This window comes from Polynucleobacter sp. 35-46-11, assembly GCF_002281105.1.
The window spans coordinates 1-43,743 of record NZ_NCFJ01000002.1 but is presented as its reverse complement, the minus strand read 5'-3'; the positions used below and the strand labels follow the sequence as shown (position 1 = coordinate 43,743).

The following is a 43,743-nucleotide window of genomic DNA, read 5'->3' as shown; positions in this document are numbered from 1 at the left end:
CCACTTTCTTGGCGGCAACTTTTTTAACGGCTTTCTTTGCAGGGGCTTTTTTTACCACCTTAGTAGCTACTTTCTTTTTTGCTGGAGACTTCTTTGTAGCCATGGTCTATTACCCTTCCTATTGGTAGTTAATGTGCTAAGCGCACATGTGTGATATTACTTCAGTTCTATCCATTTTTGCTGACGTATATATGGGTATTTACCTGGCAATATCAAGAGAAAAAGGCTAATTGTTTTATGGTTGTTGCGGGTGGTAGCGAGGGCTTGAATTTAAGTGCGAACTTGATACACTGAATTCGTGCAGTTAAAAATAACCTCAACCTAAAGAGAATCCATGTTCCCTGAATATCGTGAGTTAATCAGTAAGCTGAAAACATCAGATCGTCACTTTTCCCATTTATTTGATAAGCACAACAATTTAGATCAGAAGATTCAAAGAATGGAGGCCCATTCCGAGCCCAGCACCCCAGAAGAAATTGAGGTTTTGAAAAAAGAAAAGCTCTTATTGAAAGATCAGCTGTACTCGATCTTGAAAAAAGCCAGCGCTACTTAAGAGCCTCAGACCATCGGAGTCCATATTTGGATCCGATGATCTTTTATTGAGAGTTAAGCCTTCTTCAAAAAGCAGGCCTTCAGTAACATATTGCCTGCTTCAGTCTTGCAGTCCACCTCATGATCACCAGAAACCAGGCGAATACCTTTAATCTTGGTCCCTACCTTAAGAGTAGTTGATGATCCCTTGACCTTCAGGTCCTTAATGAGGGTGACAGTATCGCCATCAGCCAGTAAGTTGCCATTAGCATCCTTGACGATGAGAACACCCTCATCTTCTTCGACAGCTGCAGCCATTGGCCACTCGTGGCCACATTGGGCGCAAACAAAATTCTCGCCATCGGGGTAAGTCATGTCCTCTTGGCAAGCTGGACATTTTGGGAAATTGGCTGTGGTGTTCATGGTGATTACTAGCAAAAAATATAAAGTTCAATTCTAGTCTACAGCGAGTAGGGTAATTTAGAATCAGTAAACAATGAATAAATCAGTCAAGATCATCATCACCGCTTTGGGCGGAGCAATCCTACTACTGGTATTGGGGGCTTGGTATGCAACCTCTACAGTCGATCCAGTTCAGTTAACCAAACTACTCTCCACCTCAGTGAAGGCGGCTACTGGTCGAGACTTAAAAATTAGTGGGCCGGTGACCTTAAGTTTTTTTCCGGGAATTTCTGTTTCAGCAGAGCGCTTGAGCTTAAGTAATGCCTCTTGGGCATCTGATCCTGAAATGCTGACCCTCAAGAGGATTGAGTTGGATATTAAAACTCTGCCACTACTCAGCAAACGTATTGAGGTTGGCAATGTGAAACTTGCTGGCCTGGATCTACTTCTGCAAAAAAATGCATCTGGTAAGGCAAACTGGGATATGAGTTCAGAGACATCGAATGCCGTTGTTAGTTCTGGTAGTGACAATTCAGATGCGACTTCGGTTGGTGATAATCTAGTCTACATGGAGAGCATCTCTGTAGTCGATGCCCGGATTCGGTATCAAGACCCATCCGGCTCTCTGTCGAGCTATCTAATTAAGCGTTTGTCATTGGCAGAGAGTGGGGATAAAACAGCCGTTTCTCTCAGCATGAAATTTCAAGATCAGGCTCTCGATCTCAGTGGAAAAATAGGTTCCGTTTCTAGGGTATTGAAGCATTGGGATGTTTCATCAACGCAATTCCCGCTCGATCTGAAACTGACCATGAATGCTAAGTCCATGACGATTAAAGGTGAGGTAAATAAGACACCAAAAACTCTGCCTACAGTCAATTTGGCATTGAACTCAAAAGCATTTGACTGGCCCACTATGGGCGCAGTATCTAATGAAGCTCCTCAGCCTGTAACTAGCGCTAAGTCAGTGCCGCTGGCGCGTCAGACCCAAAAGCCACAGGCCAAGTACTTATTTAGCAATGAGAGTATTCCTTTTGACGTGCTTCCCCAAGCCAAGGGAAAGATCATGATTGATATTGCTGAGTTAAGCTTGCCAAAACGTAAGCCGATTGAAAACCTTCAGGCCACTTTGCAATTGAATGGCAATGTGATTGATATTCCCCATTTAACGCTTGAGATGGGCAAGGGAAGTGCCGATTTACAGATCAATCTCTCTGGATTTAATGCGGTAAATCCCTCGCTCTCAATCAAGGGAGTGACAAAGGATTTCACGCTGGATAATTTGCTGGCTAGACTCGACCCAAAATCCAAGGTTAGCGGGGGTAGTATGAAGTTAGCATTTGATGTAAAGGCCTCTGGAAATAGCCTGCATCAAATGGCATCGAGTTCAAATGGCAAGATGCAGTTAAGTATTGACCAAGCTCGCATGGGTACAAACTTCTTGAATGATGCCGGTGATTTTGTAGTCACGCTGCTGGACTCCATTAACCCAATGCGTAAGAAAACCAGTGAGACAGTGTTGGAGTGTGCAGTTGCCTACCTGCCAATTAATAATGGCCAGATCAATATTGCCAATACGGTTGGCGTTCAGACCGATAGGTTGGATGTAGTGTTAGCTGGCTCCATTAATCTAAAAACTGAAGCAGTTAATTTCACAATTGATCCCCGAGAAAAGTCAGGCCTAACTACCGGCCTAGATTTGGCAGGATTGGTAAAGATGGGTGGCACACTGAGAAATCCTAAGGTGGGTATTAATCAAGCCGGAGTGGTGAATAGCGCAGTCTCGCTTGGGCTTGGTTTTTTGACTGGTGGTGCGAGTATTTTGGCCGAGAATGCCAGGTCAATGACCTCAAAAAGTCACCCTTGTCGTGATGCACTCCGCCCCTGGTCAGATATCTACCCCGGAGCGGAGTAATTCTTAAAACAATATTCCGCTGATAAAGAGGCTGAATAAGGAAATAAAGATGCTGGCAAAGAATGCAGTCCAGAAGCTAGAGATTGTAAAGCCACTCACTACCGCAGAAACCAACATTAGTACCAGAGCATTCACTACCAATAGAAACAATCCCATGGTGAGAACGGTGAGTGGTAGGGTAAACAGGATCAATAAGGGCTTCACAACAGCATTAGCAAAGCCAAGCAGTAGGGCTGCGATTAGAAGGGATCCGCCATCTGCAAAACGTAAACCGCTAAAAAGATAGCTGGCCACCCAGAGTGATAGGGAGGTCAAGCCCCACTGGACTAAAAACGGTACTAAGTTACCCATGATGAGCGTCCTTTTAAAATTAGTTACGTTATCTACAGTAAATGTTATCAGGGCTTTAATAGTGAGGAGGAATTTCATCTTTTGGGCTGCTGTTGCCCGCGCTTTCCCCGCTACTAGCTTGCTCCTTGATGGATTTAAGCTCGCGATATAGAAATTCAATTTGTTGCTGTTGTTTGTAGATGGTTTGGTTGAGTTGATCAATCAGATCTTCAGTAAAACTAAGTTTGATTTCAAGGCTGGTGATGCGATCTTCAGTCATTTCAATTCCTCTATCTTTATTTAAGCATCTACCAATTCAAATCGACCATCTTCCATCTCTGCTTTCGGTCTGATCCAAAAGTCGTGTGATTGGAGTGATTCGTAGACATAGGCTGGCTCAAGAGTAGCTTCAACATTGGCAAGCAACACTACTTTATAAAATCCACCTGTCTTAATATGCCTTAACTTGCTGCCTGGCTTAAATAGGCCGTCATCGGCATCCGCCATTTTTGGTTTGCTCATGTCAAAAAAGTGCTTTCTCAGTATGATCTATGTATGACAAACTCTGTCCCGTACTCCATTCTAGATATATCTCCCATCCCGCAGGGATTTACTGCAGGGGATGCCTTGCGTAACTCACTGGATGTTGCTCAGCACGCTGAGGCTTTGGGCTATACCCGCTATTGGGTGGCAGAGCATCACAATATGACGGGTAACGCCAGCTCAGCTACTGCGGTCTTGGTTGGCTATATTGCTGGAGGCACCAAAACCATTCGTGTTGGCTCTGGTGGTGTGATGTTGCCAAATCACGCCCCACTAGTCATTGCAGAGCAATTTGGTACTCTGGCATCGATCTACCCCGGTAGGATTGAATTGGGTCTAGGGCGTGCCCCAGGCACAGATCAAATGACAGCCAGAGCCTTACGTCGTGATTTGCTGGGGGGCGATGATCGCTTTCCGCAGGATGTACGAGAGTTGCAACATTACTTTGGTCCAATTCAGGAGGGGCAGGCCGTCCGAGCTATTCCGGGCGCGGACACCGAGGTGCCGATTTGGATCCTGGGTTCTAGTTTGTACGGAGCTCAACTGGCAGCCCACTTTGGTCTACCTTATGCTTTTGCCTCTCACTTTGCGCCGGAGCAATTAGTAGATGCAATGTCTAGCTATCGTGAATTATTTAAACCATCCGATAAGTTGGCTAAACCCTATTGTGCATTTGTGATGAATGTGGTGGCCGCTGATACAGATGAAGAAGCTGCTCATCTCTTTACCACTTTACAGCAAAACGTGATTCGCATGCGTCGGAATACTCGCGGACAATTACCTCCACCAATTGAAGATTTAGATGATTTCTGTGAGCCTCATGAAAAGACTGTTGCTGCACATGCTTTACACTGCTCTGCTGTTGGGTCTTCGCAGGTGGTAGCTAAGGAGATGCAGTATTGGCTCGATCAGACTGGCGCAAATGAAATTATCATTACGGGTCAAATTTATGATCATCAAGCACGATTGAGATCGTTTGAGATTGCTGCTGAAGCTGCCAAGGGATTGCACTTTAACTCTAAAGCTTGAAGGCGTTGTAATCGCTGGTAATCAGAATATTTTCTTGAGCAGCTCGACTGGCGATCTCCAGCAATGCATTGTCTTTGCTAATGAGTATCGCTGGCTTCAATTGATAGGCTAGATCCAAAAAGATTTGATCATCGGGGTCTTGGCATTTCCAGGGTGCGGTGGCTAGATTGGAATCATCATGCAGCCCTACGATGGCTTGCCATTGAGCCAAAATGCTTGCTTGGGCGGCTTCGTCAAGCTTAAAGAGGGGGCGTGATATGACATCAGCAAGTTCTAGCAAGGTTTTTTGACTCGCGATTACTGAAATATCCCCATCCATCATTGCTTGCTTTAAAGGGCTAGCTCTTTCGTCATTGAAGACAAAAATATCTAACAAGATATTGGTGTCCAAGACTACCGGCTTCATTGCTGTTGACTGCGCCAGATTTCTGGGGTGATGGTGACTTGGCCCATATCCGAAGAAACATATGCCTCCCCATCTTGAATATTGACATGCAGAATCATGCTGCGCTCGACTAGCTTGTTGAGCTCTTTAGCCTGCTCTGCTGGAATAGAGATCACCTGAAGGTTGCGAGCACGAGTCAACTTGTTGGCAATCCCATCCCACCAGATTTTGCTGGTGTGTCCGCCATAGCAATAGACGATCACTTGATCAGATCGACCGCAGGCTTTGAGAATACGACGCTCATCTGGCTGACCCACTTCAATCCAAAGCTGAATGGCATCCGTGAGGTCTTTGATCCAGAGGTCGGGCTCATCGGTATCGCTCAAGCCTTTGGTAAAAGCTAAGTCTTCCTGCGCTTGCAGGGCAAAAGCAATAATTCGTACCATCATCCGCTCTTCGGTTTCAGAGGGGTGCTTTGCGATAGTGAGGGAGTGACTGCCGTAATAGTGGCGGTCAGAGTCTGCGACGTGAAGGTCGGCTTTGTGGATAGTTGCGCGTAGAGCCATGGCGCATTATCGCCTTTAAAAGGGGGTAAGCCTGATCTCCCAGTATTATTTAGAAAATTACCCTGATTTACTGTATATCGTAGAGTCCCATGATCCGTATTACCGAACTTCGCTTACCTATTAACCATGTCCCTGAGGCATTGGAAGAGGCGATCTTGAAGCGTCTGAATATCCAGGCCCAAGACTTGATTCAATTTGATGTTTTCAAGCGCAGCTACGATGCCAGGAAAAATGTGGCCCTTGCTTTTATCTATACCGTGGATCTATCGGCAAAGAATGAAGAAAAATTGCTTAAGCAGTTTACGAATGATGTTCATGTCAGACCATCGCCGGATACAAGTTATCGCTTTGTAGCTAATGCTTCACAAGTAAAGAGCCAGAGCTTTGAGCGTCCAGTTGTCATTGGATTTGGCCCGTGCGGAATTTTTGCTGCCTTAGTATTGGCGCAGATGGGTTTTAAACCTATCGTACTAGAGCGTGGCAAACCCGTGCGCGAACGTACGCAAGACACTTGGGGTCTATGGCGAAAGAATATCCTTAATCCAGAATCCAATGTGCAATTTGGTGAGGGTGGAGCAGGGACGTTTTCTGATGGCAAGCTCTGGAGTCAAATTAAAGATCCGAAGTTTTACGGTCGTAAAGTCATTGCTGAATTTATCAAAGCAGGCGCCCCCGAAGAAATTCGTTATGTAGCTAAGCCACATATTGGCACCTTTCGATTAGTGGGCGTGGTCGAAAGAATGCGTCAAGAAATTATTGAACTTGGTGGAGAGATTCGTTTCTCACAAAAGGTCATTGGCTTTGATATTCAGAATGATCAGATTACAGGTGTCAAAATTGACGGCCATCCAGATTTACCTGCTAACCATGTAGTGCTGGCCCTAGGGCACAGCGCTCGTGATACCTTTGAGGTCTTGCATGCTGCAGGGGTTTATATGGAAGCAAAACCCTTTTCAGTGGGCTTTCGCATTGAGCATCCGCAATCCTTAATTGATAAGGCACGCCTAGGGCCACACGCTGGTAACCAGCTCATTGGCGCGGCTGATTACAAACTAGTTCACCATGCCAAGAATGGCCGCGCAGTCTATAGCTTTTGTATGTGCCCAGGCGGAACTGTGGTTGCTGCTACTTCCGAACCAAACCGTGTCGTGACGAATGGAATGAGCCAGTACTCTCGTAATGAGCGCAATGCTAATGCGGGCATCGTTGTTGGTATTACTCCCGAAGACTATCCTGGTGGACCTCTAGCAGGTATTGAGTTTCAGAGGGCTTTAGAGTCTAAGGCATACGAACTAGGCGGGTCTACCTATGAAGCCCCTGGACAATTAGTTGGAGACTTCTTAGCTGGCAAGGCTTCTACAGAGTTCGGCTCCGTAATCCCGTCCTATAAACCTGGTGTTCATTTGACAGATCTTGCGGATGCCTTGCCTCCTTATGTAATTGAGGCGATTCGAGAGGCGATCCCCGCTTTTGAGAGGCAGATTAAAGGCTTTTCGATGAAGGATGCGGTATTAACCGGCATTGAGACTCGCACATCCTCCCCTTTGCGGATTACTCGAGGTACAAACCTCCAGAGTCTGAATGTCAAAGGTCTTTATCCTGCAGGTGAGGGTGCTGGTTATGCGGGGGGCATCTTGTCGGCTGGAGTGGATGGTATTAAAGTGGCTGAAGCAGTCGCACTTGACTATCTCTCTAAATAATTTCATAAGCTGATTTCTGATGAGCTCTGAAGTGCCTGATTTAACCCCCAATGAAAAAGATGCGCTTTTTCAACCAGAGCTATTGCAGAAGTTTGATATCAATGGTCCGCGCTATACCTCTTATCCCAGTGCCGATCGCTTTCACAATGAGTTTGGTGAGCCTGATTATTTGGGTGCTTTGCAACGCGTAGCCAAGGTTAATCAGCCACTATCGCTGTATTTTCATTTGCCTTTCTGCCCCAACATTTGTTACTACTGTGGTTGCAACAAAATAATCACCAAAGACCATGGTCGAAGCGCTAAGTACATCAAGTATTTAGCTAAAGAGATTATGATGGTTTGTGCGGTCATGGGTGCCCAGAAAAAAATACCAGTGACCCAGCTACATTGGGGTGGTGGTACACCCACATTTTTGTCTCACGAAGAGATGATCGAGTTGATGCAGCACACGCGTGAGCATTTCGATCTGCTCCCTGGCGGCGAATACTCAATTGAGATTGATCCACGACGAGTGACTGAGGAAGATATTGCCTTGCTGGCTGAATTGGGCTTTAACCGTATCAGCTTGGGTGTTCAAGACTTCAATCTCGAGGTTCAGCAAGCGGTACACCGCGTGCAAACCATTGAAGAGACGCAGGCGGTGATGAATTGGTCAAGAAAGTATGGATTTAAATCCCGAAGCGTAGATTTAATCTATGGTTTGCCAAAGCAAACACCTGAGACCTTTAAGGAAACCGTTGATGAAGTGCTAAAGATGAGTCCTGACCGCCTCTCGGTTTACAACTATGCTCATTTGCCCCACATCTTCAAACCGCAGCGCAGAATTGCTGTAGCAGATTTGCCGGGAGCGGCCGATAAGTTGGATATTCTGTCGAACACTATAGAAAGACTTGGCGAAGCAGGTTATGTATTTATTGGTATGGACCATTTTGCTAAACCCGATGATGAATTAGCGATTGCACAAAAAGAAGGTAAGCTTCATCGTAATTTCCAAGGCTATTCAACCCAAGCAGAATGTGATCTCCTGGCATTTGGTATCTCTTCGATTGGCAAGGTGGATGATTGCTATTCTCAAAATGTTCGTACTCTCGATGAGTACTATGCAGTAATTGATGATGGTCGTTTGCCTACTCTCCGCGGCCTTCAGTTAGATGAAGATGACATGCTGCGGCGTGAACTCATTGGCGAGCTGATGTGCCAATTTGCTCTTGATACAGAGCAATTTTCCAAGTCTCATCAAATTGACTTCTCAAGCTATTTCAAAATAGAGATTCAAGAACTCAAGCATCTAGAAGAAGCTGGTCTCTTGGAGTGGCATGGTGCCAAAATGCTTGTACCTATAAAGGGTAGGCTTTTGGCTAGAAGGGTGGCGATGACTTTTGATCGTCACCTCAGAGAATCTCAAGCTAAGGGTACTTATTCCAAAGTGCTGTGATCAATTTGATGTGGATCAAAAACTGATCAAAATAGTGTTGCTTTTAAACACATAAAAAATTTCAGCAACCTTTGCATTTGATTTGCATCAAATGCAAGCCCCATCTTCAATTTGAAAATAGATTCATCAAATTGATAACAGAAAAGGGGTACATCATGCGCATTAAATCTTTAGTAGCCGCTATGGCAGCAGTAGCTTCATTAGCTCCAATTGCCGTTCAAGCTCAATCCTCAAGCGAGAACCCATGGATGGTTCGCGTGCGTGCCGTTGATTTGCTTTGGAGTAACGGCCAATCAGGTAGCGTAGTGCAGGGTGCAAATGTAAAAGCAAAAGATCAAGTTATTCCTGAGTTTGATATCTCTTACTTTTTTACTAAAAATATTGCTGCGGAATTAGTTTTGACTTATCCGCAAACTATTCAGATTGATGTTGGTAGTAATAAGTTGGGCACTATTAAGGCTCTTCCACCATCATTAGTCCTTCAATATCATTTCACAGACTTTGGCGCATTTAAGCCTTATGTTGGTGCTGGCGTGAACTATACAATTTTCACTAGTCGTAACAACTTGGGCAATGGCGCATATTCTGTCGATAACTCAAGTTTTGGCGCGGTTGGTCAGGTTGGCATGGATTACATGTTTGATAAAAATTGGGGTTTAAACGTTGACCTTAAATACGCCACCATGTCTACCAACGTTACCACTACTGCAACTGGTGCTAATGGCGGTAAATTAACTCTGAACCCATGGATGCCCGCTGTTGGTGTCACATACAAGTTCTAAGAATTTAGTTCTTGGTTCTCGAGATGGAGCCCCTTGGGGCTCTATTTTTTTGCCTAGTCTTTATTGAATAAGGTAATCAATCAACTTTTCAAACTTGGCCTCATCAAAATGAAGATTATCAAAGCGCTGTATTGCAGCATGCTTTGGCGGCTCTATTCTCCGTTTGGTGTACTGATCCCAATGCTTGAGTTTGTATTCATCCCTCGGATCTGCGCGCTTCTCCATGCGACTTTTGGCTTCGCTCTTGTCTAACTCAATCCAGGCGATTCTGATACTGGACACACTGGGAACCCCCAGCTCTTCTGGGTTAAACATTCGACCGCTTTGAATTTCACTAGAAAATGGGCCCACCAAGATGACGTTAACTCCGAGCTGCAAGTTTTCTTTGGCAACCGCAATCAGTCCGGCATATTCCCAATCCCTTAGATTCTGTAGATAGAAAGGGCTATCGCGATCATTGGGGTTGTTGGTGGTGAGCTTCATGACATGGGCGCTATAGGCGCCATATACAGTATCTTTATCTAAAAAGAAAAAGGTTTCCCCAGTCTTTTCAATAATCAGGGGTAATGCTTTTTTAGCTAAAGTAGTTTTGCCAGTGCCCGCATGACCAGCAAAGAGGATAAGGCGTGGAGCGGCAGGGCTAAGCTTACAGGTCATTTATCTCTTTATTTGGATGAATTACTAGAGTAAATTCTACTTCTCAATCCCATGTTTATTGGAAATATCACCACTTTGAGTGAAGTGACGATAATGTCGTCATGGCTTTAATCGTACTCACTGATGCAAAACTGGCTTTTGGCCACGTTGACCTCCTCGCAAATACTGCTTTCTCACTGGAATCGGGGGAGCGTGTTGGCTTAATTGGCCGAAATGGCACTGGTAAATCTTCTTTATTGAAGATCTTGGCTGGCATAGAAAAAATGGATGATGGTTTGCTGCAATATCAGCAAGGCCTCCGAATTGCCTATGTTCCTCAGGAGCCGATATTTGAGGCTGAAGAGACCGTTTTTGATGCGGTATCCAAGGGTGTAGCGCAGGCCAAGGCTCTGCGTGAAGAGTATGAGGCTCTCAGCATCGGCGAGTGGGATGATGCAGCTCACCATCGTCTAGATGAAGTGCAATCCCAATTAGAGGCCCTTAGTGGCTGGAACTGGGAACAACGTGTTCATGAAACACTGGATCGTCTCCATTTAGAAGCTGAGGTCAAGATTAATACCTTATCGGGTGGAACCAAGAAACGTGTTGCCTTAGCTCGCGCTCTAGTGGAGATGCCTGATGTATTGCTATTGGATGAGCCTACTAACCATTTGGATTTGGATTCGATTTCTTGGTTGGAAGATTTGCTAAAAGAATACAAGGGCTCCGTAATTCTGATTACTCATGATCGGGCTTTCTTGGATAACGTCTGCACACAAATTGTGGAGCTTGATCGCGGCATCTTGCGTACCTACCCAGGAAATTTCTCGGCGTATGAAGTCTTAAAAGATCAGGAAATGAATTCTGAGTCCTTGGCTAATGCGCGTGCGGATAAATTACTTGCACAAGAAGAGGTTTGGATCCGTAAAGGGGTTGAGGCTAGACGCACTCGCAGCGTTGCCCGTATAGCCCGTTTAGAGGCTCTGCGTACAAGCCGCTCGCAACGGCGTGATGCCGTTGGCCAAGTGAAGCTCGCAGTTTCAGCAGGCGATAGAAGCGGCAAGATTGTTGCCGATCTTCAGAATGTTTCCAAGTCTTACGATCGCCCCATTGTGAAGGATTTCACGGCAACGATTTTGCGTGGCGATAAAGTTGGGCTTCTTGGTCCTAATGGTGCCGGTAAGACCACTCTTCTGAAATTAATTCTTGGAACGATTGCACCAGACTCTGGCACGGCAACGATGGGTACTCGTATTGAGGTAGCCTATTTTGACCAGATGCGCGAAGGCCTTGACCTCAACGCTTCGCTTGAAGATTACATCAGCCCAGGTAGCGAGTGGATTGAAATTAATGGCAATAAGAAGCACGTGAAGAGCTATCTGAGTGATTTCTTATTTGCACCAGAGCGCACTAATTCCCCAGTAAGTACATTGTCTGGTGGAGAGCGCAACCGCCTATTATTGGCGCGCTTATTTGCCCGCCCTGCAAACGTTTTGGTTCTAGATGAGCCAACTAATGACTTGGATATTGATACTCTAGATTTACTCGAGCAATTGCTCCAAGACTATAAGGGCACCGTGTTCTTGGTCAGTCATGACCGCTACTTCTTAGATAACGTCGTGACCAGCATTATTGCGAATGAGGGCGATGGATTCTGGCGCGAGTATGAAGGTGGTTATGAGGACTGGAAGATTCAGAAGGCTCGCTCTGACAAGATTCGTGCAGCCAATGGTGGCGCTAAAACTGAGTCAAAACAAGAGCCAAAGATTGAGGCTGTAGTTGAATCTAAACCCGTTGTTGCTAAAAGCGGTGTACAGAAGCTCAATGGTAAAGAGCGTCAAGAGCTAGAGGTATTGCCTTTGCAAATTGAAACTCTAGAGACAGAGCAGGCAGATATTGGTATTGCGATGAGTAACCCTGATCTTTATAAGAATGAGCCTGAATTAGCGGCAAGCATGCAAGCGCGCTTATCAGAAATCACTGCCGATCTAGATATCAAATTACAACGATGGGAATTGCTCTTAAGTCGCTCAGAATCTTAAGGCAATTTCAATTGCTTAGATTGTGGCTTGTTAAGCACCATCGTCAAAAATCTGGAGATATCCACTAGCTCATCTGGATGAAGAGAGTGCTCCATTGGGTAGGCATTCCAGTTGACCTGGTAGCCTAATTTCTCTAATGTATCGGCCGAAGCTTCTGCACGCTCTGGGACAATCACGGCATCCCAAATGCCATGCGCCATAAAAATCGGAGTCTTACTATTGGCCTCACTTCTTTCAAGTGGCAATGACTTTGCTAGGGGTAGGTAGCCAGACAGCGCCATGATGCCGGCCAATCGATGTGGAAAGCGTAGACCCACCTGAAGAGACATGGCGCAACCCTGTGAGAAGCCAGCCAAAACAATACTTCCATAGGCAATACCACGACTTGCCTCTCGCTCAATTAACTCTGAGATTGCTATTGCCGATTTGTGAATACCAGCAAGATCTTCACGGGCGTTGATATCTCTTTCAGTAATGTCATACCAAGCTGGCATGACGTAGCCGCCATTGACCGTTACGGGCATAGAGGGCGCGCTTGGAAAAACAAAGCGGATGGCAGGACATTCAGAAAGATTGAGTTGCGGAATGATGGGTACAAAGTCATTGCCATCAGCACCTAGTCCGTGAAGCCAAATGACAGAAGCGCTTGGATTGGGTGCGGTTTCAATTTCAATACAGGGCAATGTAGTCATTGATGTTTCATCCTAGATTCTGGCGAAGTAGTTGGTTCCGGAGGTGGCTAATTTCTTCAAGAAGATCAAGTGCTAACGCAACTCCAGGAGTATTCAGCTCCAGATCATGGGTAAGATGGGCAGCAGTCTTTGCGCGCCTGAGTGATTCTCCGCTAAAGCGCCAGTCTTCAGGGGATGAGCCGGCAGGACTAAGAACGCCCTCCGATACCCAAGACATGATGAGATCCTCAGGTGCACGTGTTGCTTGTGAAATTTCCACAATACTCATGTGTACCTCTTCTTCAACAACGCTACCTTCGATCCAGGTGATTTGTGTTTGTGTCATATTCATCATCCCTTCAGGTGGGTTCTGGGGTTGAAATCAAAAGCTTTCTCTAGTGTTTGATAGGCTTCTTTTTGCGCATCTGTTTCAGCATTCGGTACGACAATATTGGGCACTACGTATAAATCACCAGCCTCTTTACTTGGGATACCTTTTTCTTTTAGTCGCATCTTGCGACCGGTTGCCGTACCTGCTGGAATCTTTAATTCCAAAGTAGATCCTGCCGGAGTAGGTATATTAACGGTCGTTCCGAGTGCGGCTTCCCATGGCGATAACGGTAAATCAAGATACACATCTTTGCCATCCACGCGATAAATGGGGTTTGGATGGAAATCAATCTCGAGGTATAGATCGCCCGCACCACCTGTACCCATACCCGGACCACCTTGTCCAGCTAAGCGTAAGTTTTGCCCGGCCCTGATACCCTTAGGAATGCTGACATCGAGTTTGCGTTCTTGGGTGCTGACATGACCATTGCCATCCTGCATAGGCATATGCAGACTAATAGTGCGCTTGGCGCCGTTATAGGCATCGGCAAGGTCAATCAATATTTTGGCGTGATGATCTTGGCCTTTAAAGTTCATTCCTTGACGTGGGTTACCGCCTCGACCACCTTGCGTATGGCGGCCTCTGCCAAAAAGAGATTCAAAGAATTCACTCTGATCACCTTCATAGCCACCGCCAAAGCCACTATTGCCGCCACCAAAGTTGCCATCAGAATATTCAAATCCCTCGTTCCAGTTCGGTGGAGGCGTGAAATCCTGACCATTTTTCCAATTGGCGCCCATGCGATCGTATGCAGCGCGCTTCTCGGTATCTTTTAGTACGGAGTAGGCTTCGCCAACAGCTTTAAATTGTTCTTCTGCGCCAGCTTCTTTGTTTACGTCTGGATGATATTTGCGGGCCAGCTTGCGATAAGCTGCCTTGATCTCCGCTTCGGTTGCGCTACGCGCTACACCGAGTGTTTCGTAGTAGTCCCTGAATTTCATAATCCTAGTGAAGTCCCGATTGAATCAATATGCTTCATTCTACAATCCTCAGCAAACTTTTTTAGCTTCTTTTAGGTAAAGAAAAAGCGGGCATCAAGCCCGCTTCGTATCACCCTGAGCTTGAGGCTGGACTTAGCTCATTACTCCAATTTGCCAGGGCACGAATTCATAATCCCCAAGACCCAATAGCTCGCTTTTTGAGGCCTCACCAGATGCTGTTCTCAGAAAGAGTTCAAAAATACGTTGCCCCATTTCTTGGACTGAAACCGTACCATCCAAGATCTCACCGCAATTGATATCCATATCTTCGGTGAGTCGTTCATACATTGGTGTATTGGTAGCAAGTTTGATACAAGGCGCTGGCTTTGATCCAAACATAGACCCACGTCCGGTGGTGAATGCAATCAGGTTTGCGCCACCAGCAATTTGACCAGTTGCCGAAACTGGGTCAAACCCCGGTGTATCCATAAACACAAAGCCTTTAGCTGTTACAGGCTCTGCGTATCGATACACTTCCATTAAGGGGCCTGTGCCACCTTTCATAGAAGAGCCAAGTGACTTTTCGAAGATGTTGGCTAGACCACCAATTTGATTTCCAGGGCTAACTTGTCCATTGATTTGGACATCGCGACCCACGGAGTATTCATCTTTCCACCAGCGAATGCGTTGGATTAATTTCTCGCCAATTGCCTTGCTTGCAGCTCGACGAGTCAGCGTATGTTCAACGCCATAAATCTCTGGCGTTTCGGAGAGAATGCCTGTGCCACCATGGCACGACAAAATGTCAATTGCAGCGCCTAAGGCTGGGTTTGCGGTAATAGAGGAGAATCCATCGGATCCGCCACATTGCAGGCCAACGCACAAGTGGCTTGCAGAAACAGTCTGACGTTTCGCTTTATTAGCCTCTGGCAAAAGTGCTTTAACAGCTTCAATTCCGGCTTCAATTGTTTTGCGTGTACCACCGGTCTCTTGCATGATAAAAGTATGCAAAGTAGAGTTTTCTTGCAGAGATTCTTGCTCCATCAATCCTTTGAGTTGATTGCGTTCGCATCCCAATCCAATGATCAAAGCAGCGGCCAGGTTAGGGTGTTGTGCATACCCCGCCATGGTTCGGCGAAGTAGTTGCATCGGCTCACCACTCATCTCCATGCCACAACCAATACCATGGCTAAAAGCGACAACGCCATCAATATTTGGAAAATCTTTTAAACGTTCTGGCGTGAACCATTCTGCAATTTTGTTGACTACAGTTGCAGAGCAATTGACGGTAGATAGAATGCCAATGAAATTACGTGTGCCAACTTTTCCATTGGCACGTACGTAACCTTGGAAGGTGGCTCGCTCAGATTCTGGAAGTAGGGTGGTGGGTTTGTACTCGCTGGCATAGGCGTAGTCGCGATCGAATTCACGAAACTCGGTGTTGTGGCTGTGAACCATCATGCCGGGTTCAATATCAGTATTGGCAAATCCTACTGTCACGTTGTATTTCAGGATAGGTTCGCCCTTAAGAATTTTCTTTGTGGCAATTTTGTAGCCTGCAGGAACCTGGCTGCGGCTTGTGAAGTTCTCGCTAGCTACAACTTCACCGATACCAACGTCTATACGAGCAACAACAATATTGTCATTGGGATGCAGGCGAATGATTGGCCCGGCCAATTTTTTTTCAGATATTTCAATCATGTAATGCTTTCGGTAAATAGTTTTTATTGATTAGTCCATGCTCAACACATCAAAGGCTGCTTTCAGCCTTTTTGAATATGAATTTGAGGTCTGTTGAATTTCCTCAGGCGTCCATTTTCTGAAACCCTCACCAGCCTTCATGCCTGTCTTTCCCTCATTCATCAGTTGCACCACTTTTGGCGGTAGGGTAGTGATATTAGAAAGAGATGGGTAGATTTCCTTTGCTGCATTGGCCATGCCGTCCCAGCCAGAGATCTCTTTCTGAGTCATTGGCCCGACTGCTGCATAGCGAAAGCCAAAGCTATAACGCACAGCGTCATCAATATCTTCGGGACTTGCAATTCCCTCTTGCACAAGAGAGAGGGCCTCTCTCATCAAGGCATGCTGAATTCGATTTGCTAAAAATCCAGGTATATCCTTTTTAACCAGCACTGGTTTTTTATCAATAGCTTTATAAAGCTGACATACCTGTTCTGCAAATGCCGATCCTGTTTTTTCTCCCATCACAATCTCTACCAAAGGAACTACTTCTGCTGGCATAAAGTAGTGAGCCCCCATCATTCGGTTTGCAGTTTTCAGGTCAGTGGAGATTTTGGTAATTGGAAAGCCTGAGCTGTTACTCCCGATCGGTATGTGAGCTGGCACTTTGGTATCAAGGTAAGCAAAAATTTGTTTCTTTAATTCCAAATTTTCAGCAATGGTCTCAATTACCCAGGAGCAATCATCCCATCCTGCCCAGTCTTCCATGGTGCTGCTCGCTTGAGCTGCTTCGATGGTGGGCGCATCAAGCGCAGCATTCTCACCATGCAAGCCAATCTTGATTGCTAATTGAATAGCCTTTTTAAGACACTCGCTAGATTTCCCTTTACTTCTTCCCAATATTGCAACTGGGATGCTGTGAGAGATGAATCCCGCTGCAATTCCTGAGGCCATAGTTCCGGTGCCGATTACGGCTACATATTGACTCATGTTTTTATCTTATGCGGTTAAGTTTGGAAGGTCTTCAAGTTAATATTAATGATAAAGGTCAAAGACCAAAACTTCAGCATCCTTGCCATTGCTAATAGTGAGCTTATTCTCAGCTTCGATTAATAAAGCATCCCCTCCAGATAGGTGTATGTCATTGATGTCCAGGGAGCCTCTCACGAGGTGAATATAAGCTTTACGTTTTGGATCAAGGTCGAATTGCTGGGGTTGTGCATTGTTAAAAAATCCTGCGTACATTCTGGCATCGGCATGAATTTTGACTGCATTGCCCCCACCATCTGGCGAGGCAACCAGACAAAGCTTCCCTTGCTTTTCTTCGGGAGGAATGGATTTTTGCTCATAGCCTGGAGAGATCTCTGTGACATTGGGCTCAATCCAAATCTGCAGAAAATGGGTGCTTTGATCCTTGGCGTGATTGAACTCGCTATGAGTGACGCCAGAGCCAGCGCTCATGCGTTGAATGTCGCCAGGTGGAATACCTTTGACATTACCCATACTGTCCTCATGAGCCAATTCGCCAGATAAAACATAGCTAATGATTTCCATATTACGGTGGCTGTGCTTGCCAAAACCCATGCCTGCGGCGACCCGATCCTCATTGATCACCCTTAAATTGCCCCAACCCATAAATTGGGGGTTGTAATAACCCGCAAAAGAGAAGGAGTGAAAGCTTTTCAGCCAGCCATGGTCAGCGTAGCCACGGTCTTGAGATTTTCTAATGGTGAGCATGATGAGGGTCTTTTCTGGAGGGGGTAAGCCCATTATGATTAGCTTTTGACATATTTGCTGATTGGCCTTCCATGGGAAGTATCAAACAAGACGTACAAGAAACCTACCTAGGCCTCTATGAGACTGCACAGGAGAAATGGGGCGATTTTTCACAGTTTTTATCCGAGGCTTGGCCAATTCTAGCGTTCCTCCTTTTCGGCCTGGTGGGCATCTGGCTGTATGCCGATCCACCGCCACCAAGACACGTCACTATGGCTACTGGCACAGAAGGTGGGTCCTATGAATTGTTGGCGAGGAAATATGTTGAATACTTTGAGAAAAAGGGAATTAAGATTGAGCTGGTAAAAACAAAAGGCGCCCAAGAAAATCTGGAGCGTTTAGCCGACCGCAAGGATCCTTTGCAGGCTGCTTTCGTTCAGGCTGGTACCTTGAGTCCTAATGGCATCGCAGGCATCGCCTCATTGGGCGCAGTAGATTACGAGCCTATCTGGTTTTTTTATCGAGGCCCTGAAGCCAGGGCAAGCAATTTTGTAAAGGTGAGCAGCCAATTCGAGTATTTCTTAAAAGATACTGTATCGGTTGGCGCTGTTGGAAGCGGTACACATGCTCAAGCAATGCGCATATTGGACGTATCGGGTTTGAAAAAAGAAGCGCGCTTTCTCTACTTGCAAAATCATGAAGCTGTAAGCGCTCTTAAAAAAGGTAAAATTAATGCGGCTTTTTTAGTGGATGGCTATCTCTCAGAAAATGTTCAGGCCTTACTGAATGATCCAGCGATTCATTTGTCTGGATTTGAGCGGGCGCAGGCTTACTCTCATTTACTACCTTACCTACATATTTTGCAAGTACCTATAGGGGGTTTCAGCTTACCTCGCAACTATCCAGATCGTGAGGTGCAATTACTGGCAACGACTACTAATTTATTAATTGATGATCGTATGCACCCAGCCCTTCAATTTTTATTTCTTGAGGCATCCCATGAAATAAGTGGTAAAGCTAACTTTTTTGCGCGACGAGGTGAATTTCCTTTTTTTGGAAATACTCATTTTCCAGAGAGTCCAGTGGCGCTACATTATGAGAAGAATGGTTCGCCGTGGTTGATGAACTTTTTTCCATTCTGGCTAGCTGAAATCATCAACCGTTTAGTTTTTGTATTCTTACCATTCTGCGCCATTGCTTATCCAATACTAATTAGTCTCCCTGGTTATCGTAATAAACGGATGCATCGCAAGATTAACCAGCTATACGGAGTCCTTAAGACTTATGAGCAGGAATTGACGGGAAATTTTCAAGTTGAATCTAGGGATGAGTACCTTAAGAAGCTTGACTTGCTTGAATACCAAGCTCTGCAATTGAAGGTATCGAAAAGTATGGCAAGTGATTACTACGCTTTACGAACAAGTATTGATTACGTCCGAGGCTGTTTAAATCGTGGCGTTCACCCCTATCAAGCTCAGTCAGACTTTGGTGGCGTATAGTTTGCTAGTACTCATTAATTTGTAATTCTTATGAAACCTTACGATCACCCCGCTCGAAAACAGTTGCACGAAGAAGTGCATGCGCGCCCCCCAATAGCGCTCTGGCCAAATGAGAGGGTGTTATCGCAATCCTTTTTGCTAGATGCTAATTCTCGCCAGACTCAAATTGAGTGGATTCAAAAGCTAAGCGCTGCCTTGGGGATTCCCAATGATCATGACCAGGATCACTCTTTCAAGATACTCACTTTGGCGCCTGAGCCACAGAGGGTGCTGATTAAGTGGGAATTACATGGCGAATTTGCAACCATCGCAGCGATTACACATAATCCCGTCAAAATTACTGGACCACTGTTGGGGTCTCGACTGGCTCTTGAGAAAAGTTTGGATAAATTATTTCAAAGCCTAGGATGCCCAACTATTATTGAGGCAGGTGGTGAAAGAATTTCTGCATTAGATCTCGCATTTGAACATCGTCCACTATTTTCAGAGGCCCAGGAGGTGTCCGATATCTTTAGTGGAAATACAGTGCTCGGGAGTTATATCCTGCCGAGCAAGAAGGCTCAACTGTGGACGGATCTGCGTTTGGATGATGACGGCTTCATCTCTTACTTTATTCCGCATGATATTTTAGGTTCACGCCAGGCTGGCCGCGTAGCACGAGCAATTGCTGAAGCGGAAACCTATCGCATGGCAGCGATGATTGCATTCCCAGTAGCCAAGAGCCTATCAATGCCCTTGAGGAGTGCAGAGTCAGAATTAGCCGACTTATCTAAAAATATCTCCCAGTTACAAACTGAGTCCGGTGTTCATACTGAAAAGGATGGGCAGTTTTTGGGTGAGCTCTCTCATTTAGCCTCAAGGGCTGAGCAGTGGATCTCGGGATATGGGCTGCGCTTTACTGCTTCTGAGGCCTATAGCCAATTGCTCAGTAAGAACTTATACGAGCTAGCTGAATCTCCGATTCTGGGTGTGCAGTCTCTCTCGGAGTTTATGGATCGACGTTTTCAGCCAGCCATGGGTACCTGTATCTGGACCCAACGTAGATTAAAGGAGTTATCTGATCGCATTTCAAGAACAACGCAAACTTTGAGAACGCGTATTGAATTTGTGAATGAAGAGCAGACACAAAAATTACTCGCTAGTATGGATCAGCGAGCACGTTTGCAGCTGCGCTTACAGGAAACGGTGGAGAGTCTATCGGTCTTAGTGTTAACTTACTATGCGGTGAGCTTGTTGGCCTATGTCGCCAAAGGCGGAAAAGAAGCTGGCTTTGCTATTCACCCCGAAATTGTTGCTGCAATTGCCGCCCCAGTGGTGGCGGTTATCTTCTTGTTCATTAGTAAGCGAAGACGTAAGCGAATTTCTGAGATGGGTAAATCTCTGTAGACACTAAAAAAGAGGCCTTGGCCTCTTTTTTAGTGAGCGTATTGACTTTTAACCTAAGCTATCAGCCCAGATATTGTGTGCCCAGCCCCAGGCATATACACCTTCGAGAGTTGATGGGGCCGGAGAGAGACCACCGGCACCATGGACTGGCTCAAAGGTTTTCTTTGCTGCGTTGTACTGATGGACGCTGGCAACGTGCACTACTTCTCGATCATTCACAAAGCTATAGCAGGTGTTAGTTAGGACGGGTGCTGGATTGACTTCCCAGCCGCTCAACTCCGCAACGATCGCTGCTGCTGCCACCTTGCCGTGCTGATTTGCCATATGGCCTGATTTTGGCATAGCCGGCGCAATTTGAATGGAGTCACCCAATACGTGGATATCTTTTTGAGCAGTTGATTCAAAGTTGAGGAAGTTCACATTCACCCAACGACCATTGGAGTTTGCCAATCCAGTCTTAATTGCGATTTCACCAGATGACATTTGTGGCAAAACATTCAGCACATCAGCCTTAACATCATCCTCAACTTCGAGTTTAAGTGTTTTGGTTTTTGCGTCCACGCCAACTACATTACTCTTTGGTCGGTACTCAATGATTCCGGCGTATTGCTCAGCCCAAACCTTCTTGAATAATGCCCCCTTAGAGGTCACATCTTGGTTAGCATCCAAAATTAATACCTTACCCTTAGGGTTGTGCTGCTTAAGGTAATTTGCTACTTGACAAGCACGCTCATAAGGGCCGGGAGGGCAGCGATATGGGGCCTCTGGAATAGTAATTGCAAAAGTACCGCCCTCACGCATGGCAGCGATTTGCTTATGTAGGGCAACTGTTTCTGGCCCTGCTTTCCATGCTTGAAGAGTTACGCCATCTTTGTTGGCTTGCGCAAGACCTTCAATACTTTTGAAATTGAGTGACACACCAGGAGATACGACTACTTTGTCGTAGCGTAAAGTTTTTCCGGAAGCGAGAGTCACCATTTTCTTATCTGGATCAATGCTACTCACACTATCTTGAATAATCTTGATGCCATGACGCTTACTCAATGTGTCGTAAGGGGAGGTAATTTCAGCTAAATTTCTTGATCCACCAATAACCAAATTAGACATTGGGCAAGAAATAAAAGAGGTATTGGGCTCAATCAGGGTTACTCGAGCAGTGTTGTTGGAGAACAAGCGCAAATACTTCGCAGCAGTTGCGCCACCATAGCCGCCACCAATCACTAGGATTTCTGCTTTTTGTAGATTAACTGCTTTGGCTTGGCTTGAAAAACCTGCAAGCAGGCCTAAGGCTGCAGCGCTCTGACCTATAAAATGTCGACGATCCATGGCGCCTCCTTATTGTTTCTTGCCAAGTTGATTGGCAATAGTATTGAGTTGTTCATCGGTATAGCCTTTTGCTAGTTGGGGCATGATCGTGCCCACTAGCGTGCCACCCTTATAAGCTTTGAGTTTAGTGAGCATCTCTTGGCTGGTGAGGTTATTGATGAGTGGCATACCACCATCAACTACGCCTTTGCCATCAGTGCCGTGACAATTGGCGCAGGTTGCAGCCAGGCCGCGTTTATAGAGTTGGTCGGCAGTTTGCCCAAGACTTAGTCCGCTCCACTGGCTCAAGCCAATCAGGGTGCTGGCCACCAAAATGGGTTTTAAATACTTCGTTCGCATAGGAATAGTCTCCGTCATACATACAGCTGTTCTAAGAATGATGCTAATAAACCCTATCTTAATCAGATAGGGTGGGGATTAGTGGTTTTACTTAGATGGATTTTTAATAAGCTTAGAGTCATAAACGAGGGTAATGACCTTAATAGTTTTTAGCATTTAACCCCAGGACCTATAAACTAGCGATATGCTTGGCTCTTTTACTTATCGAAATACATTTTTTATCCTACTTCTAGGCGTATTCACTTATCTATATGGTTTAGATAGTCGCTTTGCGCCCAAGAATGGTGATGAGTATCCCTACATGCATATCGTAAGGATGACTGCCGATGCTGGGGCTTGGTTACCTCTACAGTCTGAGATGGACGGCATCAAAAATACCAAACCACCCTTAGTATTTTGGGAGGGGATTGCTAGTACAAGCTGGGGGCGCACCTGGACACTCTTAGCACTACGTTGGCCTAGTGTTTTATATACCGGTTTAACGGCATTTTTCTTGTTTTTTGCCGTGGCTCGTTTCAGCGGCAAAAAACAGACGGGCTTGGTAGCAGCGCTAGTATGGCTTTCCTTTTTTGCGACCTATCGCTATGGCCGACCTTTTTTGACTGACCCCCCTGAGGTGTTTTGGTTGAGTTTGCCATTCTTTGCCTTGCTCTATTGGGGTAAAGCTGCCTTTGAATCCAAGCTTTTGTTCCCGGCGTTAGCTGGCGCTTCTTTTGGCATGGCATTGCTGTCAAAGTCTTTTGCTTATATTGTTCCAGCTGCATTTGCTTTGAGCTTGTTTTACTGGCGCTGGCGTGAGTGGAGCATCCCCAAGGTCTTACTGCAAGACTTATATAAAGTAATTTTGATTGTCATTCTGTCGTTGGCTGTCTTTGCTCTGTGGTTTGCGCTCGACCCATTTCCGGAGGCCGTCTGGAAAGAATTTGTGCTTGGTGAGAATGCGGGTAAGTTCGAGCCACGCAGCTCCAACTATCTTTTAGATTTAGTCCGTGGCGGCGACAGCATTTGGATGTTGGCTTTAACGACTCTTGCTAATGCTGGGTTATTTACCTTCGTATTGATTTCTGCATTAATGCAATGTTGGCGAGAGCGCCGTTTTATATCTCTTGAAGAAGGCTTGCTACTACTTTTGATATTAGCTTTTTTCATTGTATTTAGTTTGCCAAGCCAGCGCTCTGGCCGCTATCTATTGCCGGTGATGCCAGCATTTGCTGCATTGATTGCCGTGTACTGGGATCGCTTGCCTTTATGGGGATTTCGGATTGCATTGGTTTTGCAGCTGATCTTATTTTCTGCGCTCACTTGGGTTGGGGGTAACTTACAGCTATCAAACTTCTTGGGTCAGACCAGCATCTGGAATTATTCTCCTTGGCACTGGGGATTTATGGGAACCTCAATTGCCTTAATACTGCTCGGCATATTCAATCGAGAGCGTAGCAAGACGATCGCTTTGGCTGGATGCTTTCTATGCTACTGCGCGCTAACTAGCAGCCTATCTCCTTTGGAGGGTTCTTTGGGTCGGTATTCACAAAGCACTATTCAGGATGTTGCAGGAAAAGATGTTTGGGTGCCTTGTGACTACCGAGCCAAGGATGAGGAGTATCGACTCTTATTGCCGGGGGCGGTATTGCACGGATATTTGGCAAAGGATGCTGGCCAAATTAATTTGCTGACTAGCGCTTACCCATTAGTAGCGGTGCAGTCGCCGATAGGTGCGGAGCTCGCACTATGTGAATCTTGCAAGGTAGTGGGTAAGCGTATGGAAATGCGAGCCCGTCATTCAGATGCTGAGATTCAGGCGATACTCAGAGGTCATATTGGAGAGCACCTATTTGTGAATGAATATTTAATTTCTACGCCAACAACGATTGAGTTGCCATTGGTGGGTAAGGATGCTTGTCGATGAGTCGTGTGATTGCTTTTTGTTTTTTATTGCTAGCTTCAGTACTAGGCTACTTACACATTGATAGTCGTCCTGTGTGGGCACCATTTGCAGGTGATCACCCTGTGTATAGCGCAAGCCAATCGGATGAGGCTTTAGAGCCAACTGAGCTCAGTAAACCGGTAAAGAATCTCAAAAATACTGCGCCCGTAAAACTCGCTCCACCAAGTCTGCGGATCGATTGGCTGCCTGATACCGAAGCCCCATCAGTACATGCGGCCTCATTAATCTCACTCAAGGATGGTGGAGTGAGAGCTTTCTGGTTTGCGGGAAGTCGAGAGGGTGCGCCAGACGTAGTTATTAATACATCCGTTTTTGATCCCCATACATTCAGATGGAGTGCCCCTACTGTTGTAATGGATCGCGTCAGTGCAGAGAAGGGGCTGTCCCGCTATATTGCCAAGCTAGGTAACCCCGTGCCGGCAAGAATGGCTGATGGTCGCATGCAGTTATTTTTTGTGACTGTATCTATTGGTGGTTGGGCAGGCAGCTCAATATCTTCAGTGATTTCAGATGATGAGGGTTTAACTTGGGATCGGCCTCAGAGACTCATTAGTTCTCCATTGATTAACCTGAGCACCTTGGTGAAGTCTCCAGCGCTTACATTTGCGGATGGACGTCTTGGTCTGCCGGGATATCACGAGTGGATTGGCCGCTTTGGTGAGTTCCTTAGAATTGAGGCGAGTCAGGTCATTGATAAGCGACGTATGAGTTCGGGTAGAGGGGCGATTCAGCCTGTTGTCTTTACTGATGGACAGCAAGAGGCAAGTGCTTTTTTTCGCCAAACTCGATCAAGCTCTCAGCCCAAGCAAATTCCGGTCAGTGAAACTAGGGATGCTGGGCAGTCTTGGTCAATCGCAAAAGATCTTGAGATTGCTAACCCCAATTCTGCTGTTGCAGCGCTCACTCTAGTCAACGGTACTAGATTGATGGTGCTCAATAATATTGAGGCAGGGCGCTATCGCCTGGTAATGGTGATGCGTGAATCAAACTCCACCCAATGGAAGGTGATACAGGTAGTTGAAGATGATGAGTCCTTGGTCAACGATCTGCATCGAGAGTTCTCCTATCCGTATTTAATTTCCGCCAACGGCCAAGATGCTCATCTTGTCTATACCTGGGATAGAAAAAAGATTAAGCATGTTTATTTCCCAGTGAACTGGTTCAAGCATGCTAGCAATCTCAAGGAAAAGGAAGTGCAATGATGGTCTCATACTTACAAATCATCGCTTTACTTGAGATGTCGCTTACTTGTGCGGTAGTGCTCATTATTCTCTTGCAAAAAGTATCCAAAACAGAGATCCCATTTGCAATCCGCTTGGTTGCAGTCTTCTTGCTCGGGAATCTACTCTTCTGGCCATTGGGGATGTCGCTTGAATTACCTTTATCCGCCTACGTGCGCGGTGTTACTGGTGAACTTAGTATTGTGACTATGCTCTTGCTGTGGAGCTCCATACTGCCTGCCGCTAAAAAGACGCCGTTTGGATTTAAAGTGCCATTGGCGCTGATTGCGATTGCGTTCTATCCTTTGGCTCTTGGTGTCGGAATGATCGACCCTTATGCATGGGGTTATGGCTCTATTGCATTCTTAATTACCGTTATTCTCTTTGCCATTGTTTGCGGTCTGGCTGGTTGGACCAAAGGTGTTTGGATTATTTCTTTTGCGATCATTGCCTGGTCGGCTCATTGGCATGAATCTGCCAACCTTTGGGACTATCTACTAGATCCCTTCTTGGCGATCTGGGCCCTGATCGCCATTTCAAATGCGATTTATCTCAAGCGTCGTGAAAAGGCGCAGTCAGGCTATCTGTTTAGGGCGGGCTGATGATTGCTTAGATGGTTACTCTGTAAATTTTAGGTAACAAAAAAGCCAGCAGATCGCTGGCTTTTTTGTTGACTGTTATTCCAAGAATTAATCTGGAATATTAGCTTTACGGATGACTGGACCCCAGACGTTGATTTCTTTCTCAAGATGATCTTTGAGGCCTTTGGAAGATACTTTATCCATTGACACAATATCAATATTGGAATCATTCAAACGTTTTTGAACATCAGGGGAGTTCAACGCCTTCTTGAGGGCGGCATTGAGTTTGTCCAAGACTGGTTGTGGAAGACCTTTTGGAGCATACACACCGTGCCAAACTTTAACTTCAAAGCCTTTGAGGCCCTGTTCGTTCAAAGTTGGAACGTTAGGAATTGCAGGCAAACGCTTCATGGTTGTTGTACCAAATGCTTTTACACGACCATCCTTGATGTAAGGAATAGTTTGTGTAGTTTGGTCGCACAAGAGGTCAACCTGACCGCCCAAGAGGTCTGTCAAAGCAGGGCCAGTTCCTTTGTAAGGAATATTGGTCAACTTAACACCTAAACGACTTTGGAACAGCAGGCCACACAGTTGTGACACTGCGCCAGGACCAGCGTTAGCCATAGTCACTTTTGAGCCGTTAGCCTTGATGTAGGCTTCGAGTTCTTTGAAGTTGTTTGCTGGCAAATCTTTTTTACCGAGCAATACCATTGGAACGTCCGCCACTTGACCGATGTAATCAAAGCTGGTCATTGGATCGTAAGGGAGCTTGTCGTACAACGCTTGCGCTGTAGCCATACCCATGTGGTGAATATAGATCGTGTAGCCATCTGGAGCTGCGCGAGATACCTTAGTTGTGGCAATTGTGCCGCCGGCACCAGGTACGTTTTCCACAACAACTGTTTGACCGAGTGCTTGACCCATTGGCACTGCAATTAAGCGCGCGATAGAGTCAGTTGGTCCACCAGCTGCAAAAGGAACAATCAAGGAAATGGATTTTGTTGGCCAGTCTTTTTGGGCTGATGCAATATTGCTGCCCAATAAAGTGCTGGCGCTCACAACTGCAGCAATTCCAGCGAAAAGGGTTTTCTTTAATTTCATTTAAGTCTCCGTTAATGTTTGAAGCAGAATGATTTTGCCACTTTTAATAACTATCGGCTTCAGGGTTTACCAGCAATGGCTAGGGTTCTTTGGGCTAATAAGACGACTGGACGGTCAATCATGCGACCATCTAGCTTGACCGCGCCACCTTTAGATGCTTTGTCGGCCTCAATGACGCGATGCGCCCAAGAGACCTCGGCAGCAGTAGGCATAAAGGAATCCTTAACCAGGGAAACCTGCTTTGGATGAATACAAAGCTTGCCACCAAACCCCATTCTTTTGGCGCGTTCAGCATCATCTGTGATGCGCTCAATATTGTCGGTAGAGGGGGTAACCCCATCAATTGGAGGGGCAATTTGAGCCAGGCGGGATGCCAGCACAATCTGAAAGCGCGCTGTTTGCAGTTCAGTTTCTTGTGCGTCACACACCATCCCTAGGTCAGCCTGTAAATCAATATTGCCTAAAGCCAGACGTAGGACTTGTTCAGAGTTTGCAATTTCATTGAGGCGATCAAGACCAATGGCAGTCTCAATCATTGGAATGATTGCTGTATTTGGCAGGATTTGTGCTGCACCATTAATTTGGTCGAGGGATTCACTCTTTGGAATAAGTATGCATGCCACATCCAACTCTTGGACCAAGATCAGGTCTGCCGCATAAAAATGACTGCCAGGAGAATTCGAGCGAATGATCAGTCGCTTTATTTGCTCTGCAGTAAATGTAGGCCAAGCAGCTCGTATTGCTGCTCGGGCCGATTCCTTATCTTCCTCAGCTACCGCATCCTCTAAATCGATGATCACGCCATCAGCACCACTATCGAGCGCCTTGGTAAAACGCTCTGGGCGTGTTCCGGGAACAAATAAGAAGGTGCTACTAAAGCCGATGGGTGTATCAAGTGGGTTCATGTGTAGGGTTTTATTGAATATGAAGCAAAGAAGAAAACAAGCGGCTGACAGTTATGAGATTAATAGACCTATCTTGGCCTCTTTGCGAATATTCCACAAGCGTTCAATTGCGATACTCATCTCGCTTGGCGTTGCGCCACCGCTAAATGCAGCTAGTCGCATAGCTTTATCCGTAATCTCAGCGCGACTAAGTGTATTTCCAGGATCGCCCTTAGGTTCATCAACGCGACCCTCTAAGACATCACCATTCTGTAAATACAATTTGACTTTACCGATCCAGCGTTGGGGATAAGCGCTATCGACTTCTGGATCTAAGATCATGGTGACGCGATCACGGAATGCGCAAATCACTTGATCATGAAAATGTTGATCAAACTCTTGTAGACCAGCAAATCGATAGTGAGCAATTAAGGCTAATACAGTCCCCATCGAGAACTTAGATTGGTGCACGGTGGCTGGATCAGTTACTGGGCCCAATACATCAATTGCACCTTGATGAACTAAGGTTTCTACTTTAGCGATATCATTAGGCTTGAGATGGTGCTTCAGCATGACTTGTAATAAAGCATCTGCAGCAGGGTGAGTATGGCGACATGAGGCGTGATACTTAAAGCTCGTCTCAGCAATAGTCCAGCGACTACCTAATCGATCAATTAACTTGCTAGGGTCTGCATCACTGGACATACCAGCCGCCAAACCTTGTTTGCCTTCCAAAATATGTTCAGCACCAGTGAAGCCCGATTGCGCCAAGTAGGCTGACATCAAGCCGGTTGAGGAGGCATGCGCAGTATGGAGTTGCTTGGAGTCGGCGGCATCGCGTAGGAATTCCCAGAGGCCGGCGGATTGTGTGCCCGCAGAACCAAAGGCATGCAGCATTTGGTTTGGGTTGAGTTTGAGAAGATGACCTACAGCAGCGGCAGCTGCTAGGGTGCCAGCAGTACCTGTGGTGTGAAATGTTTTGTAATGCGAGCGACCCAAAAATTCACCAACCCGAATGCCGACTTCATAGCCCACAACAGTAGCTACTAGAAGATCTTCCCCTGAGGCGCCAATTGTTTGTGCTGTTGCTAGTGCCGCAGGAAATACCACGGTAGCTGGATGAAAGACGGAGCCATTGTGAACATCATCTTGTTCAGCAACGTGGGAGGCTGCTGCATTTGCCAGTACAGCCAAGAAAGGGCTCGAGCTCTTGCGGCTAATCAGGATTTCAGCGGAGCCAGGATTGGCCGCATTAAAGCCGCCCATGCTTTGCGCAAACTGAGTGATGGTCTCTACTGGACGCGAACCTTTACCAGCAATTGCAGAGCCAAACCAATCAACCAGTAAATCCTCAGTACGCGCAATGACTTCTTCGGGAATGTCACTAATTGTTAATTCAGCAGCAAATGTGGCTAAGGCTTTGGATAAATGCGAAGTAGTCATTGATAAAAATTCCCTAAACTAAAACTGCAGTGGCTTGCATGGTGAGCCAGCCTTCATGATCTTCGGCCCATATGGAGATTGTTTTTCCGGAAGGATCTTTCTCGAGATCGGGTTTGGCGCTGACTTTAAAGATATTGATATCAAAGGTTGGGCGAATGGCGCGGAATTCAAAGTTCTTTAACTTACAGCCCGGAATGCTTTGACGCACAAGATCAACTAAGAGAGTTGCGATTAATGGGCCGTGAACAATTAAGCCAGGGTAGCCCTCTACCTCGGTAACGTATTGGCGATCGTAATGAATGCGATGGCCATTAAATGTCAGTGCTGAGTAACGAAATAACAAGACATCATCAGGAGTAATTGTTTTGGACCAGGTGGCACCGGTGGGTGCGGGTGTGGGTGCAACTGGCTTGTCATCGGGTCCTGGTGCATCGCGATACACAATGTCGTGCTCTTCAATGAGAGCAAGGCCATTCTGATTGGAAATTTCATGTTTCACCAATACAAAAATGAGATCACCAGTACGACCTGCTTTGTGTGTCACAGATTCGATTCTAGAGACACGTTCGATTTCATCTCCAACAGCAAGTGGAGCTAGCCACTCAACTCGACTACCTGCCCACATGCGGCGCGGCAGTGGTACGGGGGGCAAAAAGCCGCCACGCTTAGGATGGCCGTCAGGACCGATTTCTGATTGAAGGGCGCAGGGCAAGAAGTAAAGCCAATGCCATAGCTCTGGCAGAATGGTTCCGTCGTTGGGGGCAGGATCGGGTCGATCCAGCGTTGCCGATAAAGCCTTGACGGGCGCTGCTGTAACAATATCTTGAAGGATCTCGGTTTTACCGAGCCATTCTTGAAGATGGGTGATAGTTTGAGGTTCGATTCGCATAACTTACATTATGCCAATTTCGGCTCCAAAAGCGGTGAGCTTAGGTTAATAAAGTAGTTAGTAAATAACTCAGCAAGCCAGCCAGAGCTGAACCAGTCAAAACGCTGATTACCCCTTTTTGAAATTTAAAAAGTGCTAAGCCTGCAAGTAGGGTAATTACAATCGAAATCCAAGAAATTGAGCCACCAAGCCCATGCGGAAAAAAGACGTGGTAAGCAAAGAACAGGCCTAGGTTTGCGATGACGCCCACCACTGCAGCCGAGATTGCAGTGAGAGGTGCGGTGAAGCCGAGTTTGCCATGGGTGGATTCAATCAGTGGACCGCCGACCAGCACCAGGAAAAACGAAGGCAGAAAAGTAAACCAGGTTGCAACACAGGCACCAAGCACGCCAAACCAAAATGGATTGCTGTACCCGATTAAATGTTGGATGTGGCCAGCCAAGTAGCCAACAAAAGCCACCACCATGATGAGTGGTCCAGGGGTTGTTTCTCCAAGCGCTAAGCCATCCATCATTTGACCAGCACTGAGCCAATGGAATTGATCTACAGCACCTTGGTATACGTAAGGCAGAACTGCGTAAGCACCGCCAAACGTTAGAAAGGCTGCTTTAGTGAAAAACCAAGCGATTTGCGGGTAAAGTGTTTTCCAGCCAAAAAACAAAGCTAAAGCAAAAAACGGAATGAGCCAGAGTACTGAAACGACCGAGCTATGTAATGCGAACCTCTTTTTGGAAAACTTGGCATGTTCTGGAGTTGGCGTGTGATCATCAATGATTGCAGCGAAATGAGTCCCACTGACTTTATTGTGAGCAGCAGTTTGTTGAAAATATTCTGGATAGCGCCTACCGCCCCAGATACCAATCAAGGCAGCACAAACAACAATGATTGGAAAGGCAAGATTGAGAATAAAGATAGCTAAGAAAGACCCAAGCGCAACCCAGCGCAATGCTTGATTGTGAATCGTGCGCTTACCAATGCGAACTGCAGCATGAAGAATGATGGCGGTAACGGCGGGTTTGATGCCAAAAAAGATGGCGGCAATCCAGGGCACTTGGCCAAAGGTGAGATAGACCCAGGATAAGCCGATCAAAATAAAAAGAGAGGGTAGAACAAAGAGGGTGCCGGCTAAGACGCCACCCCAAGTTCGATGCATGAGCCAGCCGATATAAGTTACCAACTGCTGAGCCTCGGGTCCCGGTAACAACATGCAATAGTTCAGTGCATGTAAAAAGCGCCGCTCAGAAATCCAACGACGCTTCTCAACAAGTTCTTGGTGAAGGACTGCGATCTGACCTGCAGGCCCACCAAAACTAATAAAGCCAAGCTTGGCCCAAAACTTCAAGGCCTCGCGAAATGGAACACTCAAACTTCTTCCATTCCGCCAACAACTTGGCTAAATCCATTATCAACATAAATAATTTCAGCGGTGATGCCGTTTGCCAAATCAGACAATAAGAAGGCAGCGGTATTGCCCACATCATCAATAGTCACATTGCGACGCATTGGGGCGGTTTGTTCAACTGCATCCAGGATCTTGCCAAACCCTTTAATGCCTGCAGCAGCCAAAGTTTTAATCGGACCAGCAGAAATGCCGTTAGCACGAATACCTTTGGGCCCAACTGAGCCGGCAATGTAGCGTACAGAGGCTTCCAGAGATGCTTTGGCAAGACCCATGGTGTTGTAGTTAGGAACGTTACGCAAACTACCGAGGTAAGTCAGCGTCAACAAGGAAGACTTGTCACGCAACATTGGCAAAGCTTCTTTTGCCATTGCTGGGAAGCTGTAAGCGGAAATATCGTGGGCGATTTTGAAGCCTTCACGAGATAGGCCATCTAAAAAGTCACCGGCAATGGCTTCGCGGGGGGCAAAGCCGATTGCGTGAACAAAGCCATCAAACTGAGGCCAAGTTTTTGCTAAATCCTTGAAGAGAGCTGAAATCTGCTCGTCGCTACCAACGTCGCAGTCAAAAATCAGCTCGGTATTGAATTCTTTTGCAAAATCGACAATACGGTCTTTAAAGCGCTCACCAACGTAGGTAAAGGCCAGTTCAGCTCCTTCGCGGTGACATGCCTTGGCAATGCCATAGGCAATAGAGCGGTTGGAAAGAAGGCCGGTAATCAGAATTTTTTTGCCAGCGAGAAAGCCCATTTTATGTCCTTTGCTTCAAATGTAATTTGCTATCTACAATTGTTGCATATATGCCTATGCTCCCCGCTATCCGCCAAATCCCCACTTTGCTGCTCTTAGCCATTCTGGCTGGGGTGGCGGTCGGTTCAGCCCAAGGCGCCCAGGGGATCGCTCAGTACGGTAAACCCAAATACGCTGATGGATTTAGTCATTTTGACTATGTGAACCCCAATGCTCCCAGAGGTGGCACCCTGACTTTGCCTAACCCAGATCGCCGGACTAGCTTTGATAAGTTCAATCCATTCACGCTGCGGGGTGTGGCTGCCCCTGGTATAGCTCAACTGATGTTTGAGTCTTTGGCGGTGGGTAGTGCGGATGAGGTATCCAGTGCTTATGGCCTGATTGCAGAAGATATTCAAGTGGCAGCTGACAAGATGTCGGTTGTTTTTCGGATTCGGCCAGAGGCAAAGTTTTCAGATGGCAGTGCGATCTTAGCAAGCGATGTAAAACACAGCTTTGATACCTTGATGAGTTCGCTCGCTAATCCACAATTTAAAACGGTATACGCCGATGTGAAGCAGGCGGTAGTCGTTTCTGATCGCGTTATCCGTTTTGAATTTAAGAATCGCAATCCTGAGTTACCGGTGATGGTCGGTACCTTACCGGTGTTCTCAAGCAACTGGGGCAAGAAGCCCGATGGCACGATCACACCCTTTGACAAGTTGACCTTTGAATTGCCGATTGCAAGCGGCCCTTATGTCATCGAGTCTTACAAAGCGGGTAAGACGATGATTTTTAAACGCAACCCAAATTACTGGGCGGATCGAGGCGGTAAGACCCTCAATGTTCGCGTCGGCTTTTATAACTTTGATCGCGTGAACTACAAGCTCTACAGTGATGATGCTGTTCGTCTTGAGGCCTTCAAAGCAGGGGAGTTCGACGCACTGGTGGAATACCGTGCGAAAAATTGGGCCAAGAGTTATGTGGGCCCTAGATTTAATGATGGCACTCTGGAAAAGAAAGCTTTCTTAAATCACAACGGTGCAGGCATGCAAGGTTTTGCGATGAATGTACGCCGCCCGATTTTTCAGGATCCACGCGTACGACAAGCCTTGGGTTATGCGCTCGACTTTGAGTGGTTAAACCGCCAACTATTCTTTGATCAATACAGTCGCATCAATAGTTACTTTACGAACAGTGACCTGAGTGCGAATTTCGATGGCCCTCATAAACCCACTGAAGCAGAATTGAAGTTACTTAAACCCCTGAAGGCGCAATATCCAAAGTGGGTGCCTGATGCTGTCTTTGGCCCAATGCCCGCTGCACCTTCAACCGTTCCGCCGGATAGCTTGCGGCAGAACCTGCGCAAGGCGCGTGATTTGTTGGCTCAGGCTGGTTGGCAATACCGAGATGGTGCACTACGCAATATGCAGGGTGAGCCTTTCCGTTTTGAAATGGTCGAAGACGGTCCATTCTTCTTGAGAGTCATTTCTTCCTACGTACGTAATCTGGAGAAGTTGGGTATTCAGGTAGATATTCGGACGAGCGACTTCGCTTTGCATCAGAAGCGCATGGATGAGTACGATTTTGATATGACCACCATTCGTTTCCCAGACTCACAAAGTCCTGGTAATGAATTGTGGGATCGCTTTGGTAGTCAGGCTGCAAAAGAAAAAGGTTCTGACAATGTCATTGGGGTCCAGTCGCCAGTAGTGGATGCCTTAGTGGATGCAGTTGTGAAGGCTCAAACTCGCGAAGAGTTGCGTGCAGCCACCAGATCTTTAGACCGTGTTCTTTGGAATAGCTACTACGTGATTCCTCAGTGGTACAACCCGACGCACCGAATCGCGTATCGTAAAGAGATGCGCTATCCAGAACCGCCTTTGTATTACACCGCTGAGTCTTGGATTCTGCTCAATTGGTGGAAAGAGGGGGCGCGCTAATGCAAGGGCAAATGTGGTCTTATATTTTCAAGCGCATGCTCTTGATGATTCCCACCTTATTAGGCGTTTTAACGCTTACGTTTGCTGTGGTGCAATTTGTACCGGGTGGTCCAGTCGAGCAATTAATGCTCGAGCTCAAAGGCAAGGGTGATGCTGCAGTTAGCGGGGCAGAGTCTTCTGGTGGCGGCAGCAACTATCGTGGTCGTCAAGGTGTAGATGCTGAGCGTTTAGCTGAGGTTAAGGCTTTATATGGTTTTGATAAGCCGCCTGTAGAGCGTTACTTCATGATGCTTAAGCGCTTTGCACAATTTGATTTAGGCGAGAGCTACTATCAACATCAAAGTGTTTGGCAGTTGGTGGTTTCTAAATTACCGGTATCTATCAGCATTGGTCTGTGGACCTTCTTTCTCACGTACTTGGTGTCGATACCCCTGGGGATTGCTAAGGCGGTTAGAGATGGTTCTCGTTTTGATGCGATTACCAGCACGATGATTTTGGTGGGCTACGCCATCCCCGGATTTGTTCTGGGCGTTCTATTGCTGGTCATCTTTGGCGGTGGTAGTTTCTTGCAAATCTTTCCACTACGTGGTCTTACTTCAGACAACTGGAGTGAGCTGAGCATGATGGGTAAGGTAATGGATTATTTGTGGCATTTAGTTTTACCAATTACCGCTTCCGTTTTGGGTAGTTTTGCAGTCATCACGATGTTGACGAAGAATTCTTTTTTGGAGGAAATTCGTAAGCAATATGTATTAACTGCAAGAGCTAAAGGACTCACTGAACAACAAGTCCTTTGGAAGCATGTGTTCCGCAATGCCCTCTTACCTCTAGTGACAGGATTTCCAGCGGCATTCATTGGTGCCTTCTTTACTGGTTCGCTGTTGATTGAAACCCTTTTTTCTTTGGATGGATTGGGCTTGCTTTCTTACGAGTCGGTGATGCGCCGTGACTACCCAGTGGTTTTTGGAACGCTGTATCTCTTCACCTTGATTGGCCTCTTTACTAAGCTGATTTCTGATCTTTGCTATGTCTACATTGACCCACGCATTCAGTTTGGCGCGGGGGGTGGCTCATGAGTCGCTGGCATCGTTTTAAAAATAGTCGTATGGGCTATGCCAGCCTCTGGATCTTCATGATCTTGTTTGGACTCTCTATGTGTGCGGAACTAATTGCCAATGACAAGCCTTTAGTCGTTCGCTATCAGGGCAAGTTTTATTTCCCTATTGTGAAGTCACAGCCTGAGCGAGTGTTTGGCGGTGACTTTGCAACGCCAACGGATTTTTTAGATCCAGATATTCGTCGCAACATTACAAGCAATGGTAATTGGGCAATTTATCCACCAATCCCTTATAGCTATGAAACGCTCAACTACTTTTCAAAGGTGCCTAACCCCGCTCCACCATCTTTTGATAACTGGCTAGGAACAGATGATCGCGGGCGCGATGTCTTGTCACGTTTGATTTATGGCTTCCGACTATCCATTCTGTTTGGTTTGGCGCTCACCATTGTTGGGGTGAGTGTTGGCATCATCACCGGATCTTTAATGGGTTTCTTTGGCGGTAAGTTTGACCTTATTTCTCAGCGCTTGATTGAGATTTGGTCGGCAATGCCGGAGCTGTATTTACTCATCATCTTTGCCTCCATCTTTAATCCTAGCATTTGGCTCTTAATTATTTTGTTAGCGGCATTTGGTTGGATGGGCTTGTCTGACTATGTGCGTGCAGAGTTTTTCCGCAATCGTGCTTTGGAGTATGTTCGCGCAGCCCGAGCATTGGGTTTAACGAACCTGCAAATCATGCGCCGTCATATTCTGCCCAATAGCTTGACGCCAGTAATTACTTTCCTCCCTTTTAGAATGAGTGCGGCTATTTTGTCACTCACGAGTTTGGATTTCCTGGGTCTTGGTGTGCCTCCAGGAACACCAAGTCTTGGAGAGCTTCTCTCTCAAGGTAAAAGTAATTTGGATGCCTGGTGGATTTCACTATCGACCTTTGTAGTTTTAGTAGCCACCTTACTTTTGCTCACCTTTATGGGTGAGGCTTTGCGAGATGCTTTTGATTCTCGTAAGTCAGGCGCCATGAGTGGAGGTCGTTCATGAGTGCACCTTTACTTTGTTACGAAGACTTCTCAATTTCTTTTGGTTCGGGTCGGCGTGAAAAATTTGCCGTTAATCATCTTGATCTCGAGATTGGAGTAGGAGAGCGAGTTGCTTTGGTTGGAGAGTCTGGCTCGGGTAAGACGCTTACTGCTTTAGCACCACTCCGTCTTGAGCCTGAGGGCGCCAAAACATCGGGCCGAATTTTGTGGAGCGGCAAGAGTACAAGTGTGAGCAATCAACCAGTCAATTTGCTGGATTTACCAATACAAGATATTCGTGAGATCCGTGGTTGTGAGATTGCGATGGTGTTTCAGGAGCCGATGACTGCGCTCAATCCATTATTTACTATCGGCAATCAAATTGTTGAGGCAGTGCAGATATATCAGCCCTTAATCTCTAAGGCGGATTGCATGTCTGCGGCAATTGATTTGCTCAAGAAGACTGGTATTCCACAGTCAGATAAACGCTTTCACTCTTATCCGCACCAGTTATCAGGCGGGCAGCGTCAACGCGCCATGATTGCAATGGCCTTGGCCTGCAAGCCAAGATTGTTGATTGCTGATGAGCCAACGACTGCCTTGGACGTTAGTCTGCGTTTGCAGATTTTGGATTTACTGAAAGAGTTGCAAGAAGAGTCGAAGGACCATGGTGGCATGGCGATTTTGTTGATCACTCACGATCTCAATTTGGTAAAACATTTTGCTCAACGTGTTGCTGTATTAAACCAAGGCAATCTCATGGAGGTGGGCCCTATAAAACAGGTCTTCGAGCATCCAGAGAATGCCTATACCAAGGCTTTAGTAAACAGCGCGCCCGTACGTGATTTAGCACCAGTAATGCCCTTGGCACCAGTCTTACTGAAGGCAGAGGGTCTATCGGTTTCTTACCCGGGCATGGAGTCTGTTGCTTGGTTTAAAAAATCTCCACGTCATCAAGTACTGCGTAAGGTTGGCTTTGAGCTTAAGCAGGGTCAGACCATCGGCGTGATTGGTGAGTCTGGCTCCGGTAAGACCACTTTAGGTATGGCGGTCTTGGGTTTGTTAGGTGATTCTGCTGCGCAGATCACGGGTGCAGTGGATGTGCTTGGTCAGGATTGGCAAAAGCTTAAGCCCGCAGAGCGCCGCGCTATGCGCTCGAGTTTGCAAGTGATTTTTCAGGACCCTTTTGGCTCACTTTCTCCGCGTATGAATGTGATGCAAATTGTTTCAGAGGGTTTAGATGTGCACTTCCCAAATTTGTCTGCCGCGGAGCGCGAGTCCCGTGTCTTGGATATTTTGCGAGAAGTCGGAATTGATCGTTCTGCCCTTACTCGCTATCCCCATGAATTTTCGGGTGGGCAAAGGCAGCGTATTGCGATCGCGCGTGCTTTGATTCTGAAGCCGCTGATTTTGGTGCTGGATGAGCCTACTTCAGCCTTAGATGTGTCGATTCAAAAACAAGTGCTTGCTTTACTGACTGAGCTCCAGAAAAAATACAACTTGGCCTACCTCATGATCAGCCATGATTTGGCAGTCATTCGGGCGATGTCACATGAGGTGATGGTCCTCAAGGCAGGAAGGGTGGTGGAGTTTGGCGATACCGAGACTCTGATCCAGCACCCTCGCCAGATCTATACCAAAGAACTATTTGCAGCAGCCGAGCTGACCTGAGATTCGACTTAAACAGCCATTCAGGGCGCTAAATTGGTGCATTTACATCCAATAAAGTCAAATTTGCTATTAAAAACAAAGAGTTATCCCAAGGGCTAGCATTTGGTGAAATAGCCCTTCTTTGTTAGAATGAAATGATGTCACTTCAAAAAGACCTCTTGCCAACGCTGTCTAAGCAAATGCCGATAGCCGCGCTGATTGCATTGATATTTGTTGCGAGCCCAGCATTGGCGGTGGATGCCACTCCTGAAGTCGCAAAAGACACATCTGCAGAAGTGGCTAAAGAGGTTCCCAAGCAAAGCATGTTTCAAGCTGGCAAGTCCTACTTTGTTCGTGCGTCTGATCGCTTAGCGGATTCCGTTACTGGCAAATCAGATGAGTTGATTAACCGCGCTATGGAAGTCATTGGTGTGCGTTATCGCTGGGATGCGGAGTTGCCGCAATCCGGTTTGGATGGCAGTAGTTTTGTTGGATATGTCTTCAAAGACAAGTTAGGTTTCTTGCTGCCGCGTAAATCCACTCAGATGAGTCGTGTTGGCAAACCAATTACTCGCGAAGAATTGCAACCTGGCGACTTGGTGTTCTTCAACACCATGCGTTTAACTTTCTCTCATGTCGGCATTTATGTTGGCGACAATAAATTTATCCATTCCCCATCGAAGGGTACCAGCGTACGTGTCGATGATCTTGGTAGTCTCTACTGGGACAAGCGTTTTGATGGTGCGCGCCGTTTAGATGGCAGCGACAACTTGGGTGATGCCGAGCGTCATGAGTTGTTAAATGAAGTAAATAAGCTCAAGCGCAAATCTCGTAACCTCTAATTTTTTCTTTAGAAGCTTGCGGCTAGACCAATAGACGTTCCTCGGACGTTCTGTCCAAATTGATAGCGAAATACCAATCTCACTCGACTAAACATTGGGTCGGATGCGCTTCTATCAACTTCAAATCCCGTACCCACAGAGGAGAGGGAGTCAAATCCTAGGGCGCCACGCAGTTGGCCTAGAAACTCTGTGTGAGCTAATTCAAAGACAGCCCGTAAAGGTCTCTCCAGCACCGTGAGTCGAGTGGGGTATCTAGCTCGAGCCCACAAGCCCAAGCTTTGTGAATCTGCGGAGCCTTGAACTGCGGCCGAACTATCAAAAGTATTGATGGCGATATTGGTGTAACGCAATTCGGCATCATATTCGCGCTCCGGTTTGTAATCCTCATAGTCCAGCATTAATGAGCCACCGGTGCCATAAGCATTCATACGGCCGCCATTTAAAAACTGCAGGTCCACTCCTGTTTTATTTTCTATGATGCGACCTGCAATAGAGAGATCGCTCTCTACATGACCGAGCATGATGTTGGCGATCGGACGAATACGTAAGTTGTCAGTTAGCGGGAAGTCCCAGCCGATACCGCCTGTGCCAGTGATGCCAGTCCATTTGACGGGTACGGTGACACTCGAGTTACCTATGCCATCAGTAAAGGTTGGGTCGTAGCGATTAAAGGCAATCGTTCCTTCAAGATAGAGTGGGAAGTTGGCGCTAATGCGGTCGCCACCACCAAGGGAAATCATCTGTAAATTTTGATTTTCTCCGCCCTTATCGGTGATTGATAGAGATCCAGTTGTGACATCTGGAGTGAGCGAGTAACCTGTGATCGTCATGAACGCATCGGTGCGCTTTTTGAGGTAATTGTTAACTCCAGCCGTAAATTGACCTCCCGCCTGAGCCTGGGCATAATGCACTTGAACTGCGATTGATAGTGCAATGAAAAATTTAAGGAGATTGGCGTTAGATTTCATAAACAATTGCACCGAATCCTAAATCAATGCCTACTTCTTGGGAAGCTAGCTCTAGGGCTAGCCTCGAAGTTTTTCTTTCAGGGCGGACATTTGCTCTTGGGCTGCGACTTCGCCAGCGAGAATTGCCGCATTTCTGGATTTAAATTCGCTACTACTCATTTGCTTGAGGTGGGGTGTAATCACGATGTCAGCACTCTTCAGTTCATACTGATTAATACTTCGCTGCATGATAGATATGGTTTGTTGCATGACACCAAAGGTTCCGCTGGCATCTTGATGAACGGGCTCTGAAGAGATGTTGACCGCAATCACCAGTGTTGCGCCCATCTGCCGGGCGTAACTGACTGGGACAGGGGCAACCAAGCCGCCATCAACATATTCTTTGCCGCTAATCACTGCAGGCTGGAATACGCCTGGAACGCTACATGAGGCACGCACTGCCAGACCTGTATTGCCAGAGCGAAACAAAATGCCTTTGCCCGACTGCAGCTCGGTCGCCACAATACCCAGAGGAATGCGCATTTGCTCGATCGATTTATTTTGCACTTCACGATTGACCATGTTCTGAAGGGCATCCCCTTTAATGAGGCCACCAAATCTTCCGGCAAAAGGGAGCCCCCAGTCAGCAATCGTAGCTTCATCCAGATTTAAGGCGAGCCGATTTAAGTCATTGCCGGTCGCCCCCGAGGCAAGTAGCGCAGCAATAACACTACCTGCGCTGCTGCCGACCACGATATCGGGCCGAATGCCCTGAGCCTCTAAGGCCTTAATGACGCCTATGTGCGCAAAGCCTCGGGCTGCTCCCGCACCCAGTGCTAAGCCAACTACAGGCTTACGGCCGCTCATTAAGCTGCACCCTGCCAGGCTTGAGCCCCCAATCAGGGCGCCTAAGCCAAGGCCTAGACCCAGAAAACGGCGTCTAGTATCCATATCGGTTGATAAGAGTGGGGATAGGGCTGTATTTACTTGCATGTGGCTATTGTATTGAGCCTCCCTTATAATGGGCGAACGGTGAGCGAAAAAGACTTCGTTTCAGCGCGGGCAGCTCCTTAGGGATTTTTGGGGATGAATTGTCCGTAGTAGCTAAATAGCGCCACCAGAACACCACCAACCCATTATTGAAATACATTTTTATAGCTCATCAGGTAATTGCCTGATAGCCCGAATTTTATGGATGATCACAATAAACGCGTAATTGAAACAGCTCTCTTGTGCGCGCAAGAACCATTGACAGTTGCTGATCTGACGCGTTTATTTGCTGAAGACATGGCCTCTGGCGAAATTGAAGATGCTCTCGTAGAGCTTCAAAAAGCCTGGGAAGATAAAGGCATGGAGTTGGTGCATATTGCGACTGGCTGGCGTTTTCAGAGTCGCTTATCGATGCGTGAATATCTCGATCGCTTAACTCCGGAGAAGCCTCCAAAGTATTCTCGTGCGGTGATGGAAACCCTGGCAATTATTGCTTACCGTCAACCCGTTACTCGTGGCGAGATTGAAGAGATTCGTGGTGTTGCGGTCAGTAGCAATGTAATGAAGCAGTTAGAGGATCGCGGTTGGGTTGAAGTGATTGGTCATAAAGAGACTATTGGTCGCCCAGGTTTATATGCCACTACCAAGCAATTCTTAGATGATTTAAGTCTTACCAATTTACAAAGCTTGCCAATGCTAGAAGATGCTGCGCCGATGGCTGCAGCTGAGCACTTAGGTCAGGCGGTAATGGAGTTTGATCCGAGTGCTACGGTTGAAACCGTGATTGAGTTGGACGAAAACGGTCAGCCGATCGTTCAGCCGACAAGCGAAGAATCGATTGCCCAAGAAAATATCGAACAGACAAGTGAAGAAGTAGAAGAAGTTACTCCAGAGCCTGAAGACCAATCAGACGAAACAAAATAATTATTAATGACAAGTCATAACGAAAACGATTCATCTCCGATTAAGCCTACATCGGATAACTCTCCTGCTTCTGAATCTGCATCTAATCATGCAGAGGGTGCGAAGGGTGAGGGGCGCGAGGGCGGTCAGCGTCGTCCGCGTCGTCAGGGCGCAGGCGCTAGCAAGCACCCCTTTAATAAAAAGCGCCCATTCAATAAAGATCGGCCTCGTCGCGAGGGGGTTGAGTCTAGTGGTGCGCGTGAAGGTGGCAATCATTCATCTGCCAAGCTTGCACCCAATCCAGCAGAGAGCGAAGCTTTGTTTGCATCAGTTGTTTCCGGAGAATTTGACGCAGCATTAGATGCGCCTGAAATGGTTGAGGTTAAAAATCCTGATGGCCTAAATGAGAATGAGATTTCTCATCAGACTGGTGCTGAGCGTCGTGCACAACGTGTGCGTCATGATGATGATGCCGATACGCCTAGCGATGATGAGATGAGTAGTTTGCAATTTGCAAACATCGATGATTTGCCACTGAGCTTACGTGATGAGGTTTGGTCGGACTTAGATGGTTTGGACGACGAGGCTGATGACGAAGACACAGTCAAGTTGCACAAGGTATTAGCTGATGTCGGCATGGGATCGCGTCGCGATATGGAAGACTTGATTATTCAAGGGCGCGTATCCGTGAATGGACTACCAGCCCATATCGGCCAACGTATCGGGCCAACGGATCAAGTGCGCATTAACGGTAAGCCGGTACATCGCAAAATTCAGACCAAGCCGCCGCGCGTGATCATGTATCACAAGCCTTCTGGTGAAATCGTGAGTCAGTCGGATCCAGAAGGTCGTCCAACCGTATTTGATCGTTTGCCAAAGCCACGTCAAGGACGTTGGATTGCAGTAGGTCGCTTAGACTTTAATACTGAAGGTCTTTTGTTATTCACCACCTCTGGTGAGTTAGCTAATCGCTTAATGCATCCCCGTTATGGCGTTGAGCGCGAGTACGCTGTCCGTATTTTGGGTGATCTGAGTCAAGAAAATATGACTCAATTAAAGAGCGGCATTACCTTAGATGACGGCGAAGCTAAATTCTTACGTCTTTCAATGGGTGGTGGAGAAGGTGCGAACCGTTGGTATCACGTTGCTTTAACTGAAGGTCGTAACCGCGAAGTTCGCCGTATGTTTGAAGCGGTTGGTCATACGGTTTCTCGTTTGATTCGTACACGTTATGGCATCTTCTTGCTGCCTCCACGCTTGAGACGAGGCAAATGGGAGGAGATTGAAGCTGGCGGTATCTATAACTTGATGAAGTTTGCAGGCTTAAAAATGCCTCAGCCGCAGGACAAAGGCCGCAATCCGAATGCCCAAGGTCGCGATCACCGTTCGCCTGCTAGTGAGGACTTTCAGCCCGATCCAATGCAAACCTCAGTTTCTTATTGGGGTTCACGGGATGCCTTAACCCAGGCCAGTGGCCACGGTGCCTTAACCCATCAAAGCAGGGGTGGTAAACCTGGCGGTGGTGGTTCAGGCGAAGGTCGTGGCCCTTTCCGGGGTCGTACTCAAGGTGGTCGTCCAGGCGCAGGTGGTCAGAGCGGTCAAGGCGCGGGACAAGGTCAAAACCGCAATAAAGGCAAGAAAGTTCACCATGGACAGTCTGCTTTTGTAACGGCAAGCCCTCAAAGTCCGGGAAATGGTCCTAAGCGAGGAGCGCCAAAAGGGCGCAAACCCTTTAATAAAGGCCCTAGAAAACCCCGCAATCCAGGCGAAAGCTTCTGATTTCTATCGGTTTTCCTCTAAATCGGCTATAATTTTGGTCTTACAGCAGTTCGCTGCTGTTTTGAGTTGTTACCGACTGATGTTGCGATCAACGTAAGTCGGCCTGTTCTGAATTTCGAGAATATGGGCTTTGAAGCCCATTTTTTTTTGCCGTTTTGGATTGAAGGGTATTCGTGAAAGATCAGCGGATTATTTCTGCAGA

Annotated in this window: 42 protein-coding genes; 19 read left to right on the top strand and 23 right to left on the bottom strand. The window is 46.7% G+C overall.

Features of this window, described 5'->3' with window-relative positions; translation table 11 throughout:
• Positions 1–334: 334 nt before the first annotated feature.
• Positions 335–553: a YdcH family protein gene (locus tag B7Y67_RS00735; protein ID WP_293596848.1), complete on the top strand. Its 219-nt coding sequence runs from the start codon at positions 335–337 to the stop codon at positions 551–553.
• 53 nt (positions 554–606) lie between these two features.
• Here B7Y67_RS00735 and B7Y67_RS00730 read toward each other — a convergent pair whose 3' ends face one another.
• Positions 607–954 (bottom strand): zinc ribbon domain-containing protein YjdM, encoded by a 348-nt coding sequence (locus B7Y67_RS00730; RefSeq protein WP_293596847.1) that lies wholly within the window; start codon positions 952–954, stop codon positions 607–609.
• A 73-nt stretch (positions 955–1,027) separates the two neighbouring features.
• Between B7Y67_RS00730 and B7Y67_RS00725 the strand changes: the two genes are divergently transcribed.
• Positions 1,028–2,845 (top strand): AsmA family protein, encoded by a 1,818-nt coding sequence (locus B7Y67_RS00725; RefSeq protein ID WP_293596846.1) that lies wholly within the window; start codon positions 1,028–1,030, stop codon positions 2,843–2,845.
• A 3-nt stretch (positions 2,846–2,848) separates the two neighbouring features.
• Here B7Y67_RS00725 and B7Y67_RS00720 read toward each other — a convergent pair whose 3' ends face one another.
• From B7Y67_RS00720 to B7Y67_RS00710, 3 genes are read right to left on the bottom strand one after another with little or no spacing between them, the layout of a single operon-like run.
• Positions 2,849–3,199, bottom strand: coding sequence for a phage holin family protein (locus tag B7Y67_RS00720; RefSeq protein ID WP_216136838.1), 351 nt, complete (start codon positions 3,197–3,199; stop codon positions 2,849–2,851).
• Positions 3,200–3,251: 52 nt separating this feature from the next.
• Positions 3,252–3,455 (bottom strand): SlyX family protein, encoded by a 204-nt coding sequence (locus B7Y67_RS00715; protein WP_293596845.1) that lies wholly within the window; start codon positions 3,453–3,455, stop codon positions 3,252–3,254.
• 20 nt (positions 3,456–3,475) lie between these two features.
• Positions 3,476–3,697 carry a hypothetical protein gene (locus B7Y67_RS00710; RefSeq protein WP_293596844.1) on the bottom strand — a complete coding sequence of 74 codons (222 nt, stop codon included), beginning with the start codon at positions 3,695–3,697 and terminating at the stop codon, positions 3,476–3,478.
• A gap of 33 nt (positions 3,698–3,730) precedes the next feature.
• Here B7Y67_RS00710 and B7Y67_RS00705 point away from each other — a divergent pair, with 33 nt between their 5' ends.
• The gene (locus B7Y67_RS00705; RefSeq protein WP_293596843.1) at positions 3,731–4,747 is read left to right on the top strand and encodes an LLM class flavin-dependent oxidoreductase; all 1,017 of its coding nucleotides are present in this window, start codon (positions 3,731–3,733) and stop codon (positions 4,745–4,747) included.
• On the opposite strand, the gene B7Y67_RS00700 is transcribed toward B7Y67_RS00705, so the two are convergent.
• Together B7Y67_RS00700 and B7Y67_RS00695 are read right to left on the bottom strand one after the other, a co-directional pair.
• Entirely contained in the window at positions 4,737–5,153 is a 417-nt protein-coding gene (locus B7Y67_RS00700) for a putative toxin-antitoxin system toxin component, PIN family (RefSeq protein WP_293596842.1), read from the bottom strand. The genes B7Y67_RS00705 and B7Y67_RS00700 overlap by 11 nt on opposite strands.
• Positions 5,150–5,698, bottom strand: coding sequence for a YaeQ family protein (locus B7Y67_RS00695; RefSeq protein ID WP_293596841.1), 549 nt, complete (start codon positions 5,696–5,698; stop codon positions 5,150–5,152). Before B7Y67_RS00695 ends, B7Y67_RS00700 begins: the two co-directional genes overlap by 4 nt.
• A gap of 89 nt (positions 5,699–5,787) precedes the next feature.
• Between B7Y67_RS00695 and B7Y67_RS00690 the strand changes: the two genes are divergently transcribed.
• The 3 genes from B7Y67_RS00690 to B7Y67_RS00680 all read left to right on the top strand — a co-directional run bounded on the left by B7Y67_RS00690 (position 5,788) and on the right by B7Y67_RS00680 (position 9,615).
• Positions 5,788–7,398: an NAD(P)/FAD-dependent oxidoreductase gene (locus B7Y67_RS00690; RefSeq protein ID WP_293596840.1), complete on the top strand. Its 1,611-nt coding sequence runs from the start codon at positions 5,788–5,790 to the stop codon at positions 7,396–7,398.
• 19 nt (positions 7,399–7,417) lie between these two features.
• Positions 7,418–8,833 carry an oxygen-independent coproporphyrinogen III oxidase gene (gene hemN, locus B7Y67_RS00685; RefSeq protein ID WP_293596839.1) on the top strand — a complete coding sequence of 472 codons (1,416 nt, stop codon included), beginning with the start codon at positions 7,418–7,420 and terminating at the stop codon, positions 8,831–8,833.
• Positions 8,834–8,988: 155 nt separating this feature from the next.
• Positions 8,989–9,615 (top strand): OmpW family outer membrane protein, encoded by a 627-nt coding sequence (locus tag B7Y67_RS00680; RefSeq protein WP_293596838.1) that lies wholly within the window; start codon positions 8,989–8,991, stop codon positions 9,613–9,615.
• A gap of 60 nt (positions 9,616–9,675) precedes the next feature.
• On the opposite strand, the gene B7Y67_RS00675 is transcribed toward B7Y67_RS00680, so the two are convergent.
• Positions 9,676–10,272 carry an ATP-binding protein gene (locus tag B7Y67_RS00675; RefSeq protein WP_293596837.1) on the bottom strand — a complete coding sequence of 199 codons (597 nt, stop codon included), beginning with the start codon at positions 10,270–10,272 and terminating at the stop codon, positions 9,676–9,678.
• Positions 10,273–10,373: 101 nt separating this feature from the next.
• On the opposite strand from B7Y67_RS00675, the gene B7Y67_RS00670 reads away from it, so the two are divergent.
• The gene (locus B7Y67_RS00670; RefSeq protein WP_293596836.1) at positions 10,374–12,293 is read left to right on the top strand and encodes an ATP-binding cassette domain-containing protein; all 1,920 of its coding nucleotides are present in this window, start codon (positions 10,374–10,376) and stop codon (positions 12,291–12,293) included.
• On the opposite strand, the gene B7Y67_RS00665 is transcribed toward B7Y67_RS00670, so the two are convergent.
• The 6 genes from B7Y67_RS00665 to B7Y67_RS00640 all read right to left on the bottom strand — a co-directional run bounded on the left by B7Y67_RS00665 (position 12,290) and on the right by B7Y67_RS00640 (position 17,692).
• Positions 12,290–12,985, bottom strand: coding sequence for a carboxylesterase (locus tag B7Y67_RS00665; RefSeq protein WP_293596835.1), 696 nt, complete (start codon positions 12,983–12,985; stop codon positions 12,290–12,292). The genes B7Y67_RS00670 and B7Y67_RS00665 overlap by 4 nt on opposite strands.
• Positions 12,986–12,992: 7 nt before the next feature.
• Positions 12,993–13,310, bottom strand: a complete 318-nt coding sequence (locus B7Y67_RS00660; RefSeq protein WP_293596834.1) for a chaperone modulator CbpM — start codon at positions 13,308–13,310, stop codon at positions 12,993–12,995.
• Positions 13,311–13,315: 5 nt separating this feature from the next.
• A complete protein-coding gene (locus tag B7Y67_RS00655) occupies positions 13,316–14,296 on the bottom strand; it encodes a DnaJ C-terminal domain-containing protein (RefSeq protein WP_293596833.1) in 981 nt (326 codons plus the stop codon).
• 132 nt (positions 14,297–14,428) lie between these two features.
• On the bottom strand, positions 14,429–15,976 hold the full coding sequence (locus B7Y67_RS00650; protein WP_293596832.1) for a UxaA family hydrolase: 1,548 nt from the start codon (positions 15,974–15,976) through the stop codon (positions 14,429–14,431).
• A gap of 30 nt (positions 15,977–16,006) precedes the next feature.
• Complete coding sequence (locus B7Y67_RS00645) at positions 16,007–16,945, bottom strand: 3-hydroxyacyl-CoA dehydrogenase NAD-binding domain-containing protein (protein ID WP_293596831.1); 939 nt, start codon at positions 16,943–16,945, stop codon at positions 16,007–16,009.
• 45 nt (positions 16,946–16,990) lie between these two features.
• Entirely contained in the window at positions 16,991–17,692 is a 702-nt protein-coding gene (locus B7Y67_RS00640; protein WP_293596851.1) for a pirin family protein, read from the bottom strand.
• Between the two features lie 71 nt (positions 17,693–17,763).
• Here B7Y67_RS00640 and B7Y67_RS00635 point away from each other — a divergent pair, with 71 nt between their 5' ends.
• Both B7Y67_RS00635 and B7Y67_RS00630 read left to right on the top strand, forming a co-directional pair.
• Complete coding sequence (locus tag B7Y67_RS00635) at positions 17,764–19,170, top strand: TAXI family TRAP transporter solute-binding subunit (protein ID WP_293596830.1); 1,407 nt, start codon at positions 17,764–17,766, stop codon at positions 19,168–19,170.
• Positions 19,171–19,200: 30 nt separating this feature from the next.
• The gene (locus B7Y67_RS00630; protein ID WP_293596829.1) at positions 19,201–20,556 is read left to right on the top strand and encodes a DUF3422 domain-containing protein; all 1,356 of its coding nucleotides are present in this window, start codon (positions 19,201–19,203) and stop codon (positions 20,554–20,556) included.
• 48 nt (positions 20,557–20,604) lie between these two features.
• Here B7Y67_RS00630 and B7Y67_RS00625 read toward each other — a convergent pair whose 3' ends face one another.
• Both B7Y67_RS00625 and B7Y67_RS00620 read right to left on the bottom strand, forming a co-directional pair.
• A complete protein-coding gene (locus tag B7Y67_RS00625) occupies positions 20,605–21,882 on the bottom strand; it encodes an NAD(P)/FAD-dependent oxidoreductase (RefSeq protein ID WP_293596828.1) in 1,278 nt (425 codons plus the stop codon).
• A gap of 9 nt (positions 21,883–21,891) precedes the next feature.
• Positions 21,892–22,221 (bottom strand): c-type cytochrome, encoded by a 330-nt coding sequence (locus B7Y67_RS00620; RefSeq protein WP_293596827.1) that lies wholly within the window; start codon positions 22,219–22,221, stop codon positions 21,892–21,894.
• Between the two features lie 184 nt (positions 22,222–22,405).
• Between B7Y67_RS00620 and B7Y67_RS00615 the strand changes: the two genes are divergently transcribed.
• Genes B7Y67_RS00615 through B7Y67_RS00605 form a run of 3 tightly spaced genes read left to right on the top strand, consistent with a single transcriptional unit; the run spans position 22,406 to position 25,988 of the window.
• Positions 22,406–24,127, top strand: coding sequence for a phospholipid carrier-dependent glycosyltransferase (locus B7Y67_RS00615; protein WP_293596826.1), 1,722 nt, complete (start codon positions 22,406–22,408; stop codon positions 24,125–24,127).
• Entirely contained in the window at positions 24,124–25,368 is a 1,245-nt protein-coding gene (locus B7Y67_RS00610) for an exo-alpha-sialidase (protein ID WP_293596825.1), read from the top strand. The genes B7Y67_RS00615 and B7Y67_RS00610 overlap by 4 nt, the downstream gene beginning before the upstream one ends.
• Positions 25,365–25,988 carry a hypothetical protein gene (locus tag B7Y67_RS00605; RefSeq protein WP_293596824.1) on the top strand — a complete coding sequence of 208 codons (624 nt, stop codon included), beginning with the start codon at positions 25,365–25,367 and terminating at the stop codon, positions 25,986–25,988. The genes B7Y67_RS00610 and B7Y67_RS00605 overlap by 4 nt, the downstream gene beginning before the upstream one ends.
• Before the next feature lie 87 nt (positions 25,989–26,075).
• Here the strand turns inward: B7Y67_RS00605 and B7Y67_RS00600 are convergent, their stop codons facing one another.
• From B7Y67_RS00600 to fabI, 6 genes are read right to left on the bottom strand one after another with little or no spacing between them, the layout of a single operon-like run.
• Positions 26,076–27,068 carry a tripartite tricarboxylate transporter substrate binding protein gene (locus B7Y67_RS00600; protein ID WP_293596823.1) on the bottom strand — a complete coding sequence of 331 codons (993 nt, stop codon included), beginning with the start codon at positions 27,066–27,068 and terminating at the stop codon, positions 26,076–26,078.
• A 59-nt stretch (positions 27,069–27,127) separates the two neighbouring features.
• The gene (locus B7Y67_RS00595) at positions 27,128–27,973 is read right to left on the bottom strand and encodes a CoA ester lyase (RefSeq protein ID WP_293596822.1); all 846 of its coding nucleotides are present in this window, start codon (positions 27,971–27,973) and stop codon (positions 27,128–27,130) included.
• A gap of 51 nt (positions 27,974–28,024) precedes the next feature.
• The gene (locus B7Y67_RS00590; RefSeq protein WP_293596821.1) at positions 28,025–29,395 is read right to left on the bottom strand and encodes an MmgE/PrpD family protein; all 1,371 of its coding nucleotides are present in this window, start codon (positions 29,393–29,395) and stop codon (positions 28,025–28,027) included.
• A gap of 13 nt (positions 29,396–29,408) precedes the next feature.
• The gene (locus tag B7Y67_RS00585) at positions 29,409–30,284 is read right to left on the bottom strand and encodes a MaoC family dehydratase N-terminal domain-containing protein (RefSeq protein WP_293596820.1); all 876 of its coding nucleotides are present in this window, start codon (positions 30,282–30,284) and stop codon (positions 29,409–29,411) included.
• 40 nt (positions 30,285–30,324) lie between these two features.
• Positions 30,325–31,650, bottom strand: coding sequence for a chromate efflux transporter (gene chrA, locus B7Y67_RS00580; protein WP_293596819.1), 1,326 nt, complete (start codon positions 31,648–31,650; stop codon positions 30,325–30,327).
• On the bottom strand, positions 31,647–32,432 hold the full coding sequence (fabI, locus tag B7Y67_RS00575; RefSeq protein WP_293596818.1) for an enoyl-ACP reductase FabI: 786 nt from the start codon (positions 32,430–32,432) through the stop codon (positions 31,647–31,649). Before fabI ends, chrA begins: the two co-directional genes overlap by 4 nt.
• A 50-nt stretch (positions 32,433–32,482) precedes the next feature.
• Here fabI and B7Y67_RS00570 point away from each other — a divergent pair, with 50 nt between their 5' ends.
• The 5 genes from B7Y67_RS00570 to B7Y67_RS00550 all read left to right on the top strand — a co-directional run bounded on the left by B7Y67_RS00570 (position 32,483) and on the right by B7Y67_RS00550 (position 38,922).
• Positions 32,483–34,354 (top strand): extracellular solute-binding protein, encoded by a 1,872-nt coding sequence (locus tag B7Y67_RS00570; RefSeq protein WP_293596817.1) that lies wholly within the window; start codon positions 32,483–32,485, stop codon positions 34,352–34,354.
• 11 nt (positions 34,355–34,365) lie between these two features.
• Positions 34,366–35,430, top strand: a complete 1,065-nt coding sequence (locus B7Y67_RS00565; protein ID WP_293596850.1) for a microcin C ABC transporter permease YejB — start codon at positions 34,366–34,368, stop codon at positions 35,428–35,430.
• Positions 35,427–36,452 (top strand): ABC transporter permease, encoded by a 1,026-nt coding sequence (locus tag B7Y67_RS00560; protein WP_293596816.1) that lies wholly within the window; start codon positions 35,427–35,429, stop codon positions 36,450–36,452. The genes B7Y67_RS00565 and B7Y67_RS00560 overlap by 4 nt, the downstream gene beginning before the upstream one ends.
• Positions 36,449–38,101, top strand: coding sequence for an ABC transporter ATP-binding protein (locus tag B7Y67_RS00555; RefSeq protein ID WP_293596815.1), 1,653 nt, complete (start codon positions 36,449–36,451; stop codon positions 38,099–38,101). Before B7Y67_RS00560 ends, B7Y67_RS00555 begins: the two co-directional genes overlap by 4 nt.
• 137 nt (positions 38,102–38,238) lie before the next feature.
• Complete coding sequence (locus B7Y67_RS00550; RefSeq protein WP_293596814.1) at positions 38,239–38,922, top strand: C40 family peptidase; 684 nt, start codon at positions 38,239–38,241, stop codon at positions 38,920–38,922.
• A gap of 8 nt (positions 38,923–38,930) precedes the next feature.
• Here B7Y67_RS00550 and B7Y67_RS00545 read toward each other — a convergent pair whose 3' ends face one another.
• Positions 38,931–39,890: a hypothetical protein gene (locus tag B7Y67_RS00545; RefSeq protein ID WP_293596813.1), complete on the bottom strand. Its 960-nt coding sequence runs from the start codon at positions 39,888–39,890 to the stop codon at positions 38,931–38,933.
• Between the two features lie 57 nt (positions 39,891–39,947).
• Positions 39,948–40,736 (bottom strand): patatin-like phospholipase family protein, encoded by a 789-nt coding sequence (locus B7Y67_RS00540; RefSeq protein ID WP_293596849.1) that lies wholly within the window; start codon positions 40,734–40,736, stop codon positions 39,948–39,950.
• A 324-nt stretch (positions 40,737–41,060) separates the two neighbouring features.
• Between B7Y67_RS00540 and scpB the strand changes: the two genes are divergently transcribed.
• Complete coding sequence (scpB, locus tag B7Y67_RS00535; RefSeq protein WP_293596812.1) at positions 41,061–41,783, top strand: SMC-Scp complex subunit ScpB; 723 nt, start codon at positions 41,061–41,063, stop codon at positions 41,781–41,783.
• A gap of 6 nt (positions 41,784–41,789) precedes the next feature.
• Positions 41,790–43,541, top strand: coding sequence for a 23S rRNA pseudouridine(2605) synthase RluB (gene rluB, locus B7Y67_RS00530; protein WP_293596811.1), 1,752 nt, complete (start codon positions 41,790–41,792; stop codon positions 43,539–43,541).
• Positions 43,542–43,743 lie beyond the last annotated feature (202 nt).

Bases quoted from the DNA above. Each gene is read 5' to 3' on its own strand.
- B7Y67_RS00735 (WP_293596848.1), top strand. From the start codon at position 335: ATGTTCCCTGAATATCGTGAGTTAATCAGTAAGCTGAAAACATCAGAT.
- B7Y67_RS00730 (WP_293596847.1), bottom strand. From the start codon at position 954: ATGAACACCACAGCCAATTTCCCAAAATGTCCAGCTTGCCAAGAGGAC.
- B7Y67_RS00725 (WP_293596846.1), top strand. From the start codon at position 1,028: ATGAATAAATCAGTCAAGATCATCATCACCGCTTTGGGCGGAGCAATC.
- B7Y67_RS00715 (WP_293596845.1), bottom strand. From the start codon at position 3,455: ATGACTGAAGATCGCATCACCAGCCTTGAAATCAAACTTAGTTTTACT.
- B7Y67_RS00710 (WP_293596844.1), bottom strand. From the start codon at position 3,697: ATGAGCAAACCAAAAATGGCGGATGCCGATGACGGCCTATTTAAGCCA.
- B7Y67_RS00705 (WP_293596843.1), top strand. From the start codon at position 3,731: ATGACAAACTCTGTCCCGTACTCCATTCTAGATATATCTCCCATCCCG.
- B7Y67_RS00700 (WP_293596842.1), bottom strand. From the start codon at position 5,153: ATGAAGCCGGTAGTCTTGGACACCAATATCTTGTTAGATATTTTTGTC.
- B7Y67_RS00695 (WP_293596841.1), bottom strand. From the start codon at position 5,698: ATGGCTCTACGCGCAACTATCCACAAAGCCGACCTTCACGTCGCAGAC.
- B7Y67_RS00690 (WP_293596840.1), top strand. From the start codon at position 5,788: ATGATCCGTATTACCGAACTTCGCTTACCTATTAACCATGTCCCTGAG.
- hemN (WP_293596839.1), top strand. From the start codon at position 7,418: ATGAGCTCTGAAGTGCCTGATTTAACCCCCAATGAAAAAGATGCGCTT.
- B7Y67_RS00680 (WP_293596838.1), top strand. From the start codon at position 8,989: ATGCGCATTAAATCTTTAGTAGCCGCTATGGCAGCAGTAGCTTCATTA.
- B7Y67_RS00675 (WP_293596837.1), bottom strand. From the start codon at position 10,272: ATGACCTGTAAGCTTAGCCCTGCCGCTCCACGCCTTATCCTCTTTGCT.
- B7Y67_RS00670 (WP_293596836.1), top strand. From the start codon at position 10,374: ATGGCTTTAATCGTACTCACTGATGCAAAACTGGCTTTTGGCCACGTT.
- B7Y67_RS00665 (WP_293596835.1), bottom strand. From the start codon at position 12,985: ATGACTACATTGCCCTGTATTGAAATTGAAACCGCACCCAATCCAAGC.
- B7Y67_RS00660 (WP_293596834.1), bottom strand. From the start codon at position 13,310: ATGACACAAACACAAATCACCTGGATCGAAGGTAGCGTTGTTGAAGAA.
- B7Y67_RS00655 (WP_293596833.1), bottom strand. From the start codon at position 14,296: ATGAAATTCAGGGACTACTACGAAACACTCGGTGTAGCGCGTAGCGCA.
- B7Y67_RS00650 (WP_293596832.1), bottom strand. From the start codon at position 15,976: ATGATTGAAATATCTGAAAAAAAATTGGCCGGGCCAATCATTCGCCTG.
- B7Y67_RS00645 (WP_293596831.1), bottom strand. From the start codon at position 16,945: ATGAGTCAATATGTAGCCGTAATCGGCACCGGAACTATGGCCTCAGGA.
- B7Y67_RS00640 (WP_293596851.1), bottom strand. From the start codon at position 17,692: ATGCTCACCATTAGAAAATCTCAAGACCGTGGCTACGCTGACCATGGC.
- B7Y67_RS00635 (WP_293596830.1), top strand. From the start codon at position 17,764: ATGGGAAGTATCAAACAAGACGTACAAGAAACCTACCTAGGCCTCTAT.
- B7Y67_RS00630 (WP_293596829.1), top strand. From the start codon at position 19,201: ATGAAACCTTACGATCACCCCGCTCGAAAACAGTTGCACGAAGAAGTG.
- B7Y67_RS00625 (WP_293596828.1), bottom strand. From the start codon at position 21,882: ATGGATCGTCGACATTTTATAGGTCAGAGCGCTGCAGCCTTAGGCCTG.
- B7Y67_RS00620 (WP_293596827.1), bottom strand. From the start codon at position 22,221: ATGCGAACGAAGTATTTAAAACCCATTTTGGTGGCCAGCACCCTGATT.
- B7Y67_RS00615 (WP_293596826.1), top strand. From the start codon at position 22,406: ATGCTTGGCTCTTTTACTTATCGAAATACATTTTTTATCCTACTTCTA.
- B7Y67_RS00610 (WP_293596825.1), top strand. From the start codon at position 24,124: ATGAGTCGTGTGATTGCTTTTTGTTTTTTATTGCTAGCTTCAGTACTA.
- B7Y67_RS00605 (WP_293596824.1), top strand. From the start codon at position 25,365: ATGATGGTCTCATACTTACAAATCATCGCTTTACTTGAGATGTCGCTT.
- B7Y67_RS00600 (WP_293596823.1), bottom strand. From the start codon at position 27,068: ATGAAATTAAAGAAAACCCTTTTCGCTGGAATTGCTGCAGTTGTGAGC.
- B7Y67_RS00595 (WP_293596822.1), bottom strand. From the start codon at position 27,973: ATGAACCCACTTGATACACCCATCGGCTTTAGTAGCACCTTCTTATTT.
- B7Y67_RS00590 (WP_293596821.1), bottom strand. From the start codon at position 29,395: ATGACTACTTCGCATTTATCCAAAGCCTTAGCCACATTTGCTGCTGAA.
- B7Y67_RS00585 (WP_293596820.1), bottom strand. From the start codon at position 30,284: ATGCGAATCGAACCTCAAACTATCACCCATCTTCAAGAATGGCTCGGT.
- fabI (WP_293596818.1), bottom strand. From the start codon at position 32,432: ATGGGCTTTCTCGCTGGCAAAAAAATTCTGATTACCGGCCTTCTTTCC.
- B7Y67_RS00570 (WP_293596817.1), top strand. From the start codon at position 32,483: ATGCCTATGCTCCCCGCTATCCGCCAAATCCCCACTTTGCTGCTCTTA.
- B7Y67_RS00565 (WP_293596850.1), top strand. From the start codon at position 34,366: ATGTGGTCTTATATTTTCAAGCGCATGCTCTTGATGATTCCCACCTTA.
- B7Y67_RS00560 (WP_293596816.1), top strand. From the start codon at position 35,427: ATGAGTCGCTGGCATCGTTTTAAAAATAGTCGTATGGGCTATGCCAGC.
- B7Y67_RS00555 (WP_293596815.1), top strand. From the start codon at position 36,449: ATGAGTGCACCTTTACTTTGTTACGAAGACTTCTCAATTTCTTTTGGT.
- B7Y67_RS00550 (WP_293596814.1), top strand. From the start codon at position 38,239: ATGTCACTTCAAAAAGACCTCTTGCCAACGCTGTCTAAGCAAATGCCG.
- B7Y67_RS00545 (WP_293596813.1), bottom strand. From the start codon at position 39,890: ATGAAATCTAACGCCAATCTCCTTAAATTTTTCATTGCACTATCAATC.
- B7Y67_RS00540 (WP_293596849.1), bottom strand. From the start codon at position 40,736: ATGAGCGGCCGTAAGCCTGTAGTTGGCTTAGCACTGGGTGCGGGAGCA.
- scpB (WP_293596812.1), top strand. From the start codon at position 41,061: ATGGATGATCACAATAAACGCGTAATTGAAACAGCTCTCTTGTGCGCG.
- rluB (WP_293596811.1), top strand. From the start codon at position 41,790: ATGACAAGTCATAACGAAAACGATTCATCTCCGATTAAGCCTACATCG.